The sequence below is a fragment of the Paraburkholderia sp. MM5384-R2 genome (genome assembly GCF_014201025.1).
Taxonomy (GTDB): domain Bacteria; phylum Pseudomonadota; class Gammaproteobacteria; order Burkholderiales; family Burkholderiaceae; genus Paraburkholderia; species Paraburkholderia tuberum.
In genome coordinates, this window is sequence record NZ_JACHDI010000043.1 from 1 (window position 1) to 41,279 (window position 41,279).

Here is a 41,279-nt window from a genome sequence, read left to right on the forward strand (position 1 = left end):
CGAAGCCGGCGCCTTGATCGGCCGCCATCGCAAGGGTCTGTTGTTTCATCCGCATTTAACGTCTTCCCGCCCGACGGCGTTGACCTTTTTCAGCGTAGCCCTAACTATTTAGCGGAGTGGATTGCGGGGTGTACGCTTCGTCATATTGTCCGCCGGCAACATGCCCGGCAAGGCCTCCACAAAGAAATCTGCTTGCAATGCAGCCCCAGCCTGCACGTCGTACTGTGAAAAGTCGCGCACACCCGCTGCCAGAAGAACCTCGTCGTCGAGGAAGAAGTTTCCCGAACACTCCTTGGCTTGGCGCGTCAGGATATAGTGGGCCGCGTCCGCAACTATCTCAGGCTTGCGACACGCTGCAATCATGTCCTTTCCACCAATCTCATTTCGCACAGCCGCGGTCGCGATAGCTGTTCGAGGCCACAGCGAATTGACTGCGACACCTCTGTCTTTGAACTCCCCGGCAAGCGCTAATGTGAACAGGCTCATCGTGTATTTTGCAATGGTGTATGCCGGAAAGTCGCTAAACCATTTTGCGTCGTGGACCAACGGAGGTGACAGCGTGAGGATGTGCGGATTCGGCGAATTGAGGAGATGCGGCAGGCACGCTTGCGCGCACACGAACGTGCCTCTGCCATTGACCCCATGCATCAGGTCGTACCGTTTGACGGGTGTGTCTAGCGTGCCAGTCAGTCGAATGGCGCTGGCATTGTTCACGAGGATATCGATGCCACCAAACAACCCAACGGTCTCGGCAACCGCGGCTTTCACGCGTTCTTCGTCGCGAATATCCACAACAAGCGGGAGCGCCGTGCCGCCAGCGGCTTCGACAGCCGCCGCTGCCGTATAAATCGTGCCCTCGAGACGCGGGTCCCGGTCGCCGGTCTTCGCCGCAATCACGATATTGGCTCCGTCACGTGCGGCTCTGAGTGCAATGGCGAGTCCGATGCCGCGACTGCCACCAGACATGAATATGGTCTTGCCGGCAAGGGTCATGGTTGTCTCCTGAACACTCCCCGTAGCATACGCTGCTGCCGTCATCACGCCGTTGCCGATGTAGACGTTACTCGTGAAGGGGATGGCGTACGTTACTCCTCTCGTCGTGAGTCGCAGACGCTGAACCCGTCGTTCTCGCGTGGCTTCCTTCGCTTGTGTTTTGTGCGGTGCAACTGCCGACCTTGCCAAGCGCAAGATGCGCCAGCACGCTATGAGGCACATCGCGCAGACTCGTTGCCCGCGGCAGGAGTAAGTATTGGCGTGGTACGCAGACGACTTGACGCCAGTGCTAACTGCGACTGGCAGCGACCCTGCAGATTGGTGAGCGAGTCCACGTCGCCGACGACTTTCTGACGGCGTCGTATTCATCGTGAAAGCCGACATGACCGGCGAGGGACCGCCGGCCAGAATGCGCGTTTCGGCTTTACCTGGTCCGGCGAGCCACCCGTACAGCCCCAGCCGCTCCCTCTTGTCATGTACCCGTCAGCAGTGAGCGGGACAGGAGAACTGTATGAAACGCGCCAGCCTTTTACTGGCAGCGGGCACTACTGCCCTGTTTTTGCCGGCATAACATCGTCGTCCGGCGACATACTGTGCATGCCTGTATCGGTCGAGCCAGTGTTCTTTGTCATTTTGCCCGGTCTTGCGTTCCACGGGCTCGAGACAGGCTCGCTGTGGTATGTCATCCCTGCTGTTGCGGCACCGTGAGCACCGCCGCCCCCACTTCCACCGTTCCCATTCCCTCCACCCTGCGCAAACGTCGCGCTCGAGGCGCAGAGCGAGACGACAGCGACGCACGCCAGCACGACTTTCCGCGTTGCCTTTTCCATCACATTTCTCCTGCGATTTCGGCGCGTGCTGTAGCAGCGTCGAAGTTTCATGCACCGCTAACGCCTGACCGTTGGATGACTGATTGCGCAGCGGCGAAGCGCAAGCAGCCGCTCGGGCCAGAACAGGGCAGACATTTGCCTTATCCGGACGCCAGGCATGCAGGTAAGTCGTGGTTCGGCGCCGAAAATGACAGAGCCGGGCTGGATTCGAACATTTGACCGTGCGCGCCGGTCCTGCTAATTCGGCATCGATATCTTGTCGACCATCACGACTACGCCGTTACTCTGGATGACGTCGTAGGCCGAGATGTCTGCCGTGTGCCCCCGCAGCGTCCAATAGCACGATGTTGGGTGGTCCCGTCCGGGGACGTGAGCGTCTCGCCGTTCACGGTTTTCAGTTGCACCTTGCCGTCACCTTCCCTAGTCGAGCTTCTAAAAATCGTAACGCCCCGGGATAACGTGACAGGGAAGGATACAGGTCAGCATCGGCTTCATTTCTGGTTTGATGAGGCTGTCGACCGTGGCCGGCGGCAATGCTGCAAATGCTTCATTGGCCGGTGCGAAAACGATAAAGCGCGCAACACGCTTGTGCGTACCCACGAGGCCTGCTGCCTTAACTGCGACGACGGGCGTGGTATGGTCCGTCGAATTCATCGCGATGTCCTCAATGTCTTCAACGGGATACGTCGCCGGACCGCCCGCCGTGACGGTATCGTTAGCCGCGAAAACCCGGACCCTGCGGCTGACAACGCGGCAGCAACGAGAAAAGCTGTGTGTTTCATGACAGTTTCCTCATCACGCGACGCCGGATTGCGCTGCGTTGACTGCATATACAGAGGCCTCGGGCAGCTGGATGCGGGAGCGACAGGTGTGTCGCTGTTTCCGATGGCAGTGCGTGCAACCAGGCGCGACTGTCGCCCCTGATTTGCCGATTGTCGATTCCGCTGTCAATCACGACCTTAGCGTTCTATAACATAAACGCAGCAGCGGTCTTATTGGTCAATGGGCGTACAACGTCCTGTCACCGGCGCACTCATTGCGCATACTTCTGCCCCGCCCGGTACCAGCCTCGCGTCATTACCCAGGTAGTCATCGAATAAGTCCGGCTTCGGGCACAAAACGGTGCAACAAGCCAGCTTCGCATTTGCTCGGCTAAACGGCGTCGGAGACGACGCTGTATGGCATTCGCAGACCCGAAGTGGGCTCCGCACGTCCGAAAATCCCGTGTCGATTTCGAGTTCGGAGCACGCGAATAGCGAATCTCATGCGTGGAAAACTCAACGTAGATTAAAGGAGCCAACGTGAAATCATCACTGATGGTCGCTTCTGCTGCAGGGTTGTTTGTCATGGCCGGGTTTGCGCATTCGCAAGGCGCGCCCCAAGCCCCTCAACCCGCCCCACAGGAAAACGCCCCGACTCAAGCCGCAGACCCAAGTGCGGGGATGGAGGCATATGGCGGCATGCCCGACACGAGGGTACAAAGCGGCGTAAAACATGGTAGGCCCTGCAGGGTGGACCCACAATGCAACGTTTTTTTCGGGGGGAGCTAAAAAACTAACCGACGGCGCGCGAGCCAACAACGGAAGCACCAGGCGCCCGCGCCGAGATGGGGGCCGACGTCCTTGGTCGGGCTTACCGGGTTCGCTTTCACGCTTTAAAGTTCGGGCGCGTCCTGATATGGGAGGCGCCTCGACATGCGAAACGCGCGCCGGGTTCAAGAGCGAGTGGAATGGAGGTCACAACCAGAGTTTGGGCGCTCGGGCGCCCTGAGTTCGAAATCGACGCCACGAATTGCATGCGTCATGACATAGACCCCGAGTCGGGCCAAGGCCAACTCTTTTCTTGTTACGCACATGCCCCTCAACGGACGGCGCGGCCGTGACCGACGCCTTGACCGGACCCGCTTCCTCCGCGGCATCGTGCAACGGCTCGGCCAACGCGGCCCTTTTCATCTGGGGAAGCCCCATGCCAGACCACTTCACCTTCTTCTGGACGTGAGCGGCATATGTCTTCCAGCCATCAGGGTTTCCATCAAAAAGGTCGTGCTGAACGGTTGACGCGAGCGCATTCCGGTTGAGTTCAGCATCACGCAGCTCCCTTGGCCACAGGAAGAACGCGCCGGCCACGCCCGCGCTGAACTCGGCCACCGTCATCGTCGGGCCAAGCGTTTGGGGGAAACGGAAGTCCTGTGACAAGTTCTGCTTCTTCGCAAGCTGCACGACCAGCGCCTCCGGCCGGCCTGTCCTGGCTATACAGCTCAAAGCTTCGAGCATGTACCCGAGGTGAAGCAGCAGTTCGCGTCGGTCAAACCGGTCGTGCATTGCAGCTATCTCCGCTCGTTGCGAGTCTGGCTGGAAACGGTCTGTTTCGGCGCAACACCTCGCCCCGGCGACTCTTGTCCCGGCGCGTCTTCGTCAACCAGTGCATCATCGTCCTCTGACTGCACGAGGGGGGGAGCGCTGTCAGGCACGGGCGAGCCAGAGGCGTTTGGGGCGTCTCCTGGCCGCTCATCTTTATCGTCGTCGCGCGTCTGTCTCTTTCGTTGATTCGTCATGGTTTCCTCCGTGAGGGAGGCAATGACGCGATGTACTGGGTCTGCCTGTGCGACTATCTGACAGGCGGCGCCAGCTTCGCATGTTGCCGGCCGCGGATAGAACATCTCAAATGTCGGTTACGTCTCCTTCGCTAATAGCGCGGCGGGCCGACCAGTACGTGTCCCGGTTGTAATAACGATGAACCGTGGTGCTCCATTGTGTATCCACCATGGATGGCCAGTGGTCCTTGTCGAAACCAGGCTCATGTTTTAATTTGTTCGGCCGTTATGTCGACAAAGAAGCCCTTCTCGTCAGTGTCCAGTGTCAGCGCGCTCCACGGAATCGCGTGCAGGGTGCTGCCCATGCCGAGGAAGCGACCCTCCGTGAGCACCGCATATGCGACACGGCCGCTGCGCACGTCCAGCATGATGTCGGATATTTTGCCAATCTCTGCTCCGTCCGATGAGACCACCTTGTTGCCATCCAGAGTCGACGCAGCCATCACCTCCGGACCCGGCCCTGCACCCGCTCCACCGCCGGCGATGTTCGCACCGGAACCGCCCGTCCGCGACGGTATTTTGGAGTCGTGGATTGTCATGGTCCTCTCCTGAACAGTTGATGCCCGGACGCGCGCAACGCGCATGCCACGGCGGAAGCCCTTTTTGTGCACGACATGCGGCGACTGCTGCCGTGGCCGTGACGGCAGCCGGCTCGTGCGAGACGGTCGGAGTCCGGGGGCACAGGGCAAGCTTGGCCGGCAGATTTGCAGCGTCTGCAGTACCGGTGATGAACAATGTCCGTCCGTGAGATGACGTGCGGCATGTAACGGCGTAATTCTTCGTCAGCGCCCGCCGATTCTGCAGACGCTGTGTTGACCCCCTTGAAAACGCGAGCGCGCTGGGAAGCCCCTCGGGTGCTGCACGCACGATAGCGGGGCTGTTACCGTTCGACGATGAAATCAGGGACCCCAAGGCCAGAAGCGGCACGGGAAATGCGGTAATCAGGACGACGGGCTGCACCGACCTGGGTCGCAGCCGGTCGCTCTGCATACGGAGGAGCCATCATGCGAGTCGCGACGAAAGGAATCCTGCTTGCTTCGGCGTTTATGTTGAGTTTGTTCGGCGCCGTCTGCGCACAGGGTGCGGGAACAGGGGGTGGAGGGGGCGCCGGTGCAGGCCAGGGTGGCACCGGAATGGGAACGCCGAATGCAAGCGGCGCTACAGAGTCACCATCTGGCGCGTCCGGCGCAAACACCATGGGTAAGTCGGGGGAGATGCCGCAGAAACAGAAGCCGAAAATGCAGAAGAAGGGGGGAATGAATGCGCCCGCCTCTGACAGCAGCGAAATGAAGAAGACTTACTGAGAAGGGTGTCGCTGCAAAAGGCTGGCGGCTTCAGGTATCGCCGGTACAATCCAAGGACCTATCGCCTTGACCTCGAACATGACCGGACGCCCAGGCGTACAAGACGATTTTTTGCAGATGCTCTTGAACGACAAGACCACCGTAAACGTGTTCCTCGTGAACGGTATCAGACTGAGCGGTCAACTGGCCGCCTTTGACCAGTTTGCAGTTCTGCTCGAGTCTGGTCCGGGTGCGCAACTTGTTTTCAAACATGCCATTTCGACCGTGCTGCCGGCCAATGGCAGGAGCCAGGCACGTGACCCGACCGAGGTGCCGGTGAGTGGCGACTAGCCGAACCGCGTGCGAGGCCGTGTCCGATGAGAACTGCCATGACATGCTGTCGCTTACGCTTGACCTGCACATAGCCAGACGACGTCCACGTCGAGAAGTTCAGAAAGGCGCGCACAATCCGTGCTCTTCGGAACGGTAACTCCGGCGCGCCAAAGGGTCACCTCGTGTTCCGGTACGCCGAGTGACCTGGCCACCCGACCGGAGGTCACCCTGGCGCGCTTGATGGTCATGTCCAGTCGTGCAGCGAAGGCCCGCCTGGAGCCGTTGTGTTTGAGAGTGCCTTGCAGATGTACATCAAGATTCAGACGACGATTCATGACGTGCAATGCTCCGTGTAACTCATCGTGACCAAACCTACGTACTTCAGGCTACGAAGGTGTGACACGACTTCGATGTTGATGCTTGCGGTCGAACGCCATCACTCGGGCTGGCATGTCGTTCGTGTGAACTTCACTGCACCTGAACGCCCGTTGCGGCGCGTCTTCCCCGCTCTGAGTTAACGCTTTAAATGCCCGGTGTAATCGATACTATGCCGTTTTCGCTATCCCGTACGTGGTCAGAAGTCACTCCGCCGCTTTCTTCGAGTGAAGTAGCAGCGCAATGACAACGCTCGCAGACGTAGGTGTGTCGGAAAACTTACCCGAAGGTCAGCACCTGTTCGTGCGTCACCGGCGTTGGTCACCAGGGGGTGCCGGAAGTTCCACTGGCGAAATATCTGCTTGCGTGGAAAAGAGCGGCGCGCTGTTCCACGACCTCGTCACCCGTCGTGATGATGGTCTCCGGCGAAGGCGCCATCGCAATGAGCGCGCAGACGCATCCAGCAGGTGGCGGCGAGAGAAAAAACATCCTTCTTCAAGGGTGCCCCAGATAGGCAGATTCAATTGGCACCCCGACCGCTACCGTCCTGTAATTGAATTTTCGTCGTTTGTAGCTCGTGCATCTGTCGACGTCCGCAGAGCACCCCTTACGCAGCCCAGCGCTGAGGACGTTGTGCGGGCTCGCGGCCGAGACCAATACGCCTGCGGAGCCGGTGTCGAAAATGCAGCCGACCCGAGAGCTTCCAGACGGCGCGCTTCATCAGTTGGTCACCGTTGCGGAACATGCTGGCGTTGGGCATACATCTTCCGGAGGCGAACATGACTGATTTTCAGAGACAGGCTGCTACAACCCAGCAAGCCAATCTTGACTTCTTTTTCGGCCTGGCCAGCAAAATGCTGGAGGGCGAGGAAAAGCTCGTCAGACTGAATCTGGATACGGCGAAAATGACGCTTGCCAATTGGCACCAACACGAGCAGGACGGGCTGGCGAAAAAGGACCGACAGGAAGTTACCGGTCTGCAAGACGCGCTGGCGCTGCACTCGGCGGAGAAGGTCCTGACGTACGAACGTCAGGTTGCGGAGATTGCCTCGACCACGCAAACGCAGCTGGCAGAGGTCGTCAATGCGCGGTACCAGGAGGTCAGCCGCCAGGTTCAATCGTTCGTCGAGAATCTCGCGCAAAACGCCCCGGTCGGCTCCGAAGCCACAATCGCATTTCTGAAACAGGCTTTCACGCTGGCCAACACCAGTCAGGAAAGCGTGCAAAAGGCCACGAAGCAGGCAGTCGAAGTCGCGCAAAGTAACCTGGAAGCTGCAACAAAAGCCGCATCGGAGGTGACCGAAGCGGCTGACCAGGCAGTCGAGAAAGCGGCAAAAGCGGCGAAGCAATAATTTGAAGGAACGTTGAACCCGGGGTCGCACGGCGCGGCGAGCTAAGGTGAACACGCAATGCGTGGCGCGTTGGCAGCCGTGCGCGCCGGTCTAGCTGCTGGTTAGAGGAACAGACTCACTGTTCCAGTTGCCATCGTCCGTTCCCGACAAAATTCGAAGAGCGCATTTATTTCAGTGAGCGTGAGTGTTGCAAGCCTTGGCCCAATCACAGTTACCAATGTACTTTGATGAAGGAGCCGTGTCTTCAAGGGGCCGCGGCGGCGGGTGAGCTGTCGCCTTGCTTTCCCGGCTCCGATGAATATCTTGTGTGCCCGGATTGCACCGGCATCATGCACATCAACCGGTTCCCCCTCCCATCTCGACGACGACAATCGGCGTCAGATTTGTTCGACATCCAGTTCCCGTCGCTCGGGCGGTCTTCACCTGCATAGCTCACACTTGCTCGATTTGTGCCGGGACGACCGTCGCGCCGTGCAGTGGCGCCCTACGTGTCCGTGGACTTCGCCCATCCTGCGAAAATGCGGCTCAATAGCCGTGCACCAGCCCGAAACCAGATTGAATCCCGAACGCCGCGATTGAGCGCGGCGAACTCGTGACCGTCATCAAAAGGTGGGGTTGCCACCTGCGCGAGAGGAGGCTCTGCGGTTGACTTCCGCCTGTTGGCAGTGGGCGGGAACACGCTCCACCTGCCGTCATCGTGCCTGAAGAAAAACGACGCGCGCGCTCCGGTTGGTGACGACGTTTCGACGCACACGTAGCGTCTCCCATTCCCTGCGGTGCGACTGAATCATGGTTACATGAACGTGCATCGTGGGAGCCGGTGCGAGCCACTTTTCGACCTGACAACGCAGGGACTGCTCGTTCGTGTTTTTCATGGTCCGCTCCAGCAGGTTTTCCGTTCAGGTAACGGGACGGTTCTTCACCGTTCATCTCCTTAACGCCGCAGACGCCCGCAATGTTGACCAGGGATTTGTGATTTCTGAAACCGGATATTTCGAGGTGAGTGGGCCTCAGAGAATTGCCAGGAGCTGGACGGCCGACGGCACTGGCCGGTTCGAACCCTGACCATCGACATCCGCGGCGCCCGCGTTGCCTGAGGGCGACTCCTGTCGCCTCGCCATGCATCGGCAGTTCCGGGTTGCTGATAAATCGACAGGATGGACGCCTTGTCAGACAGGTCCGCGAAGAAGTCCGGGTTTTTGCCGCTCGAGGAAAACGCGAACACCGTGCCTCTCACAGCGCTGCGCGACTGGCAAGCTAGAATTGTGCTTCGACTTACGTAGAGAGAAATGAGCAGATGAATGATGCATTCGAGCGCCGTGCCTTGTTGCTTCACCTTGGAGACGTACTGGAGGTCGTGAACCGTCTCCTGAAATGGGGTGTGGGCCACAAGACCGTACGCGAACTGGCCGCAGCGCACGACCCGCTTGGAGGCTTCCCGCTCCTGGAACAGGTATCGCCGGGGATGACAGCAGAGCAGTTTGTTCAGCGAGTGTCAGACGCCTTCTTCGCATGGCCACGGGAACTGCTTGAGCCTGAGCTGAATCGCAAGCGTCTTGCTTCCACTGTTCGACGGAGCCTGTTTGCCGACAACGCGAACGGATGGCGTGCGTACGTCGCTGCGTTGCGTAGCGACGTTCGGTGGTTCGGTGTGGGCCTGCCGTCGGTGAAAGCTGGCGAGGACGTGTGCGCTGATTCGACCGATGGCAGTTCCGAGAGCTTGCAGGCGGACGAGGCTCCGAGCGCTGGCGATGTCGAGCGCAATGGCGGACAAGCCGAGGACCAACGGGAGAGCGTTGAAAGCAGCGGGCGAGTCTACCCCTCATGGCCGTGGAAGTCCGACGCGTAAGTTGTGGAGACGGCGTGAGGGTAGATGAACGGTTCGCTTGACCTGACTCCACGTCGCCGGTGATTCCGCTGCGTTCGTCGACGTCGACAGGGTCCGAATTGTGCGCGCCGTTGGTTTTGCGGATTCGTGCCACAGCCGATTGGCTCGTGCATCCTTCTTTCTCGCATATCTCAAACGCACGCCATGTCCAGCCAGTCACCACTTCACGACATCATTAGCCTCGCCGAAATCCGGTCGCTCGCGGACACAAAAACGTTCGGGCGCGGCAAGGCGTATTTTCACGAGGGCGCCGTCTCGCGCCTCGAAGAGCGCGATGGTGTCCTTCGCGCGAACGTACGCGGCACGCACCGGTACAGCGTCGAGCTTGGCGCGGGCGACGACGGCGAGCTGACCTACGAATGCGACTGTCCGGTCGGCGCGGACGGTATCTTCTGCAAGCACGCGGTCGCGGTCGCCCTGTCGTGGCTCGAGAATACCGGCGAGGAAGTGTTTCATGCCGAGGAATCAGAGCCGGCAATGCCTCGCAAAAAGCGCAAGACGTACGAGGAGCAGATTCGTGAATATGTTGCGACGCTGAATGCGGAAGCCGTGCGCGAACTGCTGCTGGAAGCGGTCGAGCGCGACATGGCGCTGGGCGACAAGCTGTTGTTCGCGGCGCGCGCAGCGAACGCCAGTGACCTCCCGGGCATGAAGACCGCGGTACGGCAGGCGACGCGCATTTCGAGGCCGCTCGACTGGCGCGAAGCCGGCGCGTACGGCGACGGGCTGATGTCGCTCGCGCACATGCTGCGGCAGCGGCTCGCCAGTCCTCAGGCCACCCAGTTGGTCGAGCTTGCGGAACTGGCGATTGCCGGCGCCGAAGCAAGTCTCGAGCAGATTGATGACTCCGGCGGCGAAGTGATGCCGGCCATCATGGAGCTTGTCGCCGTACATCTCGAAGCATGCCGACAGACCCGGCCGGACCCAACGAAGCTTGCCGAGCGACTGTTCCGGTTCCAGACCGACGGCGTGTGGGATACCTTCTACGATGTGTTGCCGGCTTACGCCGAACCGCTCGGCGACCTTGGGATTCATCGGTACCGCATGCTTGTCGAGCGCGCATGGGACGCCCCGCCGGCACTGGCGCCGAGCAATGAATTTCGCCGGTCGTTCGAACCGCTCCGCATGCGGCTGGAACGCGCGATGGAGGCGCTGGCCGACCTCGACGGCGATGTTGACGCACTGATTCGCATCCGCTCAAAGGACCTGTCGAGTCCCTACCGCTTCCTGCTGGTCGCAGAGCTTTGCGCGAAGCACGGACGTTACGACGAAGGACTGGCGTGGGCCGAACGCGGCCTCGCGGAATCAGGAAAGAACCTGGACCAGCGCCTGCTCGATTTCTGCATTCAGGAATACCTGCGCCGCGGCGAATTCGCGAAAGCCGATGCGTTCGCGTGGCAACGCTTCGAGATGCGTCCGGGTGCAGAAGCATTCGCCGCCTTGATGGATGTCGCAAAGGCTACCGGCCAGCACGATACGACGCGCGAGCGCGCGCTCAATCATTTGTGGGAACTTGTTCGTGCTGAAGAGGGCGCGACCAAAGCGCAGCGCAGCTCCTGGCAGATGCCGACGCGAACCGAACTTGTCAAAATCTTTCTTGCCGGGCGCGAGCACGATATTGCCTGGGAGACGTTCTGCGGCGGTCCGGTGGCGACACACATGTGGGCAACGATGGCATCCATTCGCGCGAAGACCCATCCGCATGACGCCATCGTCCTGTATCACCGCCTGCTACCCATCGCCGCCGAGAGTGGAACGCGTAATGCCCGGTATGAGGAGGCGTTCGGCATCGTGCGGACTATCGGGAAATTGCGAGCAGAACTGAAGGAGCATGCAGAGTTCGCCGATGAACTGCAGACCATCCGCGAGACCTATCGTGCCAAGCGCAACTTCATGAAGCTGCTGGCGACACTGGGTTAGTCGTGGCTGTCTACTCAAGCGCGCGCCCAATCAGTTCCTGGGGCATGCGCTTCGCCCCCGGTTTCGAAGCTGGCGACGATGCGGGAATCCTTGATGAGTTTTGTTCCCTGCACGATACTCCCGCCGACGGCATATTGGCCGTTCGGGACGATGGCATGTCCCGTGAGGGGTAGCCTCCTTTATATGTTCCGGATGCCGTCCTCGATGTGTCACGAGCGGTGCCAGTCTTTACGATGTCGGGTCGCGTCCCAACGTCTGTGCCAGATTTTCGTAACCAGTGAGTCGGCGGAATTGGCGCTGCTCGGGAATGATGCCGTCCCCATCGACACTTTCCGCCGACCGCGACGCTATGAGCGGATGACATCCGCGAGGTCATCGAGCGACAGCGGTTTGATGAGATGGCAGTCAAATATCCGCTCATCAATCTGAGGTCTGCCTGGGGCATCGGTACTGCCGGTCAATGCGACCAGTTTCGTCAGGGAGCATTGGGCGCGAAGGCGAAGTAGTTGTGCGAGCTCGATGCCATCCATCCCTGGCATCGTGAATCGACCATCACCTGTCCGGTGTGCGGGCACGCCAAACGAGAAATGATGCCCGTCGATGCTTGCGTGTGGTTTTACGAGTGCGAGCGCTGCAAAACAGTTCTCAAGCCGAAGGCCGGGGATTGCTGCGTTTACTTGCTCATATGGCACGACTGCGTGCCCCCCGGTGCAACAGGCGGGTGCGTGTTGCGCCCGCTGATTTGCCAAGGAAACGCGCAATGGCCTTTCCTGTCAAACGAATAACATGTGTGCACCGCTGGTATTCGGAGAATGAGCATGTGGAAAACGATAGCGCGTATTTTTCTTGTTGCAACGCTTGCCTTTGCTGCAGTCGGTGCGGTCGGCGGCGAACAGCCGTTCAACCAGGCGCAGTTCGACCAGTTGAACACCGCCGGCAAGCCGGTCATTGTCTACTTCCACGCGACCTGGTGCCCGACCTGCAAGGTTCAGCAGCCGATTGTCGACCGCCTTGCAGCGCAACCGGACATGAAGCAGGTGACTATCTTCGTGGCCGACTACGACAAGGAATCCGCCCTGAAGCACGCCATGAAGGTAACGCAGCAGTCGACCTTTGTCGTGTTCAAAGGTGGCCGCGAAGTCGCCCGGTCGACAGGGCAAACGCGTGAGCGGGATATCAGGGATACGTTCGCAAAGGCCTTGTGATGGACTTCGGACTGGGGACGTTCGGACTGAGCTTCGCGGCGGGCGCGCTGTCGACGTTGTCGCCCTGCGTGCTGCCGCTGGTGCCGGTTCTCATCGCGTCGGCGTTGTCGGCGCACCGGATGGCCGTCATTGCACTTGCGCTCGGATTGGGTGCCTCCTTTTCAGTCATCGGCATTTTTCTGGCGACGCTGGGCGCATCGCTCGGTTTCGAAGAAAGCGTCTTTCGCAATGTTGCCGCGCTGTTGATGATTCTGTTTGGACTGGTGATGCTCTCTGCCCGCTTGCAGACCGTGTTCAGTCGTGCGACCGCGCGCTTCGGCAGCGCGGGCCAGAGGTGGTTGAGCAAGGTAAGGGGGGACACCCTGCCCGGTCAGTTCGCTATTGGACTGCTCGTAGGGGTCGTCTGGACACCGTGCGTTGGTCCGACATTGGGAGCGGCCACGACTCTCGCGTCCCAGGGACGAAACCTTGGCGACGTCGCGATGTTGATGATGGTGTTTGGTGTTGGCGCCGGCCTTCCGCTGGTCATACTGGGTACGCTTTCGCGAGCGTCGATGACAAGGTGGCGCGGCGGACTTGGTTCTGCGGCGAGGGTCGGAAAGGCCATCTTCGGAGCATTCTTCGTCGCATTCGGCGTGCTTGCTCTAACCGGCCTGGACAAGGTGCTCGAGACTGCAATTCTCTCGGCAAGTCCACCGTGGCTGATTGCCTTCACAACGGCCTTGTGACCGGCAACATCCGGGAACGCCACTGCCAGCGTCCTCAAGAACTGTGTGTGCCATCCGATAGCGTGGTTGATTGCAGCGGCGCCTCAAACCCTGGCACCTGTTCTGTTCGCGGCCCGTTGACGCTTCAGTTGCAATGGACCCGAGTGGGCGGCCACTCGCAGACTGGCCGCGTAGGCCACAACGCCACGGTCGCGATGGAGGTGACTGTTACTGCACGAAGAATGACGCCACCGCAGAAATCGTCTACGCGTCAACAAGTTGGCGGTTGCATACTCAGAATATCCACAGCCTTGCCAACTGAATCTGTGAACAACCAGGAAGATGCAACGGTGCGACGGATATGCGGTACGAGCTCATGAATAGGCGCCACGAACGATAGACGGAACTATCGTCTCATTGGTGCCTTGACGTGCCGTTTCTTGTTAAGAGATGGCGTCTGCGCGAATGACACAGCCTCGTTGAAGAGGTCCGCGAGCGCGTCAAACGCAGGGCTGCCTGCGCCAAATGCCAGCCATTGACGCATTGGTGCCCGGTCGTATGGCTTGAAGTACGAGCAACCAGGCGTTTGGAGTAGCGCGGCGACGCGGTCTGCAGGTAGCTTGAGCACTATCAGCAGGTCGAGGCCATCGAGCGTGCGCTTGAGGAAGAGCGCGGATGCAATGACGTCCTTCAGCAAATCACGAGCTGCAGGGGCGCGATGAAGGGTCTGCTGGCGGTGGTGCTTGAGGACCACATCCGCACCCATCTGGTCGACGCAGAAGAAGCTGGCGACGGGCGCGACGGTAGTGCGAAAGAGCAGCTAATCGAAGTGGTCCACAGCTACTTCAAGTAGAGGCAGTAATGAGCGAATTTGAATACACCGCTTTTGGGGCGGGGCACGACCACATCTTTCTGGGCGCAGCTCACGAAAGCAACGAGCGCAAGACTTGGGCGGTGATTGCGCTGTGCAGCGCGATGATGCTTGTTGAAATCGTCGGCGGGAGCATGTTCGGCTCGTTGGCGCTTGTCGCCGACGGCCTGCATATGTCGACGCACGCGGGTGCGATGCTGATTGCGGCGTTAGCGTACACCTATCGCCTCGTGAACGACTCGGCCTCGCCGTAGGGCGTTCTGACGAAGCTGTAGCCATTTGCGCTCAAAGCGCGTTGGGTGTTTGGTCCTGCCGCCACGGTGGGCCTTGCCGGCAGCGTGTCCTTCTCTGACATCAGCGGGCGCGGCGTCCCGCGGATTCCATCCGTAGTACGCCAAATCCCATCCAAGTGCCCGGCCGATTTCCGCGGTGTACTCCTGCGCCATCTTTTTGTTCTCTCCTTGTTGTATGCACCCCAATTCGATAACGGCTCATTGCGGACAAGTCTTGAGATTCGACCAGCAGGCCGGGTCCCGGGGGAAGTCCGTTTAAACAAGCGGGACTACAGGCGGCATGCAGACAATCAAAGAAATGAGCGCTACGGCGCCTGCCGACCCAGAGGCATGCACGAAAACTCTCGTCGGCATGTTGCTAGCCGACGCGGTCACCGACGTGGAAGTCGTCCGCCGTGAGCTCGGCCTTCGCGAAGAGATGGTTGAGCGCCATCAGCGCGCGATGGATAGGCTGGATTGCGCGCAGGCGATTCTGGATTCAGAGGGAGGAAGCCGGCTTGGAAACAGCGTCCGAGAGTATTGGGGACAAACCGGAGACGCGGTTCGGTTGCTCGCAGGGAATTGGCCGCAGGAGTACCCGGTAGGGGCGGTTGAGTGGCTTTTGCTCGATTCGACTTGCGCAGACGAGCGCCAATAGACTGGCGCTGCGGCGAGCGACCATTAGTTCCGGTTAATCCTTTGCTGGCAAGGACTTGGAGGCAGCGGTGAGCCACTGCTAACCGAAACTAATGGCCACCATTAACCGAAAATAATAGTGCTCTCCAACAGCACCGGCCAACCGAGCGGATTGGCGAACCACCGTCACCGACTTCGCGATATTCCGCATTTTCTCCACATCTTGATTCAGACCAAAAGCTTTGGTTCCACTCTAGGCTCACATGCCTTGAAATCAACGCGAACGAAAACTCCCCTCGACAAACGCACGCGCCTCGGCCTGTCCGGTGCGCGCATAGGCCGCCGTCGTCTGCACCGACGCGTGGCCCAGCAGCGCCTGCGCGACCGGCAGCGGCACGCCGTGATCGACCACCAGCGTGCGCGCATAGCCGTGCCGCAGCCAGTGCGTCGAGGCCCGCTCCAGCGCCGCGCGCATCGCGCGATCCGCCGCCGGCACGCGGGCCGGGGCCAGCGCAAATAACGCCCGGACCTCGTCGTAGAGGCCGCTCGCGCCCAGCGCGCGGCCGCGCTCGCTGTGGATCAGCGGCAGACGTTCCTCGGCGGGCGGATCTTCCAGCAGTCCCACGGCGCGCCGATAGGCCCGCAGCGCGGGCAGACAGGCGGTGGGTAGCGGGATCGCGCGCAGCCGGTTTCCTTTACCCAGCACGTGCAGGGTCCACTGCCGCGCGTCGTCGACTTCGACGTGCGGCAGCGCGAGTTCCTCATGCCAGACGAGTTCCGCGAGCCGCACGCCACCGTAGCGGTAAAGCGTCCAGATCGCGCGGCGCCTTAGCCAGAGCACCGGCGGTACCCCGGCCGGCGCGTCACTCGCGGCGACGGCATCGCAGTGCGTGAGCGCGGCGGCGGACAGGAACCGCACCGGCGTCCAGGTCATGCGCGCGCGGCGCCCGGCGGCCAGTCCCTCGGCCGGATTGACCGTCAGATAGCCCACGCGGTGCCACCACGCGAACAGGCTCGAGATCGCGGCGAGCGCCCGGGACACGCTCGCCGGCGCCGCACGCGTGACGGCGCCGGTCGCGTCCTGCCGGGGCGCCTGCAGCGCGTCGCGGTAGGCGATCAGGTCCTGCCGGGTGAGATCCGAGAAAGGCCCGAGCCCCTCGCGCCGGCACCAGGCGGCGAGGCGCCGCAGTTCGGAGACGTAGGCGCGCAGGGTGTGCGGGGAGTGCGACGCGCGCTCGCGCAGGAACAGTTTCGCGGCCTGCGCGTCGTCGGCGACACCGAGCGTGTTGGTGAGCGGTAGCGGATTTACAAAACGTCCGGTGCGCGCGAGCCACGCCGGCTCCACCCCGGCGGGCAGCGGCGCGAGGTCCTGGCTGGGTGACCCCGTGCTCGTGAGCGAGGCGCCTTCGCGCGCGTTTCCGGCTGTGTCATCCGGTGCCACGGGACAGAAGCGCCGGCGGTGCTGGCGCAGCGTGCGCTCCAGCACGGCGGCGGGCGGTGGGGGCCGCGGATTCCGGCACGACCCGCAGGCGCCCGCGCTCCCAGTACTCGATGGCGGCGTCGTGCTCGAGCAGCAGCGCGAACACGGCGGGGTGCTCGCGCTTCGCGTCCGCCAGCGACGGGCAGCCGCGCTTGAGCATCGCGAGCGTCCAGCGGCAATACAGCGGGTGCCCGAGCGCGTGGGTGAGATACGCGAGCGCGGCGTCGACGGCGTCGGGCAGACGCTGCGGCGGCCGGCAGCCGGTGTCGAGCCAGTCGGACGGGTTCATCGCGTTTTCCTCGTGGAGGCCGGCCTTGGTCCGGATGGGTTGGCGCGAGTGGCGTGGGCAGCTTTCGCGGCGGGACGCGCCCGGCGGCGGGCGGCAGTAGAGGGCTCTTTGGTGGTCGCCTTGCCGACGAGCGCCAGCATCTGGCGTTGCTGCTCCAGCACCGTCACGAGCGCGGCCGCTTCGGCCGCCGCGTGCTGCTGTGCCTCGCGCTGTTCCGCCAGCTCCGTCAGCAGCCGGTCGCGCAGTGCCTCCAGCGCGCCCAGGCGCTCGGCTGCGCGGGCGAGCTCGCCTTCGAGGCGCTGCCGTTCGGTCTGAAACGTCTCGCGCTGGTGTGCGGTTTCGCGCAGCAGCAGCTGGGACAGGCCGTCATAGCGCGTGCGTTCGGCGGCCAGTTCGGCCGTGTGCTGGCGCCCGGATTCGGCCGCCGCGGCTTCCACGGCCCCGAGCTGCGCGCGCAGCGTGGTCACCGCGTCCCCGGCGGCGGCGCACCGCTTTTCAGTCGCCTCGAAGCCGGCGCGGGCGACCGCCAGCTCCGCGTCGCGTGCCCTGAGCTGGCTGCGCACGTCGGTGAGTTCGACGCGCAGCAGTTCGACCTTCAGCCCGGCGTTGCGCTGCGCCTCGGTAGAGGCGTCCACCCTGGCTTCCGTCTCGCGACGTAGCCGCACGATGCCGTCGAGCTGGGTGGCGACGGCCGCTTCCCACAGCGCGCGCATCTGTGCGGCGATCTCAGGCGGCACGTCGGGCACCGCGAAGCCGGTCAGGCCCGCCTGCACGAGTTCGGCCTCGATCGCGTTCAGCTGGCGCGACAGCGTCGCGGGGTCACCGGCGCCCAGGCGCGCGCGCAGCTTGCGCACCGACACGATCCGGCGGAAGCGGGCGTCGGACGTGGGCGCGGTGTCGCCGGCCTCGGCGAGCATCGCGAGCACGGTGGTGCGGATCGTCTCGGGGGAAACCGCAGCGGGGCGGGCCATGGCGAACTCCGGAAACCTGCATTGCAGCACGGCAGCACGGCAGCACGGCAGCGCGGCGGGCCGACGGGCAGAAACCCGCGGCTCGGGGCGCAGGGCGGGATTTCCCCATTAGATTACGCACAGCCCTGACGCAAGAAAACCGCATTTGGCGCGGTTAAAAAAGTTGTCGCCGCGATAAACGCCCTTATCGCGGCTAATCCGCGCGCCAAGAGGCGATGCAACTGGGCGTATTTTCCGTCGGCTGGTCGGAAGTCCCAGTCGGACCACGCGGTTGGTGTCGATGCCGCAACCCGCAACGGCCTGGCACTGGAGGTTGTCCTGTCCGGGCATCGGTCACGACTGCGGACGTCGAACGCTCATTGCGCGCGGGCCTGTGAATCGGGTAGGGGGCGGCTTCCTATCACCTTAACGGAGAATCCAGATGAACAAGCAGGAACTCGTTGACGCCGTCGCCGCGCAGACCGGTACCAGCAGGGCGTTGGCCGCCGAAACCCTCGATGCGCTGATCGGCACCATCACGACGGCGGTCACCCAGGGCGACACCGTGCAGCTGATCAGGTTTAGCTCGTTTTCAACGGGCGCGCGCGCAGCGCGGGTCGGCCGTAACCCGGCGACCGGTGCCGAGATCCAGATCGCTGCGGCGAAGACGGTCAAGTCCACGGCGGGCAAGGCGTTCAAGGATGCCGTGAACGGCGCCTGACAGCGGGCTACAGCGGTCCATGATCTGTTCGCGCGGCAGACGGCGGTGACGGATAGCTCGTCGCCGCGGGGCTCTGCATCAATGACTGATCAGGGCCGGACTGGCGCGGCCGCGTCATCAGCCGCCTCGTGTTGTATTGCCCAACTTATGCAACGAAATGCCGCCGTAAACAGAAGCAAACTTATCTTAATGGCACAGTTGATCCGAATATTCCAGCCGCTGCTATCTGTCCCGTGTCCTGTCCACACCGGGTCACTCCAACATTGACTTGCGTCAGACTCCGCCGCTGTCGTAATCGAACGCTCGATACATGCTATGTCGAATTCGATCGCCGGTGATCAGTCGGGGTTCGGTCCTTCCGCCTTGTTCTCAAGAACGGCTCCGGTGTGCGCGTCGACACCGACTTCCTGCGTGCCCCGTTTCGACGCAATATCGAAGGAGTAGCGCAACCCGCTACCTCCCGCTTCCTTCTCCAACTCTTCATCAGTGATTTTTCCGGGTTGTGCTTTCAAGGCGGTAGCGCGCGCCTGTTCGATGCTGATGTTCGCGTCTTTCGCGTATTCTTGACCGGCAAATGCATAGGCGGGAAAGCTCGTCGCAAGCACGCCGACTGCGACCAGGACAATACCGAGTTCCTTCTTAATTTCGTACTCCAGTGTTGATTGATTCAGAATCGATGATGGCGCTGCAGGATTAAGCCACGCTGAACCGCATGGATTTCGAAAGCCCGCAGCGCGGGCGGCATTTTCCGTTTGCTAAGGTTCCCCTAAGTTAGCGCTCTCCAAGAATTGGAATTGTAGCAACCGGTTCATAGCCAATTTTTATTTCCAGCAAACCAGGAACTGTCATGAAATATGTTCTCCTTACCTTCGCCACGGCCATTATGCTGGGCGTCCCGGTCGTTGCTTTTGCCCGACATGCCAGTGCTCCGATCACGCGCGCACAAGTCCGCGCTGAACTGATCCAGATCGGGAATGCTGGGTACTATCCCGCAAAACGTGATACGTCGACTTACCCGTCGGACATACAGGCGGCAGAGGCTCGCATTGCCAGAAAAAATGTCGCAGGCGCCGGGTCAGATTCCGGCATGGGAAGCGCAACCAGTGATGCTTCGCAGTCCGGCAGACGCATCGCGCCGGCATCTGATTCGACGCATCTTTTCGCGCATCACTGAACAGGCGCGGGTGGGGTACGGCCGCGTCGAGTAACGGCAGCGCACTGAGAGTAAGCCGGATTCGAACCGAATGCCTTTATTGAGGATTCGACGAGAAGATCCAAAGGCGCTCCCATCCGTGAAATGACGGCAGATAGGCCGCGCCAATTTGGGCTTTGTCGCGGTAAGGCTCAAAGAGCGAGCGGAATCGATATGCAAAGTACTGCTTATCTTGCGAGCTCGTAGAATTGATCCGGGGCGGACGGGTGGGTTCCGCGAGCCCATTCCATCTGTCCTTTGGCGATCGTCTGCATAATCTCAATGCCGGCCAGAACAAGCCGGGCACAGCGAAAGGTCTTGAACCCTAGCATGGGCCGCGTTCGTCGCGTGATCGCCCGATGGTCCTGCTCGACCAGGTTATTGAGATATTTGGACTGGCGGATCTTGATGGGCGCTCCACGATCGGCATTGATCGCTTCGAGCGCGGCGAGATTGGCGCCGCTTTTGTCGATGGTTACCGTTTTGGGTACACCGCTCCGGGCGATCGATCGCTCAAAGTAACGCCGGGCCGCAGTCTTGTTACGATGGGCGCGTAGCAGAAAGTCAATGGTGTTGCCGTCCATGTCGCGACGGCCCGGTAAAGATACCGCCATTGCCCCTTGACGCGGAGGTACGTCTCGTCCGTCCGCCAGCTCGTACCCACCGGCCGCTTGCGGCGGCGAAACGCTTTCTTCAGCACCGGCAACAGCTTGATGGCCCAGTGGTGCCAGTCGAATGGTCGACCGAAACGCCGCGCTCAGCCATCATGTCTTCAAGGTGCCGAAGGCTCAGCGGATAGGCCACGTACCAGCGCACGCAAGTCAGAATCACGTCGAGCGGATAATGCAGTCGTTTCAGCACTCGGGCCCCCGCCGGATTCAACGTGTTCATCGAGCTTTCTGTCGTTCGTGTCGTTCCGCCCCCCATCATAGCGGACCGCCTTAATGCAAAAGAACCACATTTTGAGCCGTTCGAGAACGGTCATGCCGGAGGGTCACGCTGACAGCGGATAACCTGTCATCGACGGCCGCGCGATCTGAGGCGGAAACACGCACCAGCATCCGTCAGCATGTCGAAAGAAGAATATTGCGCGCGTTCCGGTCAGAGTCGATGCCTCGATGTGCGCATAGCGCATCTTGTCTGCGCGCATGCGACCAAACTGGACTACGCGGATCCGCACCGTCGGGGTGGGCGCAAGCCATTTTTCTACCAGGTGGCGCAGAGACTTCTCGGCGGTGTTCATGGCCTTCTCCTTCAACCGCTCCCCTGCTTGCGCTGGTCGACAGATCGATTGCGACTACTTTTGCGCGTTGCGACGGCGGTGATTACAGAATAGGAGCGGCAAGCAATGAATGATAATTGATGTTTTCATCGATAACGATAAACGAAGACTTATGAATAGGCCGCGTGTGATGAGCCTCTGGAGTTTGGGCTCGTGCGCACGATACCGGATCGGCGTGGCCTCAGATACCTGCTGCGCAGCCAGAGGGGCGCAAGTCTATGGCCCGTCAAGCCGCCGGGACGCGTCTTATGTGTCACCACCAAGCTGCAGTCAGGCAATAGCGAAGACAACGATGTGTGATATACTGAATACAGAATATTGACGTTTGCGGCGATGCAACATATGATTCAGTAGTCTCGTGACTCAATCATTCGGAGCTACAAATGGATTTTGTTTTTCTGGCGCTGTTTGCCGTCGCCGTCGTAGGGTTAGGCTCTGCCGCTACCGTCCTGCTGAGCTGGTGGATTCCGCAGCGGGTCGTGGAACGCGCATCACAACATGGCCGTTTCGCCGGGTTGGGCGCAGTGGACGGGGAGTTCAGTTCGACCAGGACAGCGGCAACGTATCGTGCGCATATTCAACAAGAGGCGATCAGTGTCGTCAGAACTTGAAACTGAAGCATTGGCCGCGTCGTTGACGCTGTCACTGCAGCCGATCGGGGCAAGCGCGAGCTTGCGCAATAAGGCCTACGCAATGCTGCGCCAGGCCATTGCCGATACTGACATCTACCAGACGCGCGAAGAAATTCGACTCGACGAGCGCGTGTTGTGCGAATCGCTCGGCGTGAGCCGCACACCAGTGCGCGAAGCGATGACGCAGCTCGAACAGGAAGGCTTTCTGCGCACAGTGCCGCGCCGCGGCATTTACATCGTGCGCAAGAGCAAACGTGAGATCGTCGAGATGGTCCAGATGTGGGCCGCGCTCGAAAGCATGGCGGCGCGCCTGGCCACGCTACATGCAACGGACGAGGAAATCGCGCGCCTGCGCCATATGTTCGACAAATTGGGCGACACCGCGCCTGCCGAGCACATTGCCGAATACTCGGACGCCAACATTGCCTTTCATCAGGCAATCGTCGAGCTGTCGAAGTCGCAGATCATCCTCGACACGATCAAGAACATCTTCATTCACGTGCGTGCGATGCGCCGGATGACGATTTCGCGGAGCGATCGGGCAGCGCGTTCTATCGCCGATCATCGTCGAATCATCGAGGCGCTCGAGCGGCGCGATACCGAACTGGTCGAGCGGCTCGTGCGCCAGCATTCGCTCGATCTTGCAGCGTTCGTCGAAGCGAACTGCGACTTTCTGGATTGACGTTGGCTTGTCAAAAGCAACAAGGCCAGCGGTGCTGTCACCACTGGCCTTGTTGTTTTTGTGTGCCATCGATGAAGTTCGTGGGTTTCGCCGGATCGCCGCCAATGCCGATGCAGGTCGTCTGACCCGGGCTCGCTACGATGGTTTGCGCGACGGTAGCGCCCCCATGCTTGTTGTCTCTCGCTCCGGCTCTCACCCGCGCCCCCGCGACGCGACCGCCAATTGCTCCGTGCCGGCCAGCACCGCAGCCAGTTCGATAGCCAGTAGAAAACCCCTTCCTGCCCACACGGTATTCCCCCACCCTTGCGGCATGTGCGCTCCGTCGTCCTTGCTGCGATGTGTCGTCGTTCAGGCGAGGCTCGCGGCGTCCGCCAACGCGGCCGCCGGCACGGCCATCTGTGTGCGATGCTCCCGACCGCAGCGCTTGCCGGGCTGCTCGCGGCGGGCGTCGGTGCTGGAAGCGACGTTATCGCGGCGGCGATCGCGGGCGCGGTGCTGGGCGCCTGGCGCGTGCGGCGGCGCGACCCTCACACGCAGGCCGTATCTCGTGGCGTCTCTCGGCATCGGTATGGGCCTCGCCGCCATTTCCGGCGGTTTCGCGGGGTACCTGTCGGCGACTGCATATGCTAAGGCGGCTGTGGAGCGTGTCGAGTTGTGCGCCGTGGTCTTTATCGGCGCGCTGATCTTCGCCCCATCGACGATCGCGTTCTGCAAACTGCGCGGTGCGATAGGCGGGCGCGCGCGAGCGCGTCCCGGCTATACCGTCGTCAACCTCACGGCACTCGTGCTGTGTGTATGTCTTGGCTACGGCTTCGTAACGGAACCCACGCAGACCTTCGGGCTCGCCGCGTTGCTCGCGATGAGCGGACTGGCTGCTGCACTGGGCGCGCATCTGATGATGGCAGCCGCCGCCGACGTGCCTCTTCACGCGCTCGCCGCACCACACGGCCACCGGTCTCATGCGCGCTGCGGCCTCGTGCAGCGACGTGGCGGGCTCGGGCGCTTCGAATGGCGCGACGATCAAATGCACCCGCTGCTCGGCGACGAATTCGCGCAACCATGGGCACTGCGCGACGACACGCAGGACGTTGTACGCACGAGCGCGTATCGCAGCGGAGTCGAATGGCGCTATCGCGGCCGATATCGCAGCCGCCAAAGATATTGTGCGCGCCGGAACGAGACACAAACGAAGCGTGATTCACGGCCCGGCTCCCGTGCAGACGAGTGAGAAAACATAGAGCTGGCGACGAACTTGCAATAAATGAAGTTTTACAGGCGATCCAAAGCCTGTTGCTTACTCGCGCTGAGCGCCTTCACGCGTGTGATGTTCTCGATCAGGTCCGCGCCTTCTTCCATCAGGAAGCGCTTGAAGGCGACCGCAACGGGCGGCAGACGCTTGTTCTTCCGGTGCACGACGTACCAGTTGAACATCACCGGAAAGCCCTGGGCGTCGAGCACGACGAGGTTGCCCACCTGCAATTCGAGGCTGATCGTATGCGCGGACAGGAACGCGATGCCCATGCCGGCAATCACAGCCTGCTTGATCGTCTCAGTGCTCTTGATCTCCATCGCGATCTTCAGATTGGCGATTCGTCCGGCAAAACCTTCTTCCATCGAATTCCACGTATCGGAGCCGTGCTCGCGAACGATGAAGGCTTCCCCCGCCAATTGACTCATCGTGATGTTGCGCTTGTGCGCGAGTGGATGCGATGGCGCTGCGACGATCACATACGGGTGCGGTGCAAACGGTTCGTTGGTGGTGTCCATCTCATGCGGCGGGCGCACCATCACCGCGAGGTCGGTCTGATTGGTCGCGAGCTGATGCAGCAGTTCCTCGCGATTGTGTACCGCCAGATTAAGGACCACGCCCGGATAGCGGCGCGTGAATTCGGCGAGCAGGCGCGGGAAGAAGTAGTCGCCCGCGCTGATCACGGCGACATTGAGCTTGCCGCCGGAGACGCCTTTCAGCTGACCCATCGCTTGGTCCACTTCGTGGAACTGCTGGATGATTGCGCGGCTGTAGTGAAGCATCTCGTGGCCGGCGGGCGTGAGATAGATCTTCTTGCCGAGCTGCTCGAAGAGCGGCAGCCCCGCATGCTCTTCGAGTAGCCGGACCTGGGTGGAGACAGCCGGCTGGGTCAGATGAAGTTCTTCCGCGGCACGCGAGAAGCTCAGGCGGCGGGCCACCGTCTCGAAGACCTTCAACTGCCGGAGTGTCGCGTTTCTCATAGTCATGGCCGATATATAGGCGAATGTGAATCAATATAGTAACCACCTTTAACTATTGGTAATTCAGCAATGACCCTGGCATGGAGACCGGGTGCCTCGACGATATCAACCATCAGGCCCCGACCAGCGCAAACCGCCCTTCGCACCTAAGGCCAATAGCGCGAGCAGACGAGTGAATAGCGCCCGTTTGGTTGCCTGATGAACGTTTCGTTGCAACAGTTAAAAGTATTTGTCGCCGTCGCGCGTGAGCGAAGCTTTACGCGCGCGGCGCGCGAGTTCGACCTCACGCAGTCTGCGGTGAGCCGGTGCGTGCGCGAACTCGAAGAAGCGATCGAACTGAAACTGTTCGACCGGACGACGCGGCAGGTCGAATTGACGACGGCGGGTGCGAGCCTCGCGTGCCGCATCGGTCGCCTGCTTGATGATATCGATCTGACGTTACGCGAAAATCGGGCCGCGTATGAAGGGCACACCGGCGTGGTGGTCATCGTCAGCAATCCAATGCTGTCAACGAACTGGGTGCCAGGCGGTCTTTCACGCAGTGCTGAGGCATTTCCTGATCTGATCGTGTCGGTACAGGACCGGCCGCAATGCGCGGTGTTGACCCGCGTCGAACAAGGGGAAGTCGACTTCGGCGTGGTGTCGGACGCGGAGCCTTTGGCGACCGACCAGTTGCACGCGCAAGCGCTCTTCTTAACCCCTCTGTGCTGTCTTGTCCGACGAGCATCCGCTTGCGCGACGCACCACGCTCGCCTGAAGCGCACTGAGCGACGTGCCGCTCATGACGCTCAATTCCGATGCCGGAAGCCACAGCGTCGTCGAACGTGCCTTGAGCACACATTGCGTCCGAGGGCGACCGATACAGGAACTGGGTCACGTCGCCGCTGTACTGCCGATGATCGAACTGGGGCTCGGTGTCGGCATACTGCCGGTCGACGCGCACTGGCCCGCTCCATCCGAACGTCTCGTGTCGCTCCCGCTGCTCCCGGAGGTGATGCTGACGATGCTCGTGCGCCGTCGCAACCGTTCGCTCAGGCCGAACGCGGCAGCAGCGTGGGCTCTATTCGCAGGTGCCGGCGCATCCACTGCCCAGTCGGTAGAAGCACTGTGGGCCAGCGCGAACGGGCAGATGCCGGCCACGTCGCTGAACGCGCCTTAAGCGCCCGCGAGCGCAGGCACACCCGGCTCGTCTGGCACGCGCGCCCTCCGCGAATAGCCTTGCGACGAGTCCGACGCGCGACTCACATTCGCAATTTTTCCGTTTGCCGCGAAACCTCCCAGGGTATGCGCGTTCTTCCTGTCGAGAATGGCCTGACTCAGAAATTCCGCGCTGTAGGCGTTCAGCAAATGCGAATGATGAGCCTTGATATACGCGGCGATGCGCGCCCGTTCGTCGTCGATCGTTGCGAGTGATGCGAAGGTTTGCGCGTCCCAACGGAAACGCAGACCCAGTTCGGAGAAAGCCATGTTGTAGGCACAAAGTCGCGCCTGCACGGCGTGGTCGCGCAAGGTTTCGAGTCCGTCAAGGTGTAAGCGGCCCATGATTTTCTCCTTCAGTCGGATGGCTTGGATGAAGGATAGGATCGCCAATCAATATACGATAGTTAAAGTTTTTTGTATAAACGATAACTATTGACTTATGTATTTCGGCGGCACGCGGCTAGCAATTCGTCCGAAGGTGACGCCGAAATTCCAGTACTCGTCGTTAATCTCCGTCCGCAGCCCGTTTGTGCAATGCAAACAGTTCGTGCGTGATTCCCTTTCGCCTCATGCGAATGCGGCCAGCCGCGCTGCAACAATCGACCCCGTCCCCAAAAATCCGCTTGACTAATACTGTATGTGGAATATTGTATATCACGGATCACACAACGCCCCGCCAAGGAGGAGAGACGTCATGGCAGAAGCTGGGAGCACCCTGCAGAGCGCTGCAGAAGAAGCACAGAAACGCGGGACAACCGAAATGACCGACGGATTTCATCTGGTCATCGATGCGCTAAAACTGAACGGCATCGACACGATCTATGGTCTGCCGGGTATTCCCATCACCGACTTGACGCGGCTCGCTCAAGCCGAGGGGATGCGCGTCATCAGCTTTCGACACGAGCAGAACGCGGGCAATGCCGCCGCAATTGCCGGTTTCTTGACGCAGAAGCCCGGAATCTGCTTGACCGTTTCCGCGCCCGGCTTCCTGAACGGGCTCACGGCGCTTGCTAATGCAACGACCAACTGTTTCCCGATGATCCTGATCAGCGGCTCGAGCGAGCGCGAGATCGTCGACCTGCAGCAGGGCGACTACGAAGAGATGGATCAACTGAACGTCGCGAAACCGCACGCCAAGGCGGCCTATCGCGTGCTGCACGCCGAGGACATCGGCATCGGGGTTGCGCGTGCGATCCGCGCGGCCGTATCCGGGCGTCCCGGCGGCGTCTACCTGGACCTGCCCGCCAAGCTGCTCGCGCAGACCATCGATGCCGCGAAGGGCCGGAACTCACTCGTACACGTCGTTGACCCGGCGCCACGCCAGCTTCCGGCGCCTGACGCTGTCGGGCGTGCTCTCGATTTGCTGAGGAGCGCCAAGCGTCCGCTGATCATTCTGGGCAAAGGTGCCGCTTATTCGCGAGCCGACGCCGAGATTCGTGCGCTCGTCGAAAAGACCGGCATTCCGTATCTGCCGATGTCCATGGCCAAAGGCCTGCTGCCCGACAACCATGCGCAATCGGCCTCGGCCGCGCGCTCGTTCGTGCTCGCGGAATCGGACGTCGTCATGCTGATCGGCGCTCGCTTGAACTGGCTGCTGTCGCACGGCAAGGGCAAGACGTGGGGCGCGCCGAAGCAATTCATCCAGATCGACATCACGCCGACGGAAATCGACAGCAACGTGCCCATTGCCGCGCCGGTGATCGGCGACATCGGTTCTTGCGTGTCGGCCCTCCTGGCTGGCATCGATTCGAGCTTCCCGAAGCCTGGCGCGGAGTGGATCGACACACTCGCGGAACGCAAGGACAAGAATCTGGCGAAGATGGCCGAGATGCTCGCCAGGAATCCAACGCCAATGAATTTCCACAGCGCGCTGCGCGTGATTCGCGATGTGATCAAGGCGAACCCGGATATCACGCTCGTCAACGAAGGGGCCAACACGCTGGACTATGCCCGCGCCATTGTCGACATGTACAAGCCGCGCAAGCGCCTGGATGTCGGTACGTGGGGGGTTATGGGCATTGGCATGGGTTACGCGGTCGCCGCGGCGGTCGAGACCGGCAAGCAGGTGATCGCGGTTGCGGGCGACAGCGCATTCGGTTTCAGCGGCATGGAGATCGAGACGATCTGCCGTTACGACTTGCCGGTTTGCACGATCGTCTTCAACAACAACGGCGTTTATCGCGGCACCGACGTCAACCACTCCGGAGGCAAGGACGTGGCGCCGACGGTTTTCGTCAAGGGTGCGCGCTACGACAGGATGATCGAGGCGTTCGGCGGCATCGGCTATCACGTCACGACGCCAGAGGAGTTGGAGAAGGCGCTGATCGAATCCATCAAGTCGGGAAAGCCGACGCTCATCAACGCCGTCATCGACGAAGCAGCGGGAACGGAGAGCGGCCGCTTGACGAATCTCAACCCCCAAAGTGCGGCGATGAAGAAGTAACGCCATTAATCATCAGGAAAAGCAAAGTGACCAATCCCCTCGACGGAATCAAGATAATCGACTTCACCCACGTACAGGCGGGTCCCGCATGCACGCAGATGCTGGCCTGGTTCGGCGCTGACGTGATCAAGGTTGAACGCCCCGGCTCAGGCGACGTGACGCGCAATCAGTTGCGCGATATTCCCGACGCCGACGCGCTGTATTTCACGATGTTGAACAGCAACAAGAAATCGCTGACGCTGGACACCAAGAAGCCCGAAGGCAAGGAAGTGCTCGAAAAGCTGATTCGCGAATCCGATGTGCTGGTGGAGAATTTCGGCCCAGGCGCGCTCGACCGGATGGGCTTCTCCTGGGAGCGCCTCAACGAACTCAACCCGAAGATGATCGTGGCATCGGTGAAGGGTTTCAGCGACGGCCATCATTACGATGACCTGAAAGTCTACGAGAACGTCGCCCAATGCGCAGGCGGTGCGGCTTCCACCACTGGCTTCTGGGATGGCCCGCCGACGATCAGCGCAGCGGCGCTGGGCGACAGCAACACCGGCATGCATCTGGCGATCGGCATTCTGACCGCACTGATCGGCCGCGATAAAAGCGGCAAGGGCCAGAAGGTGGCGGTGTCGATGCAGGACAGCGTGCTGAACCTGTGCCGCGTCAAATTGCGCGACCAGCAGCGTCTCGATCGGGTCGGCTACCTCGAGGAATACCCGCAGTATCCGCACGGCACGTTCAGCGACGTGGTGCCGCGCGGCGGCAATGCCGGCGGCGGCGGCCAGCCAGGTTGGATTCTGAAGTGCAAGGGCTGGGAAACGGATCCAAACGCGTATATCTACTTCACCATCCAGGGCCACGCATGGGAGCCGATCTGCAAGGCGCTGGGCAAGCCCGAGTGGATCGACGATCCGGCCTACAAGACGGCCGAGGCGCGTCAGCCGCATATCTTCGATATCTTCGCGACCATTGAGGCGTGGCTCGCCCACAAGACCAAGTTCGAGGCGGTCGACATCCTGCGCAAATTCGATATTCCGTGTGCGCCGGTGCTGACGATGAAGGAACTGGCGAACGATCCGTCGTTGCGCGCGAGCGGCACCATCGTGGAGGTCCAGCACAAGAAGCGCGGCTCCTACCTCACGGTCGGCAGCCCGATCAAGTTCTCCGATCTTCAGCCTGAAATCACCGCGTCGCCGTTGCTCGGCGAGCACACCGACGAGGTGCTGGCGAGCCTTGGATATAGCAAGCAGCAAGTCTTCAATCTGCGGGAAATCAAGGCTGTCTGACGGCGCTGGCAGGCAGAGCTCGGAGTAGCCGGGCTCTCATTGTCGGGGTGTGCAGGTGCGGCGCCCTGGATGGACGCCGTAGTGACTGAACAGTAGTCTTTTCGAATCCAGGTAGCCCTATGCAAACAGCCATCGACTTTGAGCAATTGGTAGGAGCAGTCGGCGATGCAATCATCATTTCGGACGCTCAGGGGCGCATCACACTGTGGAACCCGGCTGCCGAGCGCATGTTTGGCTTCACGCAAAGCGAGGCCATGGGGCAGTCACTGGACCTGATTATTCCGGCACGTTTGCGCGGGCGTCACTGGGATGGCTATCACAAGACGATGGCAAGCGGGCAAACCCGCTACGGTAACGATGTGCTGCGCGTTCCTGCGGTGGATAAAGCGGGGCGCTCCCTATCGATCGCGTTTACGGTTGCGCTGCTGCATTCACCGGAACATGAGTTGACCGGGATCGTTGCGGTGATTCGCGATGAAACCAGTCGTTTCCAGGAGGAGCGCAATCTGCGCAAACGCCTTGCCGAACTGGAAGCCCGCGTTGGAGCGTGAAAGGCGCAGTCATGCCATGTCCGAACGCGCGTTCCGGGACGGTCGAGAACCGCGCTCCGGGCCGCCCGGATCCGGTTGGCCGGCTATCGTGACGATCTACCATGAGGAATCCAATGCACATAGAGGTATTTGGGCAATATCGGCTTGAGCTGTCCGCGATGCAGTTGATCCACAACGGCGGATGGGCTGCTTATTTTGCAATCCGCACGGTCGAAGAAAAGCATCAGGCGCAACACAACCTCCTGCCCTACCGGCAGGTTGTCGACGAGGTCGTCTTTGAAAGCGAAGCGGCGGCCATTGCCGGCGCGCGTCGCGTGGCGATGGCGCTGCTCAATCCGGCAACCCGGTAACGCTAGCGGTACCGTTGTGGCCAGGTGGAGATCAGAGGCGTAATGGGCGCGCGATGCTCAGACCAGATACAGATCAATTTAGGGAGACGTAACATGGGCAAGGCATTGGAGGACGTGAGGATTCTAGATTTCACGCATGTGCAATCGGGTCCGACGTGCACGCAGTTGCTGGCGTGGTTCGGCGCCGATGTGATCAAGGTGGAGCGGGCGGGCGCAGGCGATGTCACGCGTGAGCAGCTGCGCGACATCCCGGAGGCGGACAGTCTTTACTTCACGATGCTCAACCACAACAAGCGCTCGGTGACGATCGACACGAAGAACCCGGAAGGCAAGCGGGTTCTCGAAGCGCTGATCCGGAGGTGCGATGTGCTGGTGGAGAATTTTGCGCCGGGCGCGCTCGAGCGGATGGGCTTCAGCTGGGAGCGTATCCAGGAACTGAACCCGCGCATGATCGTGGCGTCGGTCAAGGGCTTCGGTCCCGGGCCGTATGAGGACTGCAAGGTCTACGAGAACGTCGCGCAATGCGTGGGCGGTGCGGCGTCGACCACCGGCTTCGACGACGGCCCGCCGGTCGTGAGCGGCGCGCAGATCGGCGACAGCGGCACCGGGCTGCATCTTGCGCTCGGCATCGTCACGGCGCTCTATCAGCGCAAGACGACGGGGCGTGGTCAATACGTGCTCGCCGCGATGCAGGACGGCGTGCTGAATCTGTGCCGCGTGAAGCTGCGCGACCAGCAGCGGCTCGAACGCACGGGCGTGATGCGGGAGTATCCGCAACATCCGAACGGCACCTTCGGCGAAGCGGTGCCGCGCGCCGGCAATGCTTCCGGCGGTGGTCAGCCGGGCTGGATTCTGAAGTGCAAGGGCTGGGAGGCGGACCCGAACGCGTACATCTACTTCATCGCCCAGGCGCCGGTATGGGCGAAGATCTGCAATGTGATCGGCAAGGAGGAATGGGCCACCGATCCCGACTACGCGACGCCTGCCGCGCGGCTGCCGCGCCTGAAGGAGATTTTTGCCGAGATCGAGCGCTGGACCATGACCCGGACGAAGTACGAGGCGATGGAGACGCTCAACAAGTACGACATTCCGTGCGGCCCGATCCTGTCGATGAAGGAGATCGCCGAGGAGCCATCGCTGCGCAGGACCGGCACGATCGTCGAGGTCGATCATCCGGTGCGCGGCAAGTATCTGACGGTCGGCAATCCGATCAAGCTGTCGGACAGTCCCACTGAAGTTACGCGGTCGCCGCTGCTAGGCGAGCACACCGACGAGGTGATGGCCGAGCTCGGCTATTCGCCGGACCAGATCGCGCATTTGCGTGCGGTCGGCGCGTTATGACAGCGTAAGCCGTGCCTGACCGCGCGTCTGACGCGCGGGACAAGATGTTGCGGCGCGACCCGCCCGGGCCGCGTCAGTGCACCCCAATGAATCGCGCAGGAGACATTCCGATGAAATCGTGGATACGTTTTCGGCTCGCCGATGGCCAGATGGGCTTCGGCGTGCAGGAAAGACATCGCGTCACCGAATACGAAGGAGATATGTTCGGTGACGCCGTCCCAAGCGGCAACGTGTTGAGCCGGGACGACGTTACGCTGCTCAACCCGTGTGTTCCGACTAAGGTCGTCGCGCTGTGGAATAACTTCCATGCGCTGTCGGAGAAACTTGGCAAGGCCGCGCCGTCCCACCCGCTGTTCCTGATCAAGCCGCCGACGTCGGTGATCGGTCCAGGCGAACCCATTCGTCGTCCGAAAGACTACAGTGGCAAGATCGCGTACGAAGGGGAGCTTGCGATCGTAATCGGCAAACGCTGTCGCAACGTATCGGTGGAAGAGGCAAACGATCACATCTTTGGCTTCACCTGTATCAACGACGTGACGGCGGCCGAATTGCTGAACGAGGATGTCAACTTTGCGCAATGGTGCCGCTCGAAGGGTTTCGATACGTTCAGTTGTATCGGACCCGTGATCCAGCGCGACTTCGATTGGCGTACGGCCAGTGTCGTGACGCGGCTCGACGAGGTGGAGCGGCAGAACTACCCGCTGGCGGACATGATCTTTTCGCCTGCGGAACAGGTGAGCCTGATCTCGCACGATATGACGTTGCTGCCCGGCGACGTGATCGCTTGCGGTACGTCGATTGGTGTCGGCTCGATCAAGGACGGCTCGACGGTCGACGTGTCGATCGACGGTATCGGCGTGCTGTCGAACGCGCTGTCAACGGAAATCTGATATGGCGATGACGATTGCAGTACCGCGCGAGATTCGCGCCGGGGAACGTCGCGTCGCGGCGACGCCCGAAACCGTCGGTCAGTTGCTGAAGCTCGGTTTCGCAGTGAGCGTCGAGGCGGGCGCGGGCCTAAGGGCGGCGTTCGACGACGATGCATATCGCGCGGCTGGCGCGCAAGTCGTCACCGATACCCGTGCCCTGTGGGCCGATGCCGATATCGTGATCAAGGTGCGTGCGCCGGAGTTTAATCCGGCGCTCGGTGTCGATGAAGGGGCGTTGCTGAAGAAGGGCGCGATATTGATCAGCTTCATCTGGCCCGCGCAGAACGCGGTGCTGCTCGAGCATCTCGCGGCCGGCGGCGCTAGCGTGCTGGCGATGGACTGCGTGCCGCGCATCTCGCGCGCGCAGAAGCTCGATGCGCTCAGCTCGATGGCGAACATGGCCGGTTACCGCGCGGTGATCGAAGCCGCGCAGCACTTCGGGCGCGTATTCACCGGACAGATCACTGCAGCGGGCAAGATGCCGCCCGCGAAGGTGATGGTGATCGGCGCGGGTGTTGCTGGCCTCGCCGCCATCGGTGCGGCGCGCGGTCTGGGCGCGATCGTGCGCGCATTCGACACGCGCCCCGAGGTCGAGCAGCAGGTCGAAAGCATGGGCGCCGAGTTTCTCAAACTGGACGTTGATGAAGACGGCAGCGGTTCAGGCGGCTACGCGAAGCAAATGAGCGCGAAGTACATCGAAGCGGAAATGGCGCTGTTCGCGGCGCAGGCGAAGGACGTCGACATCATCATCACCACCGCGCTGATTCCTGGCAAGCCCGCGCCCAAGCTGATTACCGCAGCCATGTTGGAGACCATGCGGCCGGGCGGCGTGATCGTCGACATGGCAGCGGAGCAAGGCGGCAATTGCGAACTGACGCAACCCGGCGAGGTGGTAGCCGTCAAAGGCGTGACGATCGTCGGCTATACCGACTTGCCGAGCCGGATGGCGACGCAGTCGAGTCAGCTCTACGGCACGAATATCCGTCATCTGCTGGCCGATCTGACACCGCAGAAAGATGGCGTGCCGTGCATCGACATGGGTGACGACGTGATGCGAGGTGCGACGGTCGTGCATCAAGGCGTTGTTAGCTGGCCGCCGCCCCCGCCGAAACAAGCCGCGATCGCGACGCACCGCGCGCCGCCGGTGAAGCCCGTCACGAGCCCGATCGACGCCAACCAGCAGGCCGCCGCCTCGCGCCGTTCGCGCCACACGTCGCTGGTGCTGCTGGCGATCGCGGTGTTGGCGCTGCCGGCGCTCGGCGCGGTCGCGCCGCCGGCGTTTGTCGCGCATCTGACCGTGTTCGTGCTGGCGGTATTCGTCGGCTATCAGGTGGTCTGGAACGTGACACCGGCCTTGCACACGCCGCTGATGAGCGTGACCAATGCGATCAGCGGGATCATCGTGATCGGCGCGCTGCTGCAACTTGGCACACCGAACCTGCTGGTGACGGTGCTCGGCGGTGTCGCGTTGCTGATCGCCACGATTAATATCGCCGGGGGGTTTCTCGTGACCCAGCGCATGTTGAAGATGTTCCAGCGCAACTAAGGAAAACTCATGTTGAACGGAATCGGCAACATTGCGTATTTAGGCGCGAGCACACTGTTTATCCTGAGTCTGCGCGGACTGAGTCATCCGACGAGCGCGCGCCGCGGCAATCTGTACGGCGTGGTGGGCATGCTGATCGCGGTCCTCGCCACGCTGCTGATCGCGCAAGGCGCGGGGCTGGCAGTCGTGCTGGCGGCGGCCGTGATCGGCGCAGCCGTCGGCGCACTGCTGGCACGGCGCGTCGAGATGACACAGATGCCGCAGCTGGTCGCGATACTGCACAGCTTTGTCGGGCTGGCCGCGGTGCTGATCGGCTTCACCAACTTTCTGATGCCGGCCGGCCAGTCCGGCGGCGCGGAGCGGGTGATCCACCTGTCCGAGATCTATCTTGGCGTCTTTATCGGCACGATCACGTTCACGGGCTCGATCGTCGCGTTTCTGAAGCTGCAGGGCACGATCAGCGGCAAACCGCTCGTGATGCCGGGCCGGCATCTGCTGAACCTGACCGTGCTGGTACTGTGCGTCGCGATCGGCTACCGGTTCCTCACGGTGCCGTCAGGCGCGGACGGCGTTCTCGCGTTGCTCGTGATGATCGTGCTCGCTGCGGCGCTTGGCGTGCATCTGGTGATGGCCATCGGCGGCGCCGACATGCCGGTCGTCGTGTCGATGCTGAACAGCTATTCCGGATGGGCGGCCGCCGCCACGGGCTTCATGTTGAGCAACGACCTGTTGATCACGACCGGCGCGCTGGTCGGCTCGAGCGGCGCGATTCTCAGCTACATCATGTGCCGCGCGATGAACCGCAGTTTTGTGTCGGTCATTCTCGGCGGCTTCGGTGCGGCTAGCGGCACGCGTTCCGCGGACGTCGCGGGAGAGGTGGTACCCACCACGGTTGACGAAGTTAGCGCGATTCTGCGCGATGCGTCCGAGGTCATCATCGTGCCCGGCTACGGGATGGCCGTGGCGCAGGCGCAGGCGACCATCAGCGAAATCACGCGCAAGCTCGACGGTCTCGGCGTGAGGGTGCGTTTCGGTATCCATCCGGTCGCCGGCAGGTTGCCGGGCCACATGAACGTGCTGCTTGCAGAAGCGAAGGTGCCATATGACATCGTGCTCGAAATGGATGAAATCAACCACGACTTCACCAACACGGATGTCGTGCTCGTGATCGGCGCCAACGACATCGTGAACCCGGGTGCGCTCGAAGATCCGGGCAGTCCGATCGCGGGGATGCCGGTGCTCGAAGTGTGGAAGGCGCGCACGGTGGTCGTATCCAAGCGCAGCATGGCGACCGGCTATGCGGGCGTGGACAACCCGCTCTTCTACAAGGACAACACGCGGATGCTGTTCGGCGATGCTAAGGGCAGCGTCGATGCGTTGCTCAGGCAGCTTGACGCTTGACACGCTGTTACCGCGCTCACTCCCCCCTAACTTCACATTACTGATCGATCATGATCCGCCTACGCAAAGCAAAGATCGTCGCGACCCTCGGCCCCGCGACCTCCAATCTCGAAACAATTGCGCAACTCGTTCGCGCCGGTGCGGATGTCTTCCGGCTGAATTTTAGCCACGGTTCGCACGAGGATCACCGGCGCCGGTATGAGCTTGTTCGCGAGGTCGAACATACTGCGGGCCGGCCCATTTCGATTCTCGCGGACATGCAGGGACCGAAGTTGCGCGTGGGTCCTTTCGCTGAAGGCAGGGTAATGCTCGCCGAGGGCGCGGAATTCGCGCTCGACCGGAACCCGGCGCACGGTGACGTCAAGCGCGTCTGCTTGCCCCATCCGGAGCTCTTCGAGGTGGTCGCCGCTGGCCAGTCGCTGCTTCTCGACGACGGCAAATTGCGCCTGGAAGTGCTCGACAACAGCGGCGAGCGGATCCGCACCCGGGTGATGCACGGCGGAATCCTGTCGGATCGAAAAGGGGTGAATGTTCCCGACGCGATCTTGCCGATTCCCGTGCTGACCCAGAAGGACCTGATCGATCTGGAATTTGCGTTGTCACTGGGCGCTGACTGGATTGCGCTGTCGTTCGTCCAGCGTCCGGAAGATTTGATCGGCGCGCGCGCGCTCATCGGCGAACGCGCGGGGCTCATGGTCAAGCTGGAAAAGCCGGCGGCGCTCGAGCGGCTCGACGAGATCGTGAATGCCGCCGACGCCGTGATGGTGGCACGCGGCGACCTGGGCGTCGAGCTTCCACCCGAGCGCGTGCCGGGCATGCAGAAGCGCATCCTTCGATCCTGCCGCAGCCATGGCAAACCGGTGATCGTCGCGACGCAGATGCTCGAATCGATGATTTCAGCCCCGGTGCCCACGCGTGCCGAGGCATCGGACGTCGCGACGGCCATCTACGATGGCGCGGACGCGGTCATGCTGTCTGCGGAATCGGCCAGCGGTGGCTTCCCGGTGCAGGCCGTGGCGATGATGGAGCGGATCATCAAGGAGGTCGAACATGATCCGCTCTACCGGAACCTGCTCGATGCCCAGCACGAGCTTCCGCTCGGCACACCGGGCGACGCGATCTGCGCGGCACTGCGCGATGTTGCACGGACCATCGCTGCGGTTGCAACGGTCACATACACGACATCCGGACACACCAGCCTGCGGGCTGCCCGTCAGCGGCCGGCCGCGCCGATTCTCAGCATCACGCCGAAGCTGTCGACGGCGCGGCGTCTTGCGCTGGTTTGGGGCGTGCATTCCACGGTCAGCCCTGACGTCGGATCGGTCGATGAGATGGTAAGTGCCGCGTGCGGCATTGCCGCGAGGCTGGGTTTTGCCAATTCAGGCGATCAGCTGGCGATCGCAGCGGGCATGCCGTTCGGCGAATCGGGTACCACCAATCTGCTGCGCATTGCCCAAGTCTGAGCGACGCCGGGCACGAAGTGCAGAGGGTAGACGGAGACATAGACGTGTCACACCTTGTTCCTGTGCTGGATGCGAACCGGCAACTCGTAGGGATGATCTCGCCGACGGATCTGATTTCCGGGTTATACCGCCAGGCGCAAGCCTCACAACGACGTGCAGCATGAAACCAGGCGCGCTCGGCGGCGCCACCTGCAAGCTTATCGAGTGCATAAGTGATGGCCAATCCAAAGCATAAGAATCTTTAATTTTCGTTAATTGTTGATGCCATCCATCATGGCTTAAGCCTTAAAGGAGCCAGGGTTTCGAACCGGCTGCCAGTGCAGCGCGCCGCGACATCAATCAGCTGTCCGTGATGGCAACGCGCGCAGGAGTTCACCCGGAACGGTCTTCAAGCATCATGGGTGTCCTGCGTAGACGGACAGGTGTTTTTATCAGGCAATCAAACAAGTCAATAGACGGAGACAAAGAACGTGGCACACACTGAAACAGCCTTTAGCGGCTATACGGCACGCCGGCATAACCGGTGGGTCCAACTGGCGGCCGGCATCGCGTGCATGGGGCTCATAGCAAACCTTCAATACGCGTGGACCCTCTTTGTCGTCCCGATGGACGCCAAACATCACTGGGGCCAAGCAGCGATCCAGTTGGCGTTTTCGATTTTTATCGTTACCGAGACCTGGCTGGTGCCCGTCGAAGGCTGGCTGGTGGACAAATTCGGTCCTCGTCCGGTGGTGATCGGTGGGTCGATCTGCGCGGCGCTCGGCTGGGTTCTCGATGCCTATGCGCCGAGTCTGCCGGTGCTTTACGTCGCTGCTGTGATTGCCGGTGTCGGAGCAGGGTGTGTGTACGGCACCTGTGTGGGCACGGCGCTCAAGTGGTTTCCGGACAAGCGCGGGCTCGCTGCGGGTCTGACTGCGGCGGGCTTTGGCGCCGGCGCGGCGCTGACGGTGATTCCGATTTCCAACATGATCCAGCGCTCCGGCTACGAGCATGCGTTTGTGTTCTTCGGCGTGTTTCAGGGCGTCTGCATTCTTCTGCTGGCAACCTTGCTGGTGCGCCCGAAGCCGCCGGCGCATGCGGCGGGTGCCAAGCGCATTGTCGCAACGAAAACTGACTACACGACCAAACAGATGGTTCGTGCACCGGTTTTCTGGGTGATGTACGTCATGTTCGCGTGCGTCGCGTCAGGTGGGATCATTGCTACAGCTCAGATCGGTCCGATCGCCAAGTCATACGGTTTTTCGACGATGCCGGTCAGCGTGCTGAGCGTGATGTTGCCGCTGCTAGCGATGACGCTGTCGATCAACAATCTGTGCAACGGCTTCACACGCCCGCTATGCGGTTTCATCTCCGATCGGATCGGGCGTGAGAACACCATGTTCATGACCTTTCTCGGACAAGGGCTGGCTTTGTTGGGGCTGATGCATTTTGGCCATAACCCCTATTTGTTCATCACGTTTTCCGGGCTCGTCTTTCTGTGCTACGGCGATGTCTTCTCGAACTTTCCGGCAACCTGTGCCGACACGTTTGGTGGGAAATATGCCGCAGGCAATGCCGGCACGCTCTATACGGCCAAAGGCACCGCCGCGATGATGGTGCCAGTGGCTTCGCTGTTGGCGGCGCAAGGAGGCTGGAACACGGTGTTCGTCTTCGTTGCGTGTATTTCGATGTTGGCCGGCGTGTCCGCGAAGGTCATCTTGTATCCGATGCGACGCCGCTGGATTCTGAACTCTGCTGCGCCCAGCAAAGTATCGGAAGACGACTTTCAACTGTTGCCTCTCGGTTCGCATGAGTGAGAGCCATTAAAGAAACGCGGATGTTCGCAATGCAATGTCGGATCCGAACGTGAAGGCATCCCAACACCGCTCCGCAGGAGAACATTTTGGCCGATTTTAGCGAGTTGATTGAGCGGCATAGTCGCCGTGGTGGTTCCCTGCTTGCCGTGCTGCACGCGATCCAGGACGAACTCGGCTACGTGCCGCCCGACGCGGTTGCGCCGCTCGCACGTGCGCTGAACCTGTCGCGTGCGGAAGTACACGGCGTCATCACCTACTACCATCACTTTCGCACCACGCCCGCCGCGCCCGTCACGGTGCAGCTTTGCCGCGCCGAAGCGTGCCGCAGCATGGGCACCGAGGCGCTTGCCCGGCACATCGAGGCGCACACCGGATGCCGCTTCGACGCCGGTCACCATGAGGGCGCAACGGTGGAACTCGAATCGGTGTACTGCCTCGGCCAATGCGCGCTGTCGCCGGCGATGATGCTCAACGGCACGCTGCACGCGCGCGTGTCGCCGCAAAAATTCGACGCGCTGCTCGCCGCTGCCCGCAAATGCGTGGAGGTGCCGGCATGACGCGCATCTATGTTCCGCGAGATTCCTCGGCGCTCGCGCTCGGCGCCGATGCGCTGGCCGAAGCCATCGCCAGCGAAGCCGCGCGCCGCGGCATTGCGATCGAACTGATCCGCAACGGTTCGCGCGGGTTGCTGTGGCTCGAACCGCTCGTCGAAGTTGCGACGCCCGAAGGCCGCATCGGCTATGCGAATGTCGACGTGGAAGACGTCGCCGCGTTGTTCGACGCGGGCTTCATCGACGGCGGCGAGCATGCGCGGCGCGTCGGCGTGGTCGACGAGATTCCGTATCTGAAGAAGCAGCAGCGCCTGACCTTCGCGCGCATCGGCATCACCGATCCGCTCTCCATCGACGACTACGTCGCGCACGGTGGCCTCGAAGGCCTGCGCAACGCGCTGCAAGCCGACGGCGACACCGCCTGCGAAGCCTTGATCGAATCGGGTCTGCGCGGCCGCGGCGGCGCGGCCTTCCCGGCCGGGATCAAGTGGCGCACCGTGCGCGCAGCCAAGGCAGCGCAGAAGTACATCGTCTGCAATGCCGACGAAGGCGACTCGGGCACCTTCTCCGATCGGCTCGTGATGGAAAGCGATCCGTACATGCTGATCGAAGGCATGATCATCGCGGGCATCGTGACCGGCGCGAGCGTCGGCTACATCTATGTGCGCAGCGAATACCCGCACTCGATCGCGACGCTCGAAGCTGCCATCGCCCGTGCGCGCACAGCCGGCTGGCTCGGCGACTGCGTGCTCTCGAGCGGGCAGCGTTTCGAGCTGTTCGTCGCGAAAGGCGCGGGCTCGTATGTGTGCGGCGAGGAAACCGCGATGCTGGAATCGCTCGAAGGCAAGCGCGGCATCGTCCGCGCAAAGCCGCCGGTGCCCGCACTCGTGGGTCTCTATGGCCAGCCCACCGTGATCAACAACGCGATCACGCTCGCCACCGTGCCGATCATCTTCGCGCGCGGCGCCGCGTTCTATAAAGACTTCGGCATGGGCCGCTCGCGTGGCACGCTGCCGTTCCAGCTAGCCGGCAACATCAAGCGAGGCGGCCTCGTCGAACTCGCGTTCGGCGTGACCTTGCGCGAACTGCTCGACGACTTCGGCGGCGGCACCGCGAGCGGCCGGCCGGCGCGCGCGGTGCAGGTCGGCGGTCCGCTCGGCACCTATCTGCCGCCAAGCCAGTGGGACATTCCGATGGACTACGAGGCGTATGCGGCAGTCGGCGCGGTAATCGGCCACGGCGGTCTGGTCGTGCATGACGACACGTCGAACCTCGCCGAACTCTCGCAATACGCGATGCACTTCTGCGCGCTCGAATCGTGCGGCAAATGCACACCGTGCCGGATCGGCTCGACGCGCGGCGTCGAGGTGATCGCGCGGATTCGCAACGGCGACACGTCGACGCGTCAGGTGCAATTGCTGCGCGATCTGTGCGACACGATGGTAGCCGGCTCGCTGTGCGCGATGGGCGGCATGACGCCCTATCCGGTGCTGTCCGCGCTCGATCATTTCCCTGAAGACTTCGGTCTCGCCGCCGATCCCACTGCCGACCACGCCACCAAAGCGGCCGCGGCCTGACTCCAGGAGTTCACCATGTCCGACCAGTTCAACTCCCCTGCCGGCGCCCCGAAGGAAGTCCCCCTGGGGGGCGGCTGCGGCTCAGGCAACTGCGCGTGCAAGTCGCAAGCCCAGGCACGCGCCGCCAACGCGTTCGCCG

37 protein-coding genes and 8 pseudogenes are annotated in these 41,279 nt (G+C 61.7%); 28 read left to right on the forward strand and 17 right to left on the reverse strand.

The window, feature by feature from the left end; translation table 11 throughout:
* Nucleotides 1-108: 108 nt before the first annotated feature.
* The 4 genes and pseudogenes from HDG37_RS35990 to HDG37_RS36005 all read right to left on the reverse strand — a co-directional run bounded on the left by HDG37_RS35990 (nt 109) and on the right by HDG37_RS36005 (nt 4,955).
* Nucleotides 109-993 (reverse strand): NAD(P)-dependent oxidoreductase, encoded by an 885-nt coding sequence (locus HDG37_RS35990; protein WP_184055990.1) that lies wholly within the window; start codon nt 991-993, stop codon nt 109-111.
* A gap of 1,262 nt (nt 994-2,255) precedes the next feature.
* Nucleotides 2,256-2,477, reverse strand: coding sequence for a fasciclin domain-containing protein (locus tag HDG37_RS39850; protein WP_260335232.1), 222 nt, complete (start codon nt 2,475-2,477; stop codon nt 2,256-2,258).
* A gap of 1,082 nt (nt 2,478-3,559) precedes the next feature.
* Nucleotides 3,560-4,144 (reverse strand): hypothetical protein, encoded by a 585-nt coding sequence (locus HDG37_RS36000; RefSeq protein ID WP_311541810.1) that lies wholly within the window; start codon nt 4,142-4,144, stop codon nt 3,560-3,562.
* Nucleotides 4,145-4,483: 339 nt separating this feature from the next.
* Nucleotides 4,484-4,955: pseudogene (locus tag HDG37_RS36005) on the reverse strand (PRC-barrel domain-containing protein).
* 465 nt (nt 4,956-5,420) lie between these two features.
* Here HDG37_RS36005 and HDG37_RS36010 point away from each other — a divergent pair.
* Nucleotides 5,421-5,720 carry a hypothetical protein gene (locus HDG37_RS36010; RefSeq protein ID WP_184055992.1) on the forward strand — a complete coding sequence of 100 codons (300 nt, stop codon included), beginning with the start codon at nt 5,421-5,423 and terminating at the stop codon, nt 5,718-5,720.
* Nucleotides 5,721-5,786: 66 nt separating this feature from the next.
* Nucleotides 5,787-6,050, forward strand: coding sequence for an RNA chaperone Hfq (hfq, locus tag HDG37_RS36015; RefSeq protein WP_409260269.1), 264 nt, complete (start codon nt 5,787-5,789; stop codon nt 6,048-6,050).
* A 53-nt stretch (nt 6,051-6,103) separates the two neighbouring features.
* Here the strand turns inward: hfq and HDG37_RS36020 are convergent, their stop codons facing one another.
* Entirely contained in the window at nt 6,104-6,367 is a 264-nt protein-coding gene (locus HDG37_RS36020) for an XRE family transcriptional regulator (protein WP_184055994.1), read from the reverse strand.
* Nucleotides 6,368-7,186: 819 nt separating this feature from the next.
* Here HDG37_RS36020 and phaP point away from each other — a divergent pair.
* Nucleotides 7,187-7,759 carry a TIGR01841 family phasin gene (gene phaP / locus HDG37_RS36025; protein ID WP_184055996.1) on the forward strand — a complete coding sequence of 191 codons (573 nt, stop codon included), beginning with the start codon at nt 7,187-7,189 and terminating at the stop codon, nt 7,757-7,759.
* 637 nt (nt 7,760-8,396) lie between these two features.
* On the opposite strand, the pseudogene HDG37_RS36030 reads toward phaP, so the two are convergent.
* Nucleotides 8,397-8,634: pseudogene (locus HDG37_RS36030) on the reverse strand (hypothetical protein); the annotation flags it as partial.
* A gap of 422 nt (nt 8,635-9,056) precedes the next feature.
* Here HDG37_RS36030 and HDG37_RS36035 point away from each other — a divergent pair.
* Both HDG37_RS36035 and HDG37_RS36040 read left to right on the forward strand, forming a co-directional pair.
* Nucleotides 9,057-9,608, forward strand: a complete 552-nt coding sequence (locus tag HDG37_RS36035; RefSeq protein WP_184055997.1) for a hypothetical protein — start codon at nt 9,057-9,059, stop codon at nt 9,606-9,608.
* Nucleotides 9,609-9,791: 183 nt separating this feature from the next.
* Nucleotides 9,792-11,567, forward strand: coding sequence for an SWIM zinc finger domain-containing protein (locus HDG37_RS36040; RefSeq protein WP_184056001.1), 1,776 nt, complete (start codon nt 9,792-9,794; stop codon nt 11,565-11,567).
* A gap of 347 nt (nt 11,568-11,914) precedes the next feature.
* Here the strand turns inward: HDG37_RS36040 and HDG37_RS36045 are convergent, their stop codons facing one another.
* Nucleotides 11,915-12,097, reverse strand: coding sequence for a hypothetical protein (locus HDG37_RS36045; RefSeq protein WP_260335237.1), 183 nt, complete (start codon nt 12,095-12,097; stop codon nt 11,915-11,917).
* Between the two features lie 57 nt (nt 12,098-12,154).
* On the opposite strand from HDG37_RS36045, the pseudogene HDG37_RS40165 reads away from it, so the two are divergent.
* From HDG37_RS40165 to HDG37_RS36055, 3 genes and pseudogenes are all read left to right on the forward strand, one after another.
* Nucleotides 12,155-12,308 (forward strand): annotated as a pseudogene (locus HDG37_RS40165) (GDCCVxC domain-containing (seleno)protein).
* Between the two features lie 77 nt (nt 12,309-12,385).
* Nucleotides 12,386-12,772 carry a thioredoxin family protein gene (locus tag HDG37_RS36050; RefSeq protein ID WP_184056003.1) on the forward strand — a complete coding sequence of 129 codons (387 nt, stop codon included), beginning with the start codon at nt 12,386-12,388 and terminating at the stop codon, nt 12,770-12,772.
* A complete protein-coding gene (locus tag HDG37_RS36055; RefSeq protein ID WP_184056005.1) occupies nt 12,772-13,500 on the forward strand; it encodes a cytochrome c biogenesis CcdA family protein in 729 nt (242 codons plus the stop codon). The genes HDG37_RS36050 and HDG37_RS36055 overlap by 1 nt, the downstream gene beginning before the upstream one ends.
* A 385-nt stretch (nt 13,501-13,885) precedes the next feature.
* Here HDG37_RS36055 and HDG37_RS36060 read toward each other — a convergent pair whose 3' ends face one another.
* A complete protein-coding gene (locus HDG37_RS36060; protein WP_184056007.1) occupies nt 13,886-14,176 on the reverse strand; it encodes a hypothetical protein in 291 nt (96 codons plus the stop codon).
* Between HDG37_RS36060 and HDG37_RS36065 the strand changes: the two are divergent.
* Both HDG37_RS36065 and HDG37_RS36070 read left to right on the forward strand, forming a co-directional pair.
* Nucleotides 14,114-14,332 (forward strand): annotated as a pseudogene (locus HDG37_RS36065) (metal/formaldehyde-sensitive transcriptional repressor); the annotation flags it as partial. The gene HDG37_RS36060 and the pseudogene HDG37_RS36065 overlap by 63 nt on opposite strands.
* 8 nt (nt 14,333-14,340) lie before the next feature.
* Nucleotides 14,341-14,574 (forward strand): annotated as a pseudogene (locus HDG37_RS36070) (cation transporter); the annotation flags it as partial.
* A gap of 958 nt (nt 14,575-15,532) precedes the next feature.
* On the opposite strand, the gene HDG37_RS36075 reads toward HDG37_RS36070, so the two are convergent.
* The 3 genes from HDG37_RS36075 to HDG37_RS36080 are packed head-to-tail and all read right to left on the reverse strand — an operon-like array spanning nt 15,533 to nt 17,998.
* Nucleotides 15,533-16,699 carry a tyrosine-type recombinase/integrase gene (locus HDG37_RS36075; protein ID WP_311541812.1) on the reverse strand — a complete coding sequence of 389 codons (1,167 nt, stop codon included), beginning with the start codon at nt 16,697-16,699 and terminating at the stop codon, nt 15,533-15,535.
* Complete coding sequence (locus HDG37_RS40170) at nt 16,686-17,027, reverse strand: hypothetical protein (protein WP_311541813.1); 342 nt, start codon at nt 17,025-17,027, stop codon at nt 16,686-16,688. Before HDG37_RS40170 ends, HDG37_RS36075 begins: the two co-directional genes overlap by 14 nt.
* The gene (locus HDG37_RS36080) at nt 17,024-17,998 is read right to left on the reverse strand and encodes a DNA-binding protein (protein ID WP_184056009.1); all 975 of its coding nucleotides are present in this window, start codon (nt 17,996-17,998) and stop codon (nt 17,024-17,026) included. The genes HDG37_RS40170 and HDG37_RS36080 overlap by 4 nt, the downstream gene beginning before the upstream one ends.
* A gap of 421 nt (nt 17,999-18,419) precedes the next feature.
* On the opposite strand from HDG37_RS36080, the gene HDG37_RS36085 reads away from it, so the two are divergent.
* Nucleotides 18,420-18,698, forward strand: coding sequence for an HU family DNA-binding protein (locus HDG37_RS36085; RefSeq protein WP_184056012.1), 279 nt, complete (start codon nt 18,420-18,422; stop codon nt 18,696-18,698).
* Nucleotides 18,699-19,036: 338 nt separating this feature from the next.
* Here HDG37_RS36085 and HDG37_RS36090 read toward each other — a convergent pair whose 3' ends face one another.
* Nucleotides 19,037-19,303: a PepSY domain-containing protein gene (locus tag HDG37_RS36090; RefSeq protein ID WP_311541814.1), complete on the reverse strand. Its 267-nt coding sequence runs from the start codon at nt 19,301-19,303 to the stop codon at nt 19,037-19,039.
* Between the two features lie 242 nt (nt 19,304-19,545).
* Here HDG37_RS36090 and HDG37_RS36095 point away from each other — a divergent pair, with 242 nt between their 5' ends.
* A complete protein-coding gene (locus HDG37_RS36095; RefSeq protein WP_184056014.1) occupies nt 19,546-19,872 on the forward strand; it encodes a DUF4148 domain-containing protein in 327 nt (108 codons plus the stop codon).
* A gap of 206 nt (nt 19,873-20,078) precedes the next feature.
* On the opposite strand, the pseudogene HDG37_RS36100 reads toward HDG37_RS36095, so the two are convergent.
* Together HDG37_RS36100 and HDG37_RS36105 are read right to left on the reverse strand one after the other, a co-directional pair.
* A pseudogene (locus HDG37_RS36100) lies at nt 20,079-20,781 on the reverse strand (IS6 family transposase).
* A 103-nt stretch (nt 20,782-20,884) separates the two neighbouring features.
* The gene (locus HDG37_RS36105; RefSeq protein WP_184056016.1) at nt 20,885-21,133 is read right to left on the reverse strand and encodes a hypothetical protein; all 249 of its coding nucleotides are present in this window, start codon (nt 21,131-21,133) and stop codon (nt 20,885-20,887) included.
* A gap of 422 nt (nt 21,134-21,555) precedes the next feature.
* Between HDG37_RS36105 and HDG37_RS36110 the strand changes: the two genes are divergently transcribed.
* A complete protein-coding gene (locus HDG37_RS36110; RefSeq protein WP_184056018.1) occupies nt 21,556-21,783 on the forward strand; it encodes a hypothetical protein in 228 nt (75 codons plus the stop codon).
* Nucleotides 21,767-22,486, forward strand: a complete 720-nt coding sequence (locus HDG37_RS36115; protein WP_184056020.1) for a GntR family transcriptional regulator — start codon at nt 21,767-21,769, stop codon at nt 22,484-22,486. The genes HDG37_RS36110 and HDG37_RS36115 overlap by 17 nt, the downstream gene beginning before the upstream one ends.
* A 67-nt stretch (nt 22,487-22,553) precedes the next feature.
* On the opposite strand, the pseudogene HDG37_RS39855 reads toward HDG37_RS36115, so the two are convergent.
* Nucleotides 22,554-22,640, reverse strand: a pseudogene (locus HDG37_RS39855) (succinate--CoA ligase subunit alpha); the annotation flags it as partial.
* 393 nt (nt 22,641-23,033) lie between these two features.
* Here HDG37_RS39855 and HDG37_RS36120 point away from each other — a divergent pair.
* Nucleotides 23,034-23,714, forward strand: a complete 681-nt coding sequence (locus HDG37_RS36120; protein WP_311541817.1) for an NAD(P)(+) transhydrogenase (Re/Si-specific) subunit beta — start codon at nt 23,034-23,036, stop codon at nt 23,712-23,714.
* Nucleotides 23,715-23,755: 41 nt separating this feature from the next.
* Here the strand turns inward: HDG37_RS36120 and HDG37_RS36125 are convergent, their stop codons facing one another.
* Nucleotides 23,756-24,721: a LysR family transcriptional regulator gene (locus tag HDG37_RS36125; protein ID WP_184056022.1), complete on the reverse strand. Its 966-nt coding sequence runs from the start codon at nt 24,719-24,721 to the stop codon at nt 23,756-23,758.
* Between the two features lie 192 nt (nt 24,722-24,913).
* On the opposite strand from HDG37_RS36125, the pseudogene HDG37_RS36130 reads away from it, so the two are divergent.
* A pseudogene (locus HDG37_RS36130) lies at nt 24,914-25,874 on the forward strand (LysR family transcriptional regulator).
* Here HDG37_RS36130 and HDG37_RS36135 read toward each other — a convergent pair.
* A complete protein-coding gene (locus HDG37_RS36135; RefSeq protein WP_184056024.1) occupies nt 25,871-26,257 on the reverse strand; it encodes a hypothetical protein in 387 nt (128 codons plus the stop codon). The pseudogene HDG37_RS36130 and the gene HDG37_RS36135 sit on opposite strands and share 4 nt — an antisense overlap.
* Before the next feature lie 352 nt (nt 26,258-26,609).
* On the opposite strand from HDG37_RS36135, the gene oxc reads away from it, so the two are divergent.
* The 12 genes from oxc to HDG37_RS36195 all read left to right on the forward strand — a co-directional run bounded on the left by oxc (nt 26,610) and on the right by HDG37_RS36195 (nt 41,140).
* Nucleotides 26,610-28,358: an oxalyl-CoA decarboxylase gene (oxc, locus tag HDG37_RS36140; RefSeq protein ID WP_184056026.1), complete on the forward strand. Its 1,749-nt coding sequence runs from the start codon at nt 26,610-26,612 to the stop codon at nt 28,356-28,358.
* 26 nt (nt 28,359-28,384) lie between these two features.
* A complete protein-coding gene (gene frc / locus HDG37_RS36145; protein ID WP_184056027.1) occupies nt 28,385-29,635 on the forward strand; it encodes a formyl-CoA transferase in 1,251 nt (416 codons plus the stop codon).
* A 119-nt stretch (nt 29,636-29,754) separates the two neighbouring features.
* The gene (locus HDG37_RS36150) at nt 29,755-30,186 is read left to right on the forward strand and encodes a PAS domain-containing protein (protein WP_184056029.1); all 432 of its coding nucleotides are present in this window, start codon (nt 29,755-29,757) and stop codon (nt 30,184-30,186) included.
* Nucleotides 30,187-30,344: 158 nt separating this feature from the next.
* Entirely contained in the window at nt 30,345-30,536 is a 192-nt protein-coding gene (locus tag HDG37_RS36155; RefSeq protein WP_260335233.1) for a hypothetical protein, read from the forward strand.
* Between the two features lie 93 nt (nt 30,537-30,629).
* A complete protein-coding gene (gene frc, locus HDG37_RS36160; protein ID WP_184056031.1) occupies nt 30,630-31,877 on the forward strand; it encodes a formyl-CoA transferase in 1,248 nt (415 codons plus the stop codon).
* A 110-nt stretch (nt 31,878-31,987) separates the two neighbouring features.
* Entirely contained in the window at nt 31,988-32,767 is a 780-nt protein-coding gene (locus HDG37_RS36165) for a fumarylacetoacetate hydrolase family protein (protein ID WP_184056033.1), read from the forward strand.
* Nucleotide 32,768: 1 nt separating this feature from the next.
* Complete coding sequence (locus HDG37_RS36170; protein WP_184056035.1) at nt 32,769-34,352, forward strand: Re/Si-specific NAD(P)(+) transhydrogenase subunit alpha; 1,584 nt, start codon at nt 32,769-32,771, stop codon at nt 34,350-34,352.
* 9 nt (nt 34,353-34,361) lie between these two features.
* Nucleotides 34,362-35,753: a Re/Si-specific NAD(P)(+) transhydrogenase subunit beta gene (gene pntB, locus HDG37_RS36175; RefSeq protein ID WP_184056037.1), complete on the forward strand. Its 1,392-nt coding sequence runs from the start codon at nt 34,362-34,364 to the stop codon at nt 35,751-35,753.
* A gap of 50 nt (nt 35,754-35,803) precedes the next feature.
* Nucleotides 35,804-37,216 carry a pyruvate kinase gene (gene pyk, locus HDG37_RS36180; RefSeq protein ID WP_184056039.1) on the forward strand — a complete coding sequence of 471 codons (1,413 nt, stop codon included), beginning with the start codon at nt 35,804-35,806 and terminating at the stop codon, nt 37,214-37,216.
* Between the two features lie 470 nt (nt 37,217-37,686).
* The gene (oxlT, locus tag HDG37_RS36185) at nt 37,687-39,012 is read left to right on the forward strand and encodes an oxalate/formate MFS antiporter (protein WP_184056041.1); all 1,326 of its coding nucleotides are present in this window, start codon (nt 37,687-37,689) and stop codon (nt 39,010-39,012) included.
* 83 nt (nt 39,013-39,095) lie between these two features.
* Nucleotides 39,096-39,569, forward strand: a complete 474-nt coding sequence (locus HDG37_RS36190; RefSeq protein WP_184056054.1) for an NAD(P)H-dependent oxidoreductase subunit E — start codon at nt 39,096-39,098, stop codon at nt 39,567-39,569.
* Nucleotides 39,566-41,140, forward strand: a complete 1,575-nt coding sequence (locus HDG37_RS36195; RefSeq protein WP_184056043.1) for an NADH-quinone oxidoreductase subunit NuoF — start codon at nt 39,566-39,568, stop codon at nt 41,138-41,140. The genes HDG37_RS36190 and HDG37_RS36195 overlap by 4 nt, the downstream gene beginning before the upstream one ends.
* Nucleotides 41,141-41,279 lie beyond the last annotated feature (139 nt).

Excerpts from the sequence above, each read along its gene's own strand:
- HDG37_RS35990 (WP_184055990.1), bottom strand. The coding sequence starts at position 993 with ATGACCCTTGCCGGCAAGACCATATTCATGTCTGGTGGCAGTCGCGGC.
- HDG37_RS39850 (WP_260335232.1), bottom strand. The coding sequence starts at position 2,477 with ATGAATTCGACGGACCATACCACGCCCGTCGTCGCAGTTAAGGCAGCA.
- HDG37_RS36000 (WP_311541810.1), bottom strand. The coding sequence starts at position 4,144 with ATGCACGACCGGTTTGACCGACGCGAACTGCTGCTTCACCTCGGGTAC.
- HDG37_RS36010 (WP_184055992.1), top strand. The coding sequence starts at position 5,421 with ATGCGAGTCGCGACGAAAGGAATCCTGCTTGCTTCGGCGTTTATGTTG.
- HDG37_RS36020 (WP_184055994.1), bottom strand. The coding sequence starts at position 6,367 with ATGAATCGTCGTCTGAATCTTGATGTACATCTGCAAGGCACTCTCAAA.
- phaP (WP_184055996.1), top strand. The coding sequence starts at position 7,187 with ATGACTGATTTTCAGAGACAGGCTGCTACAACCCAGCAAGCCAATCTT.
- HDG37_RS36035 (WP_184055997.1), top strand. The coding sequence starts at position 9,057 with ATGAATGATGCATTCGAGCGCCGTGCCTTGTTGCTTCACCTTGGAGAC.
- HDG37_RS36040 (WP_184056001.1), top strand. The coding sequence starts at position 9,792 with ATGTCCAGCCAGTCACCACTTCACGACATCATTAGCCTCGCCGAAATC.
- HDG37_RS36045 (WP_260335237.1), bottom strand. The coding sequence starts at position 12,097 with ATGGATGGCATCGAGCTCGCACAACTACTTCGCCTTCGCGCCCAATGC.
- HDG37_RS36050 (WP_184056003.1), top strand. The coding sequence starts at position 12,386 with ATGTGGAAAACGATAGCGCGTATTTTTCTTGTTGCAACGCTTGCCTTT.
- HDG37_RS36055 (WP_184056005.1), top strand. The coding sequence starts at position 12,772 with ATGGACTTCGGACTGGGGACGTTCGGACTGAGCTTCGCGGCGGGCGCG.
- HDG37_RS40170 (WP_311541813.1), bottom strand. The coding sequence starts at position 17,027 with ATGAACCCGTCCGACTGGCTCGACACCGGCTGCCGGCCGCCGCAGCGT.
- HDG37_RS36080 (WP_184056009.1), bottom strand. The coding sequence starts at position 17,998 with ATGGCCCGCCCCGCTGCGGTTTCCCCCGAGACGATCCGCACCACCGTG.
- HDG37_RS36085 (WP_184056012.1), top strand. The coding sequence starts at position 18,420 with ATGAACAAGCAGGAACTCGTTGACGCCGTCGCCGCGCAGACCGGTACC.
- HDG37_RS36095 (WP_184056014.1), top strand. The coding sequence starts at position 19,546 with ATGAAATATGTTCTCCTTACCTTCGCCACGGCCATTATGCTGGGCGTC.
- HDG37_RS36105 (WP_184056016.1), bottom strand. The coding sequence starts at position 21,133 with ATGAACACCGCCGAGAAGTCTCTGCGCCACCTGGTAGAAAAATGGCTT.
- HDG37_RS36110 (WP_184056018.1), top strand. The coding sequence starts at position 21,556 with ATGGATTTTGTTTTTCTGGCGCTGTTTGCCGTCGCCGTCGTAGGGTTA.
- HDG37_RS36125 (WP_184056022.1), bottom strand. The coding sequence starts at position 24,721 with ATGACTATGAGAAACGCGACACTCCGGCAGTTGAAGGTCTTCGAGACG.
- HDG37_RS36135 (WP_184056024.1), bottom strand. The coding sequence starts at position 26,257 with ATGGGCCGCTTACACCTTGACGGACTCGAAACCTTGCGCGACCACGCC.
- oxc (WP_184056026.1), top strand. The coding sequence starts at position 26,610 with ATGGCAGAAGCTGGGAGCACCCTGCAGAGCGCTGCAGAAGAAGCACAG.
- HDG37_RS36150 (WP_184056029.1), top strand. The coding sequence starts at position 29,755 with ATGCAAACAGCCATCGACTTTGAGCAATTGGTAGGAGCAGTCGGCGAT.
- HDG37_RS36155 (WP_260335233.1), top strand. The coding sequence starts at position 30,345 with ATGCAGTTGATCCACAACGGCGGATGGGCTGCTTATTTTGCAATCCGC.
- frc (WP_184056031.1), top strand. The coding sequence starts at position 30,630 with ATGGGCAAGGCATTGGAGGACGTGAGGATTCTAGATTTCACGCATGTG.
- HDG37_RS36165 (WP_184056033.1), top strand. The coding sequence starts at position 31,988 with ATGAAATCGTGGATACGTTTTCGGCTCGCCGATGGCCAGATGGGCTTC.
- HDG37_RS36170 (WP_184056035.1), top strand. The coding sequence starts at position 32,769 with ATGGCGATGACGATTGCAGTACCGCGCGAGATTCGCGCCGGGGAACGT.
- pntB (WP_184056037.1), top strand. The coding sequence starts at position 34,362 with ATGTTGAACGGAATCGGCAACATTGCGTATTTAGGCGCGAGCACACTG.
- pyk (WP_184056039.1), top strand. The coding sequence starts at position 35,804 with ATGATCCGCCTACGCAAAGCAAAGATCGTCGCGACCCTCGGCCCCGCG.
- HDG37_RS36195 (WP_184056043.1), top strand. The coding sequence starts at position 39,566 with ATGACGCGCATCTATGTTCCGCGAGATTCCTCGGCGCTCGCGCTCGGC.